Origin of the sequence: Actinoplanes sp. NPDC023801, assembly GCF_040639655.1 — a bacterium.
Classification (GTDB): Bacteria; Actinomycetota; Actinomycetes; order Mycobacteriales; family Micromonosporaceae; genus Actinoplanes.
The window spans coordinates 793,693-851,363 of the sequence record NZ_JBFAAI010000001.1; the positions used below are offsets into that span (position 1 = coordinate 793,693).

Annotated in this window: 43 protein-coding genes (2 of these 43 only partly in view); 26 read left to right on the forward strand and 17 right to left on the reverse strand. The window is 70.8% G+C overall.

The genetic code is table 11. The features are described 5' to 3' along the window. Positions 1-1,859, reverse strand: partial view of a penicillin-binding transpeptidase domain-containing protein gene (locus AB0G04_RS03870; protein ID WP_360975809.1) — the 5' portion only. Its footprint begins 46 nt before the window's first position; 1,859 of the gene's 1,905 nt are visible here — the first part of the coding sequence; the start codon lies at positions 1,857-1,859; its stop codon lies beyond the left edge, outside the window. 167 nt (positions 1,860-2,026) lie between these two features. Between AB0G04_RS03870 and AB0G04_RS03875 the strand changes: the two genes are divergently transcribed. Continuing rightward, positions 2,027-6,892: an NAD-glutamate dehydrogenase gene (locus AB0G04_RS03875; RefSeq protein WP_360975811.1), complete on the forward strand. Its 4,866-nt coding sequence runs from the start codon at positions 2,027-2,029 to the stop codon at positions 6,890-6,892. Positions 6,893-7,246: 354 nt separating this feature from the next. Here AB0G04_RS03875 and AB0G04_RS03880 read toward each other — a convergent pair whose 3' ends face one another. Continuing rightward, on the reverse strand, positions 7,247-8,818 hold the full coding sequence (locus tag AB0G04_RS03880) for a glycoside hydrolase family 3 N-terminal domain-containing protein (protein WP_360975814.1): 1,572 nt from the start codon (positions 8,816-8,818) through the stop codon (positions 7,247-7,249). A 172-nt stretch (positions 8,819-8,990) separates the two neighbouring features. Between AB0G04_RS03880 and AB0G04_RS03885 the strand changes: the two genes are divergently transcribed. The 3 genes from AB0G04_RS03885 (at position 8,991) to AB0G04_RS03895 (ending at position 11,948) form a co-directional block, all read left to right on the forward strand. Then, positions 8,991-10,169, forward strand: coding sequence for an ROK family transcriptional regulator (locus tag AB0G04_RS03885; RefSeq protein WP_360975817.1), 1,179 nt, complete (start codon positions 8,991-8,993; stop codon positions 10,167-10,169). 70 nt (positions 10,170-10,239) lie between these two features. Further along, positions 10,240-11,055: an ABC transporter ATP-binding protein gene (locus AB0G04_RS03890; RefSeq protein ID WP_360975820.1), complete on the forward strand. Its 816-nt coding sequence runs from the start codon at positions 10,240-10,242 to the stop codon at positions 11,053-11,055. Further along, the gene (locus AB0G04_RS03895; protein ID WP_360976272.1) at positions 11,052-11,948 is read left to right on the forward strand and encodes a ribokinase; all 897 of its coding nucleotides are present in this window, start codon (positions 11,052-11,054) and stop codon (positions 11,946-11,948) included. The genes AB0G04_RS03890 and AB0G04_RS03895 overlap by 4 nt, the downstream gene beginning before the upstream one ends. Before the next feature lie 14 nt (positions 11,949-11,962). On the opposite strand, the gene AB0G04_RS03900 is transcribed toward AB0G04_RS03895, so the two are convergent. From AB0G04_RS03900 to AB0G04_RS03915, 4 genes are all read right to left on the reverse strand, one after another. Further along, entirely contained in the window at positions 11,963-12,130 is a 168-nt protein-coding gene (locus tag AB0G04_RS03900; protein WP_360975823.1) for a hypothetical protein, read from the reverse strand. 106 nt (positions 12,131-12,236) lie between these two features. Beyond that, a complete protein-coding gene (locus AB0G04_RS03905; RefSeq protein WP_360975826.1) occupies positions 12,237-12,716 on the reverse strand; it encodes a PAS domain-containing protein in 480 nt (159 codons plus the stop codon). 115 nt (positions 12,717-12,831) lie between these two features. After that, on the reverse strand, positions 12,832-13,185 hold the full coding sequence (locus AB0G04_RS03910) for a hypothetical protein (RefSeq protein ID WP_360975829.1): 354 nt from the start codon (positions 13,183-13,185) through the stop codon (positions 12,832-12,834). After that, entirely contained in the window at positions 13,182-13,643 is a 462-nt protein-coding gene (locus AB0G04_RS03915) for a DUF6232 family protein (RefSeq protein ID WP_360975832.1), read from the reverse strand. Before AB0G04_RS03915 ends, AB0G04_RS03910 begins: the two co-directional genes overlap by 4 nt. An 82-nt stretch (positions 13,644-13,725) precedes the next feature. On the opposite strand from AB0G04_RS03915, the gene AB0G04_RS03920 reads away from it, so the two are divergent. The 3 genes from AB0G04_RS03920 to AB0G04_RS03930 all read left to right on the forward strand — a co-directional run bounded on the left by AB0G04_RS03920 (position 13,726) and on the right by AB0G04_RS03930 (position 18,213). Continuing rightward, positions 13,726-14,499 (forward strand): enoyl-CoA hydratase-related protein, encoded by a 774-nt coding sequence (locus AB0G04_RS03920; protein ID WP_360975835.1) that lies wholly within the window; start codon positions 13,726-13,728, stop codon positions 14,497-14,499. 91 nt (positions 14,500-14,590) lie between these two features. Then, complete coding sequence (locus tag AB0G04_RS03925) at positions 14,591-16,567, forward strand: Hsp70 family protein (protein WP_360975838.1); 1,977 nt, start codon at positions 14,591-14,593, stop codon at positions 16,565-16,567. A 23-nt stretch (positions 16,568-16,590) separates the two neighbouring features. Then, a complete protein-coding gene (locus AB0G04_RS03930) occupies positions 16,591-18,213 on the forward strand; it encodes an acetolactate synthase (protein ID WP_360975841.1) in 1,623 nt (540 codons plus the stop codon). Between the two features lie 3 nt (positions 18,214-18,216). On the opposite strand, the gene AB0G04_RS03935 is transcribed toward AB0G04_RS03930, so the two are convergent. The 3 genes from AB0G04_RS03935 to AB0G04_RS03945 are packed head-to-tail and all read right to left on the reverse strand — an operon-like array spanning position 18,217 to position 19,399. Then, positions 18,217-18,630 carry a PLD nuclease N-terminal domain-containing protein gene (locus AB0G04_RS03935; protein ID WP_360975844.1) on the reverse strand — a complete coding sequence of 138 codons (414 nt, stop codon included), beginning with the start codon at positions 18,628-18,630 and terminating at the stop codon, positions 18,217-18,219. A gap of 38 nt (positions 18,631-18,668) precedes the next feature. After that, positions 18,669-19,025 carry a DUF202 domain-containing protein gene (locus AB0G04_RS03940; RefSeq protein WP_360975847.1) on the reverse strand — a complete coding sequence of 119 codons (357 nt, stop codon included), beginning with the start codon at positions 19,023-19,025 and terminating at the stop codon, positions 18,669-18,671. Next, the gene (locus AB0G04_RS03945) at positions 19,025-19,399 is read right to left on the reverse strand and encodes a DUF202 domain-containing protein (RefSeq protein WP_360975850.1); all 375 of its coding nucleotides are present in this window, start codon (positions 19,397-19,399) and stop codon (positions 19,025-19,027) included. Before AB0G04_RS03945 ends, AB0G04_RS03940 begins: the two co-directional genes overlap by 1 nt. A gap of 409 nt (positions 19,400-19,808) precedes the next feature. Here AB0G04_RS03945 and AB0G04_RS03950 point away from each other — a divergent pair, with 409 nt between their 5' ends. From AB0G04_RS03950 to gatA, 9 genes are all read left to right on the forward strand, one after another. Continuing rightward, the gene (locus tag AB0G04_RS03950; protein WP_360975853.1) at positions 19,809-20,585 is read left to right on the forward strand and encodes an electron transfer flavoprotein subunit beta/FixA family protein; all 777 of its coding nucleotides are present in this window, start codon (positions 19,809-19,811) and stop codon (positions 20,583-20,585) included. A gap of 19 nt (positions 20,586-20,604) precedes the next feature. After that, a complete protein-coding gene (locus AB0G04_RS03955; RefSeq protein WP_360975856.1) occupies positions 20,605-21,552 on the forward strand; it encodes an electron transfer flavoprotein subunit alpha/FixB family protein in 948 nt (315 codons plus the stop codon). A gap of 460 nt (positions 21,553-22,012) precedes the next feature. Further along, on the forward strand, positions 22,013-23,188 hold the full coding sequence (locus AB0G04_RS03960) for a cysteine desulfurase family protein (protein ID WP_360975859.1): 1,176 nt from the start codon (positions 22,013-22,015) through the stop codon (positions 23,186-23,188). Positions 23,189-23,198: 10 nt separating this feature from the next. Then, positions 23,199-24,317, forward strand: coding sequence for a tRNA 2-thiouridine(34) synthase MnmA (gene mnmA, locus AB0G04_RS03965; protein WP_360975862.1), 1,119 nt, complete (start codon positions 23,199-23,201; stop codon positions 24,315-24,317). After that, on the forward strand, positions 24,310-25,305 hold the full coding sequence (locus AB0G04_RS03970; protein WP_360975865.1) for a methionine synthase: 996 nt from the start codon (positions 24,310-24,312) through the stop codon (positions 25,303-25,305). Before mnmA ends, AB0G04_RS03970 begins: the two co-directional genes overlap by 8 nt. Before the next feature lie 68 nt (positions 25,306-25,373). Further along, complete coding sequence (ligA, locus tag AB0G04_RS03975; protein ID WP_360975868.1) at positions 25,374-27,692, forward strand: NAD-dependent DNA ligase LigA; 2,319 nt, start codon at positions 25,374-25,376, stop codon at positions 27,690-27,692. Positions 27,693-27,865: 173 nt separating this feature from the next. After that, on the forward strand, positions 27,866-29,887 hold the full coding sequence (locus AB0G04_RS03980; RefSeq protein WP_360975871.1) for a bifunctional diguanylate cyclase/phosphodiesterase: 2,022 nt from the start codon (positions 27,866-27,868) through the stop codon (positions 29,885-29,887). Continuing rightward, the gene (gene gatC, locus AB0G04_RS03985; RefSeq protein ID WP_360975875.1) at positions 29,860-30,159 is read left to right on the forward strand and encodes an Asp-tRNA(Asn)/Glu-tRNA(Gln) amidotransferase subunit GatC; all 300 of its coding nucleotides are present in this window, start codon (positions 29,860-29,862) and stop codon (positions 30,157-30,159) included. Before AB0G04_RS03980 ends, gatC begins: the two co-directional genes overlap by 28 nt. A gap of 3 nt (positions 30,160-30,162) precedes the next feature. Further along, complete coding sequence (gatA, locus tag AB0G04_RS03990) at positions 30,163-31,626, forward strand: Asp-tRNA(Asn)/Glu-tRNA(Gln) amidotransferase subunit GatA (protein ID WP_360975878.1); 1,464 nt, start codon at positions 30,163-30,165, stop codon at positions 31,624-31,626. Positions 31,627-31,666: 40 nt separating this feature from the next. Here the strand turns inward: gatA and AB0G04_RS03995 are convergent, their stop codons facing one another. Together AB0G04_RS03995 and AB0G04_RS04000 are read right to left on the reverse strand one after the other, a co-directional pair. Further along, the gene (locus AB0G04_RS03995) at positions 31,667-33,106 is read right to left on the reverse strand and encodes a M1 family metallopeptidase (RefSeq protein ID WP_360975882.1); all 1,440 of its coding nucleotides are present in this window, start codon (positions 33,104-33,106) and stop codon (positions 31,667-31,669) included. A 59-nt stretch (positions 33,107-33,165) separates the two neighbouring features. Continuing rightward, a complete protein-coding gene (locus tag AB0G04_RS04000; RefSeq protein ID WP_360975885.1) occupies positions 33,166-33,471 on the reverse strand; it encodes a hypothetical protein in 306 nt (101 codons plus the stop codon). A gap of 248 nt (positions 33,472-33,719) precedes the next feature. Here AB0G04_RS04000 and gatB point away from each other — a divergent pair, with 248 nt between their 5' ends. Beyond that, entirely contained in the window at positions 33,720-35,219 is a 1,500-nt protein-coding gene (gene gatB, locus AB0G04_RS04005) for an Asp-tRNA(Asn)/Glu-tRNA(Gln) amidotransferase subunit GatB (protein WP_360975888.1), read from the forward strand. Between the two features lie 48 nt (positions 35,220-35,267). Here gatB and AB0G04_RS04010 read toward each other — a convergent pair whose 3' ends face one another. Continuing rightward, a complete protein-coding gene (locus AB0G04_RS04010) occupies positions 35,268-35,840 on the reverse strand; it encodes a hypothetical protein (protein WP_360975891.1) in 573 nt (190 codons plus the stop codon). Positions 35,841-35,975: 135 nt separating this feature from the next. Between AB0G04_RS04010 and AB0G04_RS04015 the strand changes: the two genes are divergently transcribed. Continuing rightward, the gene (locus tag AB0G04_RS04015) at positions 35,976-37,043 is read left to right on the forward strand and encodes a hypothetical protein (protein WP_360975894.1); all 1,068 of its coding nucleotides are present in this window, start codon (positions 35,976-35,978) and stop codon (positions 37,041-37,043) included. A 159-nt stretch (positions 37,044-37,202) separates the two neighbouring features. Here AB0G04_RS04015 and AB0G04_RS04020 read toward each other — a convergent pair whose 3' ends face one another. The 3 genes from AB0G04_RS04020 to AB0G04_RS04030 all read right to left on the reverse strand — a co-directional run bounded on the left by AB0G04_RS04020 (position 37,203) and on the right by AB0G04_RS04030 (position 40,558). After that, the gene (locus AB0G04_RS04020; RefSeq protein ID WP_360975897.1) at positions 37,203-38,816 is read right to left on the reverse strand and encodes a metallophosphoesterase; all 1,614 of its coding nucleotides are present in this window, start codon (positions 38,814-38,816) and stop codon (positions 37,203-37,205) included. A gap of 48 nt (positions 38,817-38,864) precedes the next feature. Continuing rightward, positions 38,865-39,980: a PQQ-dependent sugar dehydrogenase gene (locus tag AB0G04_RS04025; RefSeq protein WP_360976275.1), complete on the reverse strand. Its 1,116-nt coding sequence runs from the start codon at positions 39,978-39,980 to the stop codon at positions 38,865-38,867. A gap of 119 nt (positions 39,981-40,099) precedes the next feature. After that, a complete protein-coding gene (locus AB0G04_RS04030) occupies positions 40,100-40,558 on the reverse strand; it encodes a PH domain-containing protein (RefSeq protein ID WP_360975900.1) in 459 nt (152 codons plus the stop codon). 221 nt (positions 40,559-40,779) lie between these two features. On the opposite strand from AB0G04_RS04030, the gene AB0G04_RS04035 reads away from it, so the two are divergent. Beyond that, positions 40,780-43,251 (forward strand): EAL domain-containing protein, encoded by a 2,472-nt coding sequence (locus tag AB0G04_RS04035; RefSeq protein WP_360975903.1) that lies wholly within the window; start codon positions 40,780-40,782, stop codon positions 43,249-43,251. Here AB0G04_RS04035 and AB0G04_RS04040 read toward each other — a convergent pair. Beyond that, positions 43,248-44,261, reverse strand: coding sequence for a LacI family DNA-binding transcriptional regulator (locus AB0G04_RS04040; RefSeq protein WP_360975906.1), 1,014 nt, complete (start codon positions 44,259-44,261; stop codon positions 43,248-43,250). The two genes, AB0G04_RS04035 and AB0G04_RS04040, sit on opposite strands and share 4 nt — an antisense overlap. Positions 44,262-44,534: 273 nt before the next feature. Here AB0G04_RS04040 and AB0G04_RS04045 point away from each other — a divergent pair, with 273 nt between their 5' ends. The 4 genes from AB0G04_RS04045 (at position 44,535) to AB0G04_RS04060 (ending at position 50,008) form a co-directional block, all read left to right on the forward strand. Further along, the gene (locus tag AB0G04_RS04045) at positions 44,535-45,818 is read left to right on the forward strand and encodes an extracellular solute-binding protein (protein WP_360975909.1); all 1,284 of its coding nucleotides are present in this window, start codon (positions 44,535-44,537) and stop codon (positions 45,816-45,818) included. A 65-nt stretch (positions 45,819-45,883) separates the two neighbouring features. Beyond that, positions 45,884-46,864, forward strand: coding sequence for a sugar ABC transporter permease (locus tag AB0G04_RS04050; protein ID WP_360975912.1), 981 nt, complete (start codon positions 45,884-45,886; stop codon positions 46,862-46,864). After that, positions 46,861-47,715: a carbohydrate ABC transporter permease gene (locus AB0G04_RS04055; protein ID WP_360975915.1), complete on the forward strand. Its 855-nt coding sequence runs from the start codon at positions 46,861-46,863 to the stop codon at positions 47,713-47,715. The genes AB0G04_RS04050 and AB0G04_RS04055 overlap by 4 nt, the downstream gene beginning before the upstream one ends. Before the next feature lie 172 nt (positions 47,716-47,887). Beyond that, positions 47,888-50,008 (forward strand): hypothetical protein, encoded by a 2,121-nt coding sequence (locus tag AB0G04_RS04060; RefSeq protein ID WP_360975918.1) that lies wholly within the window; start codon positions 47,888-47,890, stop codon positions 50,006-50,008. A gap of 104 nt (positions 50,009-50,112) precedes the next feature. Here AB0G04_RS04060 and AB0G04_RS04065 read toward each other — a convergent pair whose 3' ends face one another. Further along, the gene (locus AB0G04_RS04065; protein WP_360975921.1) at positions 50,113-51,846 is read right to left on the reverse strand and encodes a BTAD domain-containing putative transcriptional regulator; all 1,734 of its coding nucleotides are present in this window, start codon (positions 51,844-51,846) and stop codon (positions 50,113-50,115) included. 135 nt (positions 51,847-51,981) lie between these two features. Here AB0G04_RS04065 and AB0G04_RS04070 point away from each other — a divergent pair, with 135 nt between their 5' ends. The 3 genes from AB0G04_RS04070 to AB0G04_RS04080 form a co-directional block, all read left to right on the forward strand. After that, positions 51,982-53,652, forward strand: a complete 1,671-nt coding sequence (locus tag AB0G04_RS04070) for a multicopper oxidase domain-containing protein (protein ID WP_360975924.1) — start codon at positions 51,982-51,984, stop codon at positions 53,650-53,652. Further along, on the forward strand, positions 53,652-54,383 hold the full coding sequence (locus AB0G04_RS04075; RefSeq protein ID WP_360975927.1) for a hypothetical protein: 732 nt from the start codon (positions 53,652-53,654) through the stop codon (positions 54,381-54,383). Before AB0G04_RS04070 ends, AB0G04_RS04075 begins: the two co-directional genes overlap by 1 nt. Positions 54,384-54,502: 119 nt before the next feature. Further along, on the forward strand, positions 54,503-57,671 hold the 5' portion of the coding sequence (locus AB0G04_RS04080) for a peroxidase family protein (protein ID WP_360975930.1). 2,393 nt of this gene lie beyond the right edge of the window; 3,169 of the gene's 5,562 nt are visible here — the first part of the coding sequence; it begins with the start codon at positions 54,503-54,505; the stop codon falls past the right edge of the window.

The following is a 57,671-nucleotide window of genomic DNA, read 5'->3' on the forward strand; positions in this document are numbered from 1 at the left end:
GCCTCCGAACCCGCGCCACCCTTCTGGATCATGACAGCGAAGGCGATGTCGCCCTGGTAGCCGATGAACCAGGAGTGGGTGTCGGCCGATCCGGTCTGGAATTCGGCGGTGCCGGTCTTGCCGTGCACGGGCCCGCCGGGGACCTTGCGCAGCGCGGTGCCGGTGCCGACGGTGACCACCTCGCGCATCATGCCGCGCAGCGCGGTGACCGCGTCGGCGTCGAGCTGCGGGCCGGCCGCGGCAGCGGGCGGCGCCGGGTCGAGGAGCAGCTTCGGCGGCTGGAACTGTCCTTTGGCGACGGCTGCGGTGGCGCCGGCCATGGCGAGCGGGCTGACCACGGTGCTGCCCTGCCCGAAGACGGCGGCGGCGAGTTCGGTGGCGGTGCCGCCGTCGGACACCTGACCGGTGTAGGCGTCGACACCCAGGTCCCAGTCGCCGCCGAGGCCGAGGGCGGTGGACGCCTCCTGCAGGCCGGCGGAGCCGAGTTTGGGGGCGAGCGCGGCGAACGCGGTGTTGCAGGACTTGGCGAAGTCGACATGGAACTGGACCTTGCCGAGTGCCTGGTTGTGCGAGTTCTTGAACTCACGGCCATCCACCGTGACCGTTTTGGGACAGTCGACGACGGTGTTGGCGGTGATCGCGTCGCGCGCGAGGAGCCCGTACGCGGAAATCATCTTGAAGGTCGACCCCGGTGGGACCTGGCCGGTGAAGGCGGTGTTGACCCCGCCGGGTTCGGGTCCGTTGGCGGCGGCGAGCACGGCGCCGTCGCTGACCCGGATGGCGACGAGGGAGCTGGGCTGCTTCTCGGCGGCGAGGGCGGTGTCGGCGGCGTTCTGCACCCGCGTGTCGAGGGTCACCTTGATCGGTTTGCCGGCGACCGGTTCGGCGGTGAACAGCTTGGTGTCCTCGGTCTTGCCGTCGGTGCCCTGGCGTTCGATCACGACGGAGAGGCCGGCCGTGCCGCGGAGCATGTCCTCGTATTTCTGCTGGAGGCCGCCGTGTCCGGCCTGGTCGCCGGCGACCAGGATGCCGGGTTTGGCGGCGACGTCCTCTTCGGTGGCGGGATCGACCGTGCCGAGCAGCGCGCGGGCGAAGGCCCGGGTCGGTGCGAGCTGTCTCGTCTCGTCCCGGAAGACGGTTCCGGGCAGGGGCTTTATCTCGTCCCGGATCTTCAGGTAATCCGGCCGCCGCAGCGACACGAGGTCCAGGAACGCTCCGGGGTCGGCCTTGTCGACCCGGTCCTTGAGGTCCTTCAGCGGAAGGTCCACTTTGATCTTGCGGAACGAGGTGGTGAGGGCCTTCTGCAGCGCGGGCAGGTCGGTGATCCGTTCGGGGCTGACCCCGACGACGACCACCTGCTGCGGACCGACCAGGGTCTTGCCGGACGCGTCGAGGACGCCGCCGCGGGTGGCGGGGACCCGGCGCAGGCGCAGCTTCTCACCGGCCGCCAGGTCGGGCTGGACGATCGCGGGCTCCCAGACCACGCTCCACCCGTCCTGGCCGGCCCGGGTGCTGCGGACCGTGCTCGGGTAGCTCCACTCGACGCCGCCCGGCAGGGTCCAGCGGACGGTGATCGGCGTGCTGGCGTTGTCGCCGGTCTCCTTGGTGCCGCCGGAGGTGGTGACGGTGACCGGCTGCCCGGTGAGGTCCCCGTACGTGGCGTTGATCTGGCTCAGCACGTCGCCGGCGGCGATCTTGCCGCCGGCCGCGGTGACGAAGCCGACGTCGTCGACCTTGCCGGTGGCCCAGCCGCTCACGAACGCCTTGACGGTGTCCTCGGCGGGGTCCGAGGAGCAGGCGGTGAGGCCGCCCGCGGCGACGAGCAGCAGCGCGGTAAGGCCGGCGGGGGAGCGGCGCATGAGGGTCCCTTCGGTGGGTAGCTGAACGAACCGTAATAAACCAATGCCCGTTCTGGCTGTCCCGCGAGACGGGCACACCTGGGGTGTGAAGGTTGTCGGGGGCGGGCTCTAGGCTGTCCCCGACACGTTCGAGCCCACAGTGTCGTGGGTGAGGGGAGCGCCGGACCATGGCTGTCGCCGACGAGGCAGCGACCGATTCTGATCAGACCGTGCTCGACGATGTGCCGAACGCCGAACGGCTGGTGGCACAGGCGGTCGAGCGAGCGGGAGACGATCACACGACCGCATCTCTGGTCGGCCGCTTCTGGCGGTTCGCACCCGATGAGGAACTGGTCGGTTACACACCCGAGGAGATGTACGCGGCCGCGGTCGAACACCGCGAACTGGCCCGTAACCGGCTGCCGGGCGAGCTGAAACTGGCCATCACCGAGCCCGGGGGCACGCAGGGGCACAGCGTTCTGCAGATCGTCACGGACGACATGCCGTTCCTGGTCGACTCGGTGATAGCCCTGCTCACGGCACACAACCTACAGGTCGACCTGATGGTGCACCCGCTGATCGTGGTGCGCCGCGAGCCGCTCGGCGCGCTCGCCCAGCTCGAGGCCGACGTCGAGCCGGACGACGCCATCGAGGGCGATCTGGTGGAGAGCTGGATCCGGATCGAGATCGACCCGATCCGCCGGCCGGAGGCGCGGGAGCAGCTGCTCAACGAGGTCCGGCGGGTGCTCACCGACGTACGCGACGCGGTCGAGGACTGGCCCCGGATGCGTCAGCGGGCTCTGGTGATCTCCGACGAGCTGGCCGCCGCCCGCGGGTCGCACAAGATGCCGGCCCCGGACAAGGACGTCACCGACTCGATCGAGCTGCTCAAGTGGCTCGCCAACGACCACTTCACCTTCCTCGGTTACCGGGAGTACCGGCTGGACGACGGCGTCCTGACCGCCGTTCCGGGCACCGGGCTGGGCATCCTGCGCGGTGCGAGCAAGCCGCGGCGGCTGGCCTCCGAGATGGCCCCCGAGGTCTACGAGCGGGCCATGGAGAAGCGGCTCCTCGTGATCACCAAGGCGAACTCGCGGGCGACCGTGCACCGCTCGGCCTACCTCGACTACATCGGCGTGAAGCTGTTCGACGACGCCGGCAACGTGGTCGGTGAGCGCCGCTTCCTGGGCCTGTTCTCCAGCTCGGCGTACCGGACCAGCGTGCGCCACCTGCCGGTGATCAAGCGCAAGGTGCAGGAGGTGATGGACCGCTCGGGCCTGTCCCCGCGCGGCCACTCCGGCAAGGACCTGCTGCAGATCCTGGAGACCTACCCGCGTGACGAGCTGTTCCAGATCAAGACCGACGACCTGTACGAGGCCGTCATCGGGGTGCTGCGGATGGCCGGGCGCCGGCAGCTGCGGCTGTTCCTGCGGCGTGACGGTTACGGGCGGTTCATCTCCTGCCTGATCTACCTGCCCCGGGACCGGTTCACCACCGGCAACCGGCTGCGCATGCAGGAAATCCTGCTGCGCGAGCTGAACGGCGTCGGGGTGGACTACACCACCCGGGTGACCGAGCGGATGCTGGCGCGGGTGCACTTCATCGTGCGGACCGACCCGGCAGCGCCGCCCGGTCAGCTGGACCCCAACGAGCTGGCCGAGCTCCTGGCCGACGCGACCCGGATGTGGGACGACGACTTCTCCCTGGTGCTGGAGCGCAAACTCGGCGACGAGCAGGCCCGGCGGCTGTTCCTGCGGTATTCCTCGGCCTACCCGGAGAGCTACAAGAACACCCACACGCCGTACGAGGGCATGCAGGACCTGGCGAAGCTGGAGCTCCTGGAGGAGCCCGGTCAGCTGGCCATGCACCTGTTCCGGCGGCGGCGGCTGGGTCAGGACGGCAATCCTGAGCCGGACGAGCGCGACGTGCGGTTCAAGGTGTACCGGTACGGCGAACCGATGATGCTGTCCGCGGTGCTGCCGGTGCTGCATTCGCTTGGTGTCCGGGTCACCGACGAGCGGCCGTACGAGATCCGCCGCGACGACGGTGTCATCTACCTCTACGACTTCGGCCTGCTGCCCCCGTCCGGGCACCGCGAGCTGGCCGAGGTCCGCCCGCAGGTGGAGAACGCGTTCGCGGCCGCCTGGCGCGGCGAGGCCGAGGTGGACGGGTTCAACGAGCTGGTGCTGCTGGCCGGGATGACCTGGCGTCAGGTGGTGGTGCTCCGGGCGTACGCCAAATATCTCCGGCAGACCGGGAACGTCTTCTCGGAGCGCTACCTGGAGTCGACGTTCACCTCGTACCCGGAGATCGCCGGACTGCTGGTGAAGTTGTTCGAGATCCGCTTCTCACCGCACCTGCCGGTCGGCGAGAACGAGCGGGCCAAGCAGGCCGGCGAGGTCCGGGACCGGATCACCGAGCTGCTCGACCAGGTGGAGAGCCTGGACCAGGACCGGATCCTGCGCTCCTACCTCACCCTGATCGAGGCCACCCTGCGGACCAGCTTCTTCCAGCGCGGGCGGGAGGGCCGGCCGAAGTCCTACGTGGCCTTCAAGCTGGACCCGCAGGCCATTCCGGATCTGCCCCAGCCCCGGCCGAAGTTCGAGATCTTCGTCTATTCGCCCCGGTTCGAGGGCGTGCACCTGCGGTACGGCGCGGTCGCCCGCGGCGGCCTGCGCTGGTCGGACCGGCGCGAGGACTTCCGCACCGAGGTGCTCGGCCTGGTCAAGGCGCAGATGGTGAAGAACTCGGTGATCGTGCCGGTCGGTGCCAAGGGCGGCTTCGTGCTGAAGCAGAAGCCGGGCGACCGGGACGAGGCGGTGGAGTGCTACAAGCAATTCATCACGGCGCTGCTCGACGTCACCGACAACATCCAGGGCACCACGATCGTCCCGCCGCCGGAGGTGGTCCGGCACGACGGCGACGACCCCTATCTCGTGGTGGCGGCGGACAAGGGCACCGCCACGTTCAGCGACATCGCCAACGAGATCTCGGTCGGCAAGGACTTCTGGATGGGCGACGCGTTCGCCTCCGGAGGCTCGGCCGGATACGACCACAAGAAGATGGGCATCACCGCCCGCGGCGCGTGGGAGTCGGTCAAGAAGCACTTCCGCGATCTGGGCCTCGACACCCAGAGCCAGGACTTCACGGTGGTCGGCGTCGGCGACATGTCCGGCGACGTCTTCGGCAACGGCATGCTCCTGTCGGAGCACATCCGGCTGGTCGCGGCCTTCGACCACCGCCACATCTTCCTCGACCCCGACCCCACGGCATCGATCTCGTACGCCGAACGCAAGCGCCTGTTCGACCTGCCCCGCTCCTCCTGGGACGACTACGACAAGTCCCTGATCAGCGAGGGCGGCGGGGTGTACCCGCGGACCGCCAAGTCGATCCCGCTCAGCCCGCAGATCCGGGAAGCGCTGGGGATCGAGTCGGAGGCCGGCTCGATCAGCCCCGGCGAACTGATGCGGGCCATTCTCAAGGCGCCGGTCGACCTGCTCTTCAACGGCGGCATCGGCACCTACGTGAAGGCCGCCGGCGAGTCGCACGCCGACGTCGGTGACAAGGGCAACGACGCGATCCGGGTGAACGGCGCCGACCTGCGGGTCCGGGTCGTCGGTGAAGGCGGCAACCTGGGCCTGACCCAGCGTGGGCGGATCGAGTTCGCCCGCAACGGCGGCCGGGTGTTCACCGACTTCATCGACAACTCGGCCGGTGTGGACTGCTCCGACCACGAGGTCAACATCAAGATCCTGCTCGGTGGGGCGGTCGTCGACGGTGAGATGACCACCCCGGAGCGCGACGAGATGCTCGCCATGATGACCGACGAGGTCGGCGACATGGTGTTGCGCGACAACTACCAGCAGGCCATGGCGCTCGGCAACGCCCGTGCGCAGGCTCACTCGCTGCTCCCGGTGCACCGGCGCATGCTCACCTCGCTGGAGAAGCGCGGTGTGCTGAACCGGGAGCTGGAGGCACTGCCGACGGACAAGGAACTCGCCGCCCGGCACGAGAACGGCGACGGCCTGACTCCGCCGGAATTCGCGGTGCTCCTGGCGTACGTCAAGATCAGTCTGGAACGTGAGGTGCTCGCCGACAACCTGGTCGACGACGCGTGGACGGCCGAGGTGCTGACCGAGTACTTCCCGACGCCGCTGCGGGAGCGGTTCGCCAAGCGGATGGCCGGGCACCGGCTGCGGCGCGAGATCATCTCGACGTCGCTGGTCAACGAGGTGGTCAACCGCGGCGGTACGTCGTTCGTCTACCGGGCCATGGAGGAGAGCGGGGCCTCCGCGGCCGACGTGATCCGGGCGTACGTGGTGATCCGCGACGTCTACGGCCTGCCGGAGGTCTGGGCGGCCGGTGAGGCGCTCGACAACGAGGTGCCGACGTCCGCGCAGACGCTTGTCTTCCTGGAGACCCGGCGGCTGCTGGACCGTGCGGTGCGCTGGCTGGTCAGCACCCGCCGGTCGCCGATCGACGTGGCCGGGGAGATCGCCAAGCTGCGTCCGGGTGTCGCCGACCTGCTGCCACGGCTGCCGCAGGTGATCGTCGGCGCCGAGCGCCGCGCTCTCGACGAGCGGGTGGACGAGCTGGTGGGCAAGGGTGTCCCGGAGGAGTTGTCCGGCGCGGTGGCCCGGGTGTTCTACGGCTTCGGCCTGCTGGACATCCTGGAGACCGCGTCGTCGACCGGCCGGGATCCGGGCGAGGTGGCGCAGGTCTACTTCGTCCTGTCCGAGCGGTTCGGGGTGGACGCGCTGCTGTCGCACATCTCCAAGCTGCCGCGCGGGGACCGGTGGCAGACCCTGGCCCGGATGGCGCTGCGCTACGACCTGTACGCCGCGCTGGCGGCGCTGACCGCGGAGGTGCTCCAGTCGACGCCGTCCACGGCCGCGCCGGAGGACCGGGTCTCGGAGTGGGAGCAGGTGAACGCCGCCTCGATCGCGCGGGCCTCGAACGCGATGGGCAACGTGGAGGACACTCCGGCCGACCTGGCGGCACTGTCGGTGCTGCTGCGGCAGATCCGCACGCTGGTCAAGACGTCGGCGGCCTGATGTCTTTTGGTGAGCCGGGCTTTCGGGGGTCTGCTCCCGAAGTCCCGCCGAAGCCCGGCTCACCGTCTGCGTCGCGGTTCGTACTGGTCCCGAGTCGAGTTCCGCGACGTTCCCCAGACCCACCTTCTGGCCATCACGCTAGGTGAGGGCACAGCGGGCAGGGAAGCGGAGCGTAGGCGGATTGTCCATTCGGCTGGTCCGGTTCGTCCGGAAGTTTCGCCCATAACGGGACGCCCGTGACGTCTGGCATGTAGCCGGTAACGCAAAGTTACGCCGCCTGTCAGGGCCACCGGCTGTCGTGCACCGCTGTCTCAACGCCCTGAGACAGCGGTGCACGCCAGCTCGTGAGGAAGCTCAGCCGGCCAGTCCGAGTGCTTCGGCGGCCGCCCGGCTGTTCGCGAGGCTCGCCCCGTGAGTGATCACGAAGGCCTGCACGCCGGACGGGCGCCACGGAGACGGCCAGCCCATCTCGACAACACCGACCGGACGGTCCGCGGCCAGTTTCTCGACCAGGGTGCGTGCCGCGGGCGAGCTGTGGATGCGGCGGCCGACCACCACGATCGGGCGGTCACCGGCACGCTCCGTGATCGACTCGGCGGTTGTCTCGGTGGCGACGACCTCGATCTCCTCGGCCGTCGCCAGGTGCGGAGCCAGGCCCCACGGCACCTTTCCCTCGGCGATCGAGTAGCCGGCCACGAAGCGGACCACCAGCGGATCACGCAGTTCGTCGTCCGAGCCTTCGAAGCGCATCCCCTGGCGGGCGGCCTCCACGCCGAGCTCGAAGTCGGGCCGGTTCATCCGGCCCTCGGCGGCGAGAACGGCCCCGGCGGCGAGAATGGCCCCGGCGGCGAGGGCGTCTCCGGCGGCGAGAACGTCCTTGGCGGTGCGGATGTCCACCGGGGTGCGGTCCTCTCCGGTCGGCGCGGGGAGTGTGCTCGCCACGGCGAGGGCCGCAGTGCGGGCGGCGGCGTCCTCCAGGCGGGCCAGGGGCAGGCGGCCGTCACCGGTGGCGGCCGCGATCTCGGCGGCGACCGCCTCGACCAGCTCCAGGTCGACCACGGCGCCGATGCAGAGCAGGTCGGCGCCGGCAGCCAGCGCCGCGACGGCGGCCCGTGGGATGCTGCCGGCCGCGCCCGCCGCCCCGCGCATCTCCAGCGCGTCGGTGACGATCACGCCCCGGAAGCCCAGCTCGTCGCGGAGCAGCCCGGCCAGTGCGGCGCGGCTGAACGTGGCCGGGCCGTCGCCGGTCAGCTCGGGCACCCGGATGTGGGCGCTCATCACCGCGCGTACCCCGGCCTGGACGGCGGCCGCAAACGGCGGCAGGTCGCGCTCGCGGAGCAGGGACAACGGCACGTCCACGGTGGGCAGCTCGAGGTGCGAGTCGCTGACCGTGGCCCCGTGGCCGGGGAAGTGCTTGGCGCAGGCGGCCACCCCGCTGGACTGGAGTCCGGTGACGGCCGCGGCGGTGTGCCGGGCGACCAGTGACGGGTCGGCGCCGAACGAGCGCGTACCGATGATCGGGTTCTCACTCGCGGTGTTGACGTCGACGGTCGGCGCCAGGTCGAGGTTGATGCCGGCGGCGGCCAGGTCGGCGCCGATCGCCGCGTACACCCGCCGGGTCAGGTCCGGGTCGCCGGCCGCGCCGAGTGCCGCGTTACCGGGGTAGGCACTGCCGGTCCGGTGGCCGAGCCGGGTGACGTCGCCACCCTCCTCGTCGATCGCGATCAGCACGTCCGCCCGGGCGCCGCGCAGTTGCGCGGTCAGCCGGGTGACCTGACCGGGTTCGACCACGTTGCCCCCGAACAGGGTGTGCCCGGCGAGCCCGTCGAGCAGAAGGTCGCCGGCCCACTGCGGTGCCTCGGCGCCGGGAAAGGCGGCGAGGAGGGTGCGCAGGGCCAGTCGGCGGAGGCCGGGGTCGATCGCCATGGTGTCCTTCCGATGACGCAACTCTGGCCGCAGGGGGCCACTAGCTGCCATGATCGCTCGGAGTCGATAGCCACCTTGCGGTTCGGCGACATTGCCTACCGTTACGCTGCGGCTGCGTGTCGTGCGTCGACACTGTAACAGGAAAGAATCTTTTCTATTAGGGGACTATGTTATGGCCGCCACTCGCCTTCCGGGCACGCCCCGGTTGCTGCGCGCTCTCAACGACCGCGCCGCGCTGGATCTGCTGCTCAACCGAGGCCCGCTGACCCGGGCCCAGCTCGGCGAGATGACCGGCCTCAGCAAGGTCACCGCGTCGCAGTTGGTGGAACGACTCGAGGAGCGCGGCCTGGTCCGCCGGGTGGGTGAGCAGGCCGGAGGCCGCGGCCCGAACGCGCAGCTCTACGCCGTGACGCCGTCCAGCGCGCACGTGATCGGTGTCGAGGTCGGCCCGGAGGGGGTCGTCGCCGCGTGCGCCGACATCACCGGCACCGTGATCAGCCGCGTCGAGCTGAGCACCAAGGACACCGACGACCCGGTCGGCGTGGTGCACAACGCCGTGGTCCAGGCCGCCGGTGAGGCCGGCGCCGACATGTCCTCGGTCCGCCGCGTGGTGCTCGGCACCCCCGGCCTGGTCGACCCGCAGTCCGGCGAGATCTCGTTCGCCCACGACCTGCCCCGCTGGCACCGCGGCCTGCTCGCCGACCTGCGTCGCGATCTGAACACCCCGGTCTTCTTCGGCAACGACGTGAACCTGGCCGCGGTCGCCGAGCTCAGCACGGGAGCCGCCACTGGCGTGACCGATTTCGCACTGGTCTGGATCGGTCGGGGCGTCGGTCTGGCCACCGTCATTAACGGGCGCCTCCACCAGGGTGCCACCGGTGCGGCCGGTGAGATCGGCTACCTGCCGGTGGCGGGCGCCGAGGTGCCGCACAACGCGTCCCGGCGAGGCGTCAAGGGAGCGTTCCAGGCGATCGCCGGGGCCGACGCGGTCAAGGCGATCGGCAAGCAGTTCGGTTTCCGCGGGGCTGAGGCCGCCGACGTGGTGCGCGCCGCGGTCGCCGCCGGGCCCGCCGGTGAGCCGGTCCTCGACGAACTCGCCCGGCGCCTGGCTCTCGGCGTGGCCGCCACCTGCGCGGTCCTCGACCCGCCGCTGGTCGTGCTGGCCGGCGAGGTGAGCCGGGCCGGTGGTCCCGCCCTGGCCGACCGGGTGGAGCGCGAGGTGGCCGCTATCACGCTGGGCTCGCCCAAGGTGGTGGTGACCACCGTGACGTCCGAACCGGTCCTGCACGGCGCTCTGCGTACCGCCCTCGACGCCGTCCGGGACGACGTCTTCGGCTCGACCACCGACTGAAGCCGGGCCCGATCCGGGTAGGCCCGGCACGCCGTCCGGCGTACGCGGGCGAGCATGGTTGGATGGACGCGTGCGCGAGGCTGCCGTATCCATTCCGCCCGACGAGGACACCGTCATCGCCTTCGACCGCGTCAACGTGGTCCGGGGCGGGAATTACCTGATCCGCGACCTGTCCTGGCAGGTCGAGCTGGACGAGCGGTGGGTGGTGCTGGGCCCGAACGGTGCGGGCAAGACCACCCTGCTGAACCTGGCGTCCGCCCGCCTGCATCCGACCCGCGGCACGGCGTACGTGCTCGGCGAGAAGCTGGGCCGGACCGATGTGACCGAGCTGCGGACCCGGGTCGGCATCACCACCGGCCGGTTCGCCGAGCAGGTGCCGCCCTCGGAGCGGGTGCTCGACGTGGTGGTGACCGCCGCGTGGTCGGTGGTCGGCCGCTGGCGGGAGAGCTACGACCCGCAGGACGAGGCCCGTGCCCGTGAGCTGCTCGACCAGCTGGGCATCGCCGGGTTCGCCGACCGCGAGTTCGGCACCCTGTCCGAGGGGGAGCGTAAACGCACCCAGATCGCCCGGGCACTGATGACCGACCCCGAGCTGATGCTGCTCGACGAGCCGACCGCCGGCCTCGACCTGGGCGGCCGCGAGACGCTGATCGGTCACCTGGCCGAGTTGGCGCTGGACCCGGACGCCCCGGCCATGGTGCTCGTCACGCACCACGTCGAGGAGATCCCGCCGGGCTTCACCCACGGCCTGCTGCTGCGGGAGGGCAACGTGGTGGCGGCCGGTCTGCTCGGCGAGGTGATGACCGCGGAGAACCTGACGAAGACCTTCGGCCTGCCGCTGATCGTCGACCGTTTCGGCGACCGGTACACCGCCCGGGCCGGCTGATGACCACCCGGGTCGTCGTCGTGGGCAGCGCGAACATGGACCTGGTCGGGCTGGCACCGAGCCTGCCCCGGCCGGGCGAGACGGTGCTCGGCGACGACTTCGTGATGACGCCCGGTGGCAAAGGCTCCAACCAGGCCATCGCCGCCGCACTGGCGGGCGCCGCGACGACCTTCCTGGGAGCCATCGGCTCCGACGCGTTCGGCGTCACCCTCAACGCGCGGCTTGCGTCGGCCGGCGTCGACGTCGATCTGGTACGGACCAGCTACGGCTCCTCCGGTGTGGCAGTGATCATGGTCGACCGGGCCGGCGAGAACTCCATCCTCGTCAGCCCCGGGGCGAACCGCACCTTCGTCGACCTGAGCGATGAGGAGCGGGCCGCCGTCGCCGCCGCCGACGTGCTGCTCTGCCAGCAGGAGATCCCGATGGCCACGGTGCTCGCCGCGCTGCGGGCCGGCCGGGCCGCCGGCACCCGGACGATCCTGAACGCGGCGCCCGCCCGGGTGCTGCCGTCCGGCCTGCTGGAGGAGGTGGACCTGCTGGTGGTGAACGAGACCGAGGCACGGGCCATCACCGGCGGTGACGAGCCGGACGTGACGGCGCTGCTGGCCCTGGTGCCCCGGGTCGTGCTGACACTCAGCGGCAACGGCTCCCGATACGCCGACCGGGACGGCACCGACGTGCACGTGCCCGCCTACCGGGTGGAGGTCGCCGACACCACCGCGGCCGGGGACGCCTTCACCGGCGCGCTGGCCGTGGCGTGGGGCGAGGGCCGGGACCTGGTCGACGCCGTGCGCTGGGCCAACGCCGCGGGCGCCGCCTGTGTCCGCCGGGTCGGTGCCAGCAACGCCCTGCCCGCTCGCGCCGACATCGAAGCCCTCTACCACCAGGGCTGAAGCCCGCCGGCCCGTCAGGACGCCCGGATGGTGCTCACGAAACGTGACACCTCGGCCCGCAGAACCTCGGCGAGCTGCGACAATCCCACGTCCTCGGCCTGTTGACCGCCGTCGACCGCCTGGTCGAGCAACCCGTTGACCGCGGTCCGGAGCCGGGCCACCCGCTCCGAGCCGCCGATCACGGCACCCGGACCTCGAGTTCACCGTTGCCGGCCCGCTCGCAGACCTCGGTGACGAGCTGCACCGCCCGGTCCAGGGCGGCCGTGTCGACGGCGTCCGGCCTCGCCCTCACCGCGTGCCCCCGTCGGTGATGTCCCAGACCAGCTCGTCGTAGGTACGGCCGCGTTCGGTGAGCATCCGGTCAAGGGCGGCCGTTCCGGCGGCCACCGCGTCCGGGGTACGGCTCTGCCGGCGTTCCACGTCCAGGAGCTGCGCGTAGACGTCCCGGATCGCGGTGACCGCCGGCCGGGCCGGGCTGCGCCGGTTCGAGTGGTAGCCGAGCAGCCGGCCGGACCGGTCGGACGACGGAGTGATGTGCGCGAACACCCAGTAGTGGGCGCCGTCGGCGGCCAGGTTGAGGACGTACGCGAAGATCTCCCGCCGCTTCTCCAGGGTGTCCCAGAGCAGTTTGAACACGGCCCGTGGCATGTCCGGATGCCGGATCAGGTTGTGCGGGTGGCCCAGTGCCTGCTCCTCGGTCAGGGCCGAGACGCGCAGGAAGACGTCGTTGGCGTACGTGATGACCCCGCGCGGATCGGTCTTGGACACGATCAGCTCGTTCGCACCGAACGTGCGCTCGACGCCGCTGGGCCGTACCTCGGTGGCTCTAATGATGTCCTGATCGTCGCCAATCAGGGCGTTTCGTAGCGCCGAAACAGCCGAATCAGCGCGACACCCGCCACGCCCACGCGATGAGCGGAGCCTGCAGTGGCAGCCGCCCGAAGGCGATCGCGCGCTTGACCGGCGAGGCGTGCCGCCAGTCGGCCGCCATCCTGACGTTGGCTGGGAAGACCGCCACGAAGAGGGCGGCCGCGGCCAGACCACCGGCCCGGCGGGTCCGCGGGTGCGCCACAGCGGCGGCCACCGCCAGCTCGGCGACCCCACTGAGGTACGTCCACGTGCGCGCCGGACCCGGCAGCGACCGCGGCACGATGGCGTCGAACGGTTCCGGCGCCACGAAGTGCAGCACACCCACGCCGCCGAGCAGCGCGGCCAGCCCGGCCGCGTCCCGCCTCACCGTCGTACCGCGGGCTCGAGCGCCCGCTGCAGCGCCCGGTAGACACGGCCGAACCGCTGGGCGTTGTTCGTGCGCATCAGCAGCACGTCGCCGTCGCGGACCCGGCCCCAGATCTCCAGCGTGCGGGTGCCCCGGTCGTACGACCGGTCGACCCGTTCCAGCAGCAGGTCGGCGACCGGCACCACGGCCAGGCCGAGAAGGACGCCGCCGACGACCATCGCCGCGGTGGTGCCGATCGAGAGATCCATCAGCACGGCCAGCAGGACGGCGAGCGCGCCGACCAGCAGCGGCAGCAGCATGGCGAGTCCGAGAGCGCCGCGCCACGCGACGACACCCCAGGATCGGGTGCCCTTCGTGTACCAGACCTGGATGAGCTCGGGCAGCCGGAACTCGCGGCCGTTCATCCAGATCCCGGATGACGTGATCAGCACTTCCGGATCCCGGTAGTACGTAGTCATCTTCTGCCTCCCAGGGGACCCAGGTTAGTCGTTACCCGTCGTAGGCTGGCGGCGAAACGACTCGATGACGAGGAGGCTCCGGGTGGGCGAGTTCGTGCGGCTCGAAGTGGCGGACGGCATCGGCACGATCCGGCTCGACCGGCCACCGGTGAACGCACTGAACGCCACGCTGCAGGAGGAACTGCGGGCCGCCGCGCAGTCCGTGACGGCCGATCCGGCGGTACGGGCCGTCGTGCTGCACGGTGCCGGAAAGCACTTCGCCGCGGGCGCGGACATCACCGAGTTCACCACGGTCTCGTACCAGGAGATGGTGGCCCAGTCGGGCGCGCTGTCCGGCGTGTGCGACGCGCTCGCCCGGATCCCCAAACCGGTTGTCGCGGCCGTCACCGGCTTCGCCCTGGGCGGCGGCTGCGAACTGGCCCTGGCCTGTGACTGGCGGGTGGTGGCCGAGGACGCGAAGCTGGGCCTTCCCGAGATCAAGCTGGGACTCATCCCGGGGGCCGGCGGCACCCAGCGGCTGGCTCGGCTGATCGGACCGGCCAAGGCCAAGGATCTGATCTTCTCCGGTCGGATGGTCGACAGCGAGGAGGCGCTGCGGATCGGGCTTGCCGACCGGGTCGCTCCCGCGGCTGGTGTGTACGACACCGCCGTGGAGCTCGTCCGGCCGTACACGACCGGTCCGGCTCTCGCCCTGCGCGCCGCCAAGCAGGCCGTCGACGGCGGCCTGAACGTCGACCTGGCGTCCGGGATCGCCCTGGAGGCGCACCTGTTCGCCGGCCTTTTCGCCACCGACGATCGGGTCGAAGGGACCACCGCGTTCGTCGAGAAGCGGCCCCCGAAATTCACCGGTCGATAGTCCCCCGACGGCCTGGTGAGTGATCCTCACCGTAGTGAACATGCCTGACCGGATGGACCGGACACGGGCTGTCATTGCCTAGACTGCGGGCATGTCCATCGACCAGGGTGGTCCGAAGCGGTACGCCCTCGGCGTCGACTTCGGCACCTCCAACACCGTCGCCGTGGCGCGATGGCCGGACGGCCGCGCCCGCCCGATCCTGGTCGACGGGTCTCCGCTGCTGCCCTCCGCGGTCTTCGCCGACTCCGACGGCAATCTGCTCGTCGGCCGCGACGCCGTGCACAGCGCCCGCCTCGACCCGGCCCGCTTCGAACCGAACCCGAAACGCCGCGTCGACGACGGCCTGGTGCTGCTCGGGGAACGTGAGTTCGACACGATCGAGCTGATCGCGGCCGTGCTGGCCCGGGTCGCCGAGGAATGGCACCGGGCCGTCGGGCCGCACCGTCCGGAGGTCACCCTCACCTGCCCCGCCTCCTGGGGCGCGACCCGCCGGACCCTGCTGGCCGAGGCCGCCGCCCGTGCCGGTCTGGAGGGCGCCCGCCTGGTCGCCGAGCCGGTCGCCGCGGCCACGTACTTCGCCGAGGTCCTGGGCCGGGACGTGCCGATCGGCTCGGTCGTGATGGTGCACGACTTCGGCGCCGGCACCTTCGACACCAGCGTGGTCGCGCGCACCGCCACCGGCTTCGAAGTGCTTGCCGTGGACGGCCGCGACGACCTCGGCGGCCTCGACGTGGACGCCGCGGTCGTCGAGCACCTGCGCACCGACGACTGGGCCCGGCTGATGGAACCGGCCACCGTCGAGGAACGCCGTGCCCGCCGCCAGCTCTGGGACGACGTGCGGATCGCGAAGGAGCGCCTGTCGCGGGCTCAGGCCGCCGACTTCGTGGTGCCGCTGCTCGACGTCGAGGCCCACCTGACCCGGGAGGAACTCGAGACGGTCGCGCGGCCGGTGCTCGAGCAGACTGTTCAGATCACGCAAAATCTCCTCCGCTGGGCCGATCTCCCGGACGGGCGGCTGGCCGGCGTCTTCCTGGTCGGCGGCGCCAGCCGGATTCCGCTCGTGGCCACCCTGCTGCACCGGGCGCTCGGCGACCCGCCCGTGGTGATCGAGCAACCCGAACTGGTCGTCGCCGAGGGCAGCATCCTGGCCGGCGCTGCCCTGCTCACCACCGAACCGGCCGCTCCCGGCCCGACCGAGGAGATGCGCCTGCCGTCGAAGTACCTGCCGGCGCGCGCCGAGGAGCCGGACACCGACGACCGGCCGACGATGATCGCGGACAAGCCGCTGCGCCAGCGGGTCGAGGAGGACCGGCCCACCGCGCTGGTGGACAAGCCGGCGCCGCTGCCGGCCACCACCCCGGTTCCGGCGGTCGCGACCGAGCAGGGACCGGAGGCGCAGCCGACCACCGTCGACGATGTGCCGGCCGGTAGCGGGACGAGGAGTCCCGAGCCGTCCGCCGTCGCCGCCCCGACCCGGGTGGTCCCCGCCCAGGCGCCGCCGGCCGAGGCGAAACCCCTGCCGCGGCGGGACAACCGGCCGCCGCAGTCCGGCCGGGCCAAACCGGACACCCCACCGCACCTGCGGCCGCCGGTCGACCCGTGGCCGCACGCCGCCTCGGTCACCTGGCGCCCCGATCCGGACGCCACGGTCGCCACCAGCCCGCCCGAGCACGAGAGCCGGACGCCCGTACCCCCCAGGCAACCCGGACCGCCGTCGCGCCCGCAGCGGACCCAGCCGTCCCGTGCCCCGCAGCCGGTGGTCGTGCATTCCCGGCCGGTCTCGCCGGCGGTGGGCTCGGCACGCCCGATGTCTCCGCCGCGCGCGACGGCCTCGGTTCCCAAGCCACAGCCACAGCCGCAGGCCACCGCCGAGCCGGCCCTGGTCCACCGGCCACGCCGGCGCGGCCGGTTGCGGCGGACACTGCAGGTGCTGTTCAGCCTGATGGTGATGGTGACCGTGCCGGTCGTGGCGCTGATCCTGGCCTACGGCTACGGCAGCGACACCACGTTCGAGCAGGACGCCGTCGCCGTGTTCAAGGACATCGCGGAACTGATCGGCCTCCGGTAACGCCCAACGGCGGAGGAGCGGCTGTGACGGGTTCGATCGGAGGGCATGGCGGCGAGCTGGCACTGGCAGCCCTCCGGACGTTCGGCGTCACCGAGATGTTCACCCTGTCCGGCGGGCATGTCTTCCCGCTCTACACGGCCGCCCACGAGTCCGGCTTCGGGCTGTACGACGTACGCCACGAACAGTCCGCGGTCTTCGCGGCCGAGGCCGTCGCCAAGCTGACCCGGCGCCCCGGCCTGGCCGTCCTCACCGCCGGGCCCGGTGTGACAAACGGCATCTCCGGTTTGACCAGCGCTTTCTTCAACGGTTCACCGGTGCTGGTGCTCGGCGGCCGGGCGCCGGCCTTCCGCTGGGGTGCCGGCAGCCTGCAGGAGATCGACCATGTTCCGCTGGTCGCCCCGGTCACCAGGTACGCCGCCACGGTTACCGCCACCGGATCGATTCCCGGCGAGATCAGCGCCGCCCTGACGGTGGCCCTCACCCCGCATCGCGGCCCGGTCTTCCTGGACCTGCCGCTGGAGGTCCTCTACTCGACCGGCGCCGCCGTTGCGCCCGGTGAGCCGGCGATCCCGGTGCAGGAAGCCGACCCGGACGACGTGGCGAAAGCCGCCGCACTGCTCGCCGGTGCGGACCGGCCGGTCATCGTGGCCGGCTCCGACGTGTGGGCCGGCGACGCGGTCGAGCAGCTGCGGGCCGTCGCCGAGGAACTGCGGGTGCCGGTCTTCGCCAACGGGATGGGCCGCGGCACGATGCCGCCCGGGCATCCGCTCGGCTTCTCCCGGGCCCGCCGGGCCGCTCTCGACGGTGCCGACGTGGTCGCGGTGGTCGGCACGCCACTCGACTTCCGGCTCGGGTTCGGCGACTTCGGCGCGGCCACCGTGGTGCACGTGGTGGACGCGGTGACCCAGCGGGCCGGGCACGTCACCCCGGCCGTCTCACCCGCCGGTGACCTGCGACGGACCCTCGCCGCGATGGCCGGCCGGACCGGGCCGCGGCGGTCGCACGAGGACTGGATCGCGTCGCTGCGGACCGCTGAGGACGCCGCCCGCGCCCGCGACGCCGAGGCGATGGCAGCCGGCAGCGATCCGATCCGCCCGGCGCGTGTCTACGGTGAGCTGCGCCGGGTGCTCGACCCGGACGCCGTGACGATCGGCGACGGTGGTGACTTCGTCTCCTACGCGGGGCGGTTCCTGGAGCCGTCCCGGCCCGGCGTCTGGCTGGATCCCGGGCCGTACGGCTGCCTCGGCACCGGCCTCGGTTACGCGATGGGCGCCCGGGTCACCCACCCCGACCGGCAGGTGTGCGTGCTCATGGGCGACGGGGCGGCCGGATTCTCCCTGATGGACGCGGAGTCGCTGGTCCGGCAGAACCTGCCCGCGGTGATCGTGGTGGGCAACAACGGAATCTGGGGCCTGGAGAAACATCCGATGCGGGCGATGTACGGCTACGACGTCGCCGCCGACCTGCAACCCGGACTGCGGTACGACGAGGTGGTGCGCGCCCTCGGCGGCGCCGGGGAGACCGTCACGAGAGCCGGCGACCTCGGCCCGGCCCTGCGACGCGCCTTCGACTCGGGCGTCCCATACCTGGTCAACGTGCTCACCGACCCGGCTGACGCGTACCCCCGCAGCTCCAGCCTCGCGTAGCGGTCATGGTTGCTGCTCGTCGTCGGGGTGCAGCTCGCGCTCCCAGCGGTCGAGCGCCTCGCGGTCACGGCGGGACTGCTCGCTGTCCTTCGAGCTGTCCTTCGAGCTGTCCTTCGAGCCGTCCTTCGAGCCGTCCTTCGAGCCGTCCTTCGAGCCGTCCTTCGAGCTTTCCATCGAGCGCAGGAACTCCGGATCGTCGTCCGGCGCGGAAGGACGACGCAACGGGCGGCGACCCGAGCTGACCGGCCGCCCCCAGACGAGATAGGCGGTGGGGCCGGCGATCGGGATCAGCAGGAGCACCAGGATCCACACGGTTCGCGGCGCGTTACGGACCCGCTCCGCCGAAAGGGCGCTGATGAGGGCCAGGATCAGCAGCACGAGCGCCGTCCCGGCCAGCAGGATGAACAACCGGACCATGCCGCAATGATGCCCCGCCCGAGCCGGGACGGCGACGATCAGAGCATGACAACCCATCCGCCGAGCACTGCCAGGGCCGTCACGAGCAGTGCGCAGGCACGTACCGACCTGGGCACCGGGCCGGGGAAACGGGTCCGCAGGTCCCGCGCGCGGTGCAGGGAGACCGCGACGATCCCGGCCCAGGCGGCCATCGCGGCCGCCGCGGCGAGCCATTCGGCCGGACCGGCGCCGGGAACGAAGGCGGGCCGGACGATGAGGAGCACCACCGCCGCTGCCGACAGGCCGGTCCGCCGCCAGGCGAGGCGGGTCCGCTCGGGCGAGGCGCCCGGATCCCGGCTCAGCGCCGCGCAGGCACCGGGATCCCCGTGGTGCTCGGCACAGGGGCCGGCACTCATCAGAAGACCTGGACCAGCACCGCGATGATGATCGCCACGGCCCCGGCGGCGACCGCCATCGCCAGCACCGCCGGAAAGTGTGACCGCGGCAGGTCGGTGCCGAGTCGCATGGCCCGCTCGGACTGCGCCCAGTGATGCACCGCCCGCAGCGCCACCAGGGCGCCGAGCACCGGCAGCAGGATCGCGATGATTTCCCGCAGGTGGGTGACCGGGAGCGGCGGGAGGAACTGGGCGCAGGCCAGCCCGCCGGCGATCAGGGCAAGTCCCGTGCGGATCCAGGCCAGGAAGGTGCGTTCGTTGGCCAGCGAGAACCGGTAGTCGGGGGTGTCGCCCGCCGATGTCGGCTCGAACCATTCCCTCAGACCACCCGCCACATGGGCGATTATTGACCTATTGGGTCAAGAAGGGGGTGCCAGAGACTGCGGACTTCGTCACTCACGCATGCTTCCCGCGGCCGTCCACAGCGGCACCACGGGGAGTCCGGACCGGAGCGGCCATGGGCCTGCGGCTCCGGATGTTCGGGGTGTGGGGGAGTATGGGTCGTGGATGGGCTCATGCCCTCCACGAGCGAGACGTTTTGACCGGACATGTCTGACACCTCCTCATCGCCCACTGTAGCGATCGTGATCGTCATGCGGGTGAGGTGTGTCACTCTGGGTGGCCGGCAACAGTGAAGCTACTGGCGGGTAACCTGGCTGACATGTCCGCCACCCGGCACCGGTGGGGTCGCGGGCAGGGTCGATCGCAACGGTGCGTTCAATACAGGAGGGTCGTAGGAGCGCGATGAACATCGTCGTACTGGTTAAGCAGGTACCCGACTCCGGTGCCGAGCGCACCCTGAGCCCGAGCGACAACACCGTCGAACGTGGCCCGGGCAACGTCATCAACGAGATGGACGAGTACGCCATCGAGGAAGCGCTGAAGATCAAAGAGGCGCACGGTGGCGAGGTGACCGTCCTGACCGTCGGTCCGGCCGGCGCGACCGAGTCCATCCGCAAGGCCCTGTCCATGGGGCCCGACAAGGCCGTCCACGTGCAGGACGACGCCCTGCACGGCTCCTGTGCGGTCGCCACGTCCAAGGTGCTCGCCGCCGCGCTGCGCACCCTGAACGCCGACCTGATCATCAGCGGTGCCGAGTCCACCGACGGCCGTGTCCAGGTCGTCCCGCACATGCTTGCCGAGCTCCTCGGCGTGGCCGCCCTCACCGGCGCCCGCAAGCTCACCGTCGACGGATCGCAGCTGACCGTGGAGCGGCAGACCGACGAGGGCTACGAGGTCGTCACCGCCGCGACCCCGGCCGTCATCAGCGTCTGGGACACCATCAACGAGCCGCGGTACCCCTCCTTCAAGGGCATCATGGCCGCCAAGAAGAAGCCGGTGCAGAGCCTGACCCTGGGTGACCTGGGCATCTCGGCCGACGAGGTCGGCTTCGCCGGCGCCACCAGCCAGGTCATCGAGTTCTCGAAGCGCCCGGCCCGCACCGGCGGCGCCAAGATCGTCGACGAGGGCAACGGCGGCGAGCAGCTGGTCGCCTACCTTGCCACCGAAAAGTTCGTCTGAGCCCGAGGGGATAGAAAAGATGGCTGAAGTACTGGTCGTCGTCGAGGCCTCGGCCTCCGGCGTGAAGAAGGTCACGCTCGAGCTGCTGACCATCGCCCGTGGACTCGGTTCGCCGTCCGCCGTGGTCTTCGGCGACGCTTCCGCGGTCACCGCGAAGCTGGCCGAGTTCGGCGCCGAGAAGATCTACGTGGCGTCCGGCGAGGACGTCGAGGGCTACCTGGTCGCCCCCAAGGCGACCGTCGTGGCCGAGCTGGTCAAGAGCGTGCAGCCGGCCGCCGTGCTGCTCGGCTCCACCCAGGAGGGCAAGGAGATCGCCGGCCGCCTGGCGATCAAGCTGGACAACGGCCTGCTCACCGATGCGGTCGAGGTCGCCGCGGACGGCACCGCCACCCAGGTGGTCTTCGCCGGCTCGACGATCGTCAAGTCCAAGGTCACCCGCGGTCTCCCGATCGTGACCATCCGGCCGAACTCGGTGACCCCGGCGCCCGCCGCCGCCACCCCGGCCGTCGAGCAGCTGACCGTCACGGTCAGCGACGCCGACAAGCTCACCAAGGTCGTCGACCGGGTCGTCGAGCAGAAGGGCTCCCGCCCCGAGCTCACCGAGGCCGGCATCGTCGTCTCCGGCGGCCGCGGCGTCGGCAACGCCGACAACTTCAAGCTGGTCGAAGAGCTGGCCGACCTGCTCGGCGGTGCCGTCGGCGCCTCCCGCGCGGCCGTCGACTCCGGTTACTACCCGCACCAGTTCCAGGTCGGCCAGACCGGCAAGACGGTGTCCCCGCAGCTCTACGTCGCGCTCGGCATCTCCGGCGCGATCCAGCACCGGGCCGGCATGCAGACCTCGAAGACGATCGTGGCGGTCAACAAGGACGCCGAGGCCCCGATCTTCGAGCTGGCCGACTACGGCGTCGTCGGCGACCTCTTCAAGGTCGTCCCGCAGGCGGCCGAAGAGATCCGCAAGCGCAAGTAACCGCTGTCCCGGGCGCTCGCACCCGGGAGGCAGCGTTCCGAACGGCCCGGCGGTTCTCCGCCGGGTCGTTCGTCTTTCCAGAACCCGCATGCGGTACGCGGCGGGCAGTGCACGACCGCAGCGGTGACGTTCCGTGGCCCCCTTGCGACGTCCCATCGGCGTCCGGGCCGAAGACGCGCCCGCCGGGCTTGAGCGGTCCCTCACCGGCCGCGCGCCCCGCCCAGCGTGCCGGTCTACGGCTCGCGGATGGGCCCAGGTCACCACGCTGGTGGGGTGGGCGGGAGTGGGCAGCAGCCCGGCGAGGGCCGGACGGGCCAGGAGTGGGCAGCCACGTCGCTGGGGAGCCCGGGTACGCGTGGGATGCGGTTGGAGTGGCGTAGCCGTACCGGAGCGGGGGTTGATGTTGATCTTTGAGGGCGGGCTGGGGAAGCCCGTCGGGAGACGGCCTAAGCTGGAGGCGATGGCCTACCTCGATCATGCTGCGACCACGCCGATGCTGCCCGCCGCGCTCGACGCCTACGTCGCGGCGGCGCGTGAGCTCGGGAACCCGTCTTCGCTGCATGCGGCCGGTCGCGGTGCCCGGCGGCTGGTGGAGGAGTCACGGGAGCGGATCGCCGCGGCGCTGGGGGCCCGGCCGTCCGAGGTGGTGTTCACCGGTGGTGGCACCGAGGCGGACAACCTGGCAGCCAAGGGGATCTTCTGGGCGCGCCGGGAGGCCGATCCGCGGTTGCGCCGGGTGGTGGCGTCGGCGGTCGAGCACCACGCCGTTCTGGACGCGGTCGCGTGGCTGGGCCGGCACGAGGGTGCCGAGGTCACGCTGCAGCCGGTCGACGCTCTCGGGCGGGTGGACCCGGCCGGGTTCGGCGAGCTGATTCAAGCGCACGGCGATGAGATCGCCGTGGTCAGCGTGCAGTGGGCGAACAACGAGGTGGGCACGGTTCAGCCGGTGGCCGAGCTGGCGGCGATGGCGGCCGCCGCCGGTGTGCCGTTCCACACCGATGCCGTGCAGGCGGTCGGGCAGGCGCCGGTCGACTTCGCGGCGAGCGGGGCCGCGGCCCTGACGCTGACCGGGCACAAGGTCGGCGGCCCGGTGGGGGTGGGTGCGCTGCTGCTGGGGCGGGACGTGCCGTGCACCCCGCTGCTGCACGGCGGTGGCCAGGAGCGGGACGTCCGTTCCGGCACCCTGGACACGCCGGGTGTGGTCGCGTTCGCGACGGCGGTCGAGGCCGCGGTCGCCGAACGCGAGGAGCACACCGCACGTGTGGCGGCGCTGCGTGACGACCTGGTGGAGCGGGTGCGGTCGGCGATTCCGGACGCGATTCCCAACGGCGATCCGGAGAACCGGCTGCCGGGGAACGCGCACTTCTCCTTCCCGGGTTGCGAGGGCGACGCGCTGTTGCTGCTCCTGGACGCGCAGGGCATCTACTGCTCGACGGGCTCGGCCTGTTCGGCGGGGGTGGCCCAGCCCAGTCACGTGCTGCTCGCGATGGGGGCCGACGACGCCCGGGCCCGCTCGTCGCTGCGGTTCAGCCTGGGACACGACAGCACGAAGGCGGACGTGGACGCGCTGATGGCGGCGCTGCCCGGAGCGGTCGAGCGGGCCCGGCGGGCGGGAGCCTGGAAGACGCCCAGATAGGCTGGGTCACATGCGAGTTCTTGCGGCCATGTCCGGCGGTGTCGACTCCGCGGTCGCCGCCGCGCGCGCCCGGGATGCCGGCCACGAGGTGACCGGTGTTCACCTGGCGCTGGCCCGTAATCCACAGACTTTCCGGACCGGGGCGCGCGGCTGCTGCACCCTGGAGGATTCGCGGGACGCGCGCCGGGCCGCCGACGTGATCGGTATCCCGTTCTATGTCTGGGACATGGCGGAGGAGTTCCACGACAGCGTGGTCGACGACTTCGTCAACGAGTACGCGGCCGGCCGTACCCCGAACCCCTGCCTGCGCTGCAACGAGAAGATCAAGTTCGCGGCGGTGCTGGACCGGGCGGTGGCGCTCGGCTTCGACGCGGTCGTCACCGGCCACCACGCCCGGCTGGGCGCCGACGGTCTGCTGCGCCGCAGCGTCGACCTGGCCAAGGACCAGTCGTACGTGCTGGCCGTGCTGACCCGCGAGCAGCTGGACCGGGCGATGTTCCCGCTCGGTGACTCGACGAAGGAGCGGGTCCGGGCCGAGGCCGCCGAACGTGGGCTGGCCGTCGCGGACAAGCCGGATTCACACGACATCTGTTTCATCTCCGACGGCGACACCCGCGGGTTCCTGGAGAGCCGGCTCGGGTCCGCGCCGGGCGACATCGTCGACGGGCGGACCGGCGAGAAACTCGGCACCCACAACGGGGCGTACGGATTCACGATCGGCCAGCGCAAGGGCCTCGACCTGCGGGTTCCGGCCGCTGACGGCCGTCCGCGCTACGTGTTGTCGATCACTCCGGTCTCCAACACCGTGACCGTCGGCCCGCGTGAGGACCTCGAGGTCGACGTGGTGACTGCCACCCGCCCGATCTGGCACTCGTCATCCGGGTCGGTGGACTGCGAGGTTCAGCTGCGGGCCCATGGCGACGTGGTCGGGGCGACCGTGTCGGTGACCGGTGATTCGCTGGTCGCGACACTGAAGTCGCCCGCCCGGGGCATCGCCGCCGGGCAGGCGATCGTGGCGTACCGGCCGGATCCGGCGGGTGACGTCGTGCTCGGCTCGGCGACGATCACCGAGGGGACCAGAGCGGCCGCGGGTGCTCTCGCGGCCGGGGAGCAGGCGGCGCGTGTCTGATCGTCCCTGGGGGCCGGGTGTCGCGACCGGCATCGGATCACTGCCCGGTGTCGACATCGCCGAGGCGCAGCGGATCGTGTTCGGTGAGCTGCCCGGCCTGCCGCATCTGCCCGAGCTGCCGGACCGCGGGCCGGGCGCCGACATGATCGGCCGGACCACGGCTCTCCTGGTCGAGCTGCCGGTGGAGCTCTACGCCGGCCGCTGGCAGATCGCCTCCCGGCCGGGCAAGGACCTCCGGCGTACGGCTGACCTGCTGGAACGCGATCTCGACCAGCTCACCGAGCAGGCCGACGGATATTCCGGCCCGCTGAAGATCCAGTCCGCCGGCCCATGGACGCTCGCCGCGAACCTGGACCTGCCGATCGGCGGCCGGATGCTGCGTGACCCGGGCGCCGTGCGGGACCTGACCGACTCGCTTGCCGAGGGTCTGCGCCGGCACGTGGCCGAGGTGCGCAAACGCGTACCCGGTGCGACCGTTCTGCTTCAGCTGGACGAACCGTCTCTGCCGGCCGTGCTGGCCGGCCGGGTGCCGACCGAGAGCGGGCTCAGCGCGTACCGGAACGTCGACGGCCCGGACGCCGCCACCCGCCTGCGGGCGGTGGTCGAGGCCGTCGGGACGCCGGTGATCGTGCACTGCTGTGCGCCGGACCTGCCGTTGCAGGTGGTGCGGGACTCTTCCGCCTCGGCCGTGGCGTTCGACATGTCGCTGCTCAAGGACCTGGATCCGCTGGGTGAGGCGATCGAGGCCGGGCTGGGCATCTTCGCGGGCGCCGCACCCACCCGGCCGCTTACCGACCGCCGGCCGGATTCGAAGCAGATCGCCGAGCGGGTCACCACCCTGTGGCGGCGTCTCGGCTTCCCGGCCGCCCGGCTGCCCGAGCAGGTGGTGATCACCCCGGCGTGCGGGCTGGCCGCCGCGCCGACGGGATACGCCCGCGCGTTGCTCAAGGCGTGCACGGAGGCCGGCCGCCGGATCGCCGAGGTCTGAACACCGAAAGTGTCAGGGGGTGGGACTAACGTGCCACCTAGATATCCCTGACACGGAGGTTCGGTTCAGTGGCGACACCCGAGGCGGATCCGGCTCTGCGGGCGGCTTCCCGGCATGCCGAGCTGGCCGACGAGATCCGCGAGCACCAGCACCGCTATTACGAGCTCGACGCCCCGACGGTGTCGGACGCCGAGTTCGATCTGCTGCTGCGCGAGCTGGAGTCGCTGGAGGCGGAGTTCCCGGAGCTGCGCACGCCCGAGTCGCCGACGCAGACGGTGGGTGGCACGGCGTCCGGCGACTTCCCCAAGGTCGAGCACGCCGAGCGCATGATGTCGCTGGATAACGTGTTCAACCTCGACGAGCTGGCGGCCTGGGCGGACCGCGCGATGCGCGACGCCGGCGGGCCGGTGCGGTTCCTCTGCGAGCTCAAGATCGACGGCCTGGCGATCAACCTGACGTACGAGAAGGGCGTGCTGGTGCGGGCCGCCACCCGGGGCACCGGGCGGGTCGGTGACGACGTGACGCCCAACGTGCGGACCATCGGCGACATCCCGGAGCGGCTGACCGGAGACGACGTGCCCGACCTGGTCGAGGTGCGTGGCGAGATCTACTTCCCGGCCGAGGCGTTCGCGGCGCTCAACGCGATGCTGGTGGAGCAGGGCAAACCGACGTACATGAATCCGCGTAACGCGGCATCCGGCAGCCTGCGGCAGAAGGATCCACGGGTCACCGGGGCGCGCGGTCTCGGCATGGTGGTGCACGGCCTCGGCGCGCGGGAGGGGTTCAGCCCCGTCTCGCAGTCGGCCGCCTACGAGGCGATGAAGTCCTGGGGCCTGCCGGTCAGCGAGCGGTGGAAGCTGGTCGACGATCTGGCCGGGGTGCGCGAGTTCATCGAGTTCTACGGCAAGAACCGGCATTCCGTCGAGCACGACATCGACGGCGTGGTGGTGAAGATCGACGACGTGGCCATCCAGGGACGGCTGGGCTCGACGAGCCGGGCGCCGCGCTGGGCGATCGCCTTCAAATACCCGCCGGAGGAGGTCACGACCAAGCTTCTCGACATCGCGGTGAACGTGGGGCGCACCGGCCGGGTCACGCCGTATGCCGTGGTGGAGCCCGTGGTGGTGGCCGGTTCGGAGGTCGAGTTCGCCACGCTGCACAACGCGCAGGAGGTCGTCCGCAAGGGCGTGCTGATCGGCGACACCGTGGTGCTGCGCAAGGCCGGCGACGTCATCCCGGAGATCCTCGGGCCGGTCCTGGAGTTGCGGCCGGCGGACGCGCGGGCGTTCGTGATGCCCACCGAGTGTCCGGACTGCGGTACGCCGCTGGCCCCGGCGAAGGAGGGTGACATCGACATCCGTTGCCCGAACTCGCGGTATTGCCTCGGCCAGCGCCGCGAGCGGCTGACCTATGTCGGTCATCGCAATGTCCTCGACATCGATGTCCTCGGGGAGAAGTCGGCACGGGCGCTGATCGACTCGGGCGTTCTGTTCGACGAGGGCGACCTGTTCAACCTCACCGAGGAGGACCTGCTGCGGGCCCCGTTCTTCGTCAAGAAGGACGGCACTCTCGGCGCCAACGCGACCAAGATGCTTGCGAGTCTGGCCGAGGCGAAGACGCGGCCGCTCGCCCGGATCCTGCGGGCGCTGTCGATCCGGCACGTCGGCCCGGACGCGGCCGGAGCCCTCGCGCTGGAGTTCGGCTCGATGGCCGCGATCGAGGAGGTCATCGAGAGGACGCCGGCCCCGCCGGTGGAGCCCGGCGCCGAGGCGGGCACGTCAGCCGCGCCGGCTCCGGACGCCGCCGCGGACCCGGTTCCCGCAGCGGCCGATGCAGTCGCGGGTGCCGACGTGGAGATGACTGCGGCCGCGGGTGCCGACGTGGCGAGGGATGAGGCCGAGGGTGCCGACGCGGCGGCGGATACGGCGGGGAAGGCGAGCAAGCGGAAGGCCGCCAAGCCCGTCGACCCGCTCGCCGCCGTCGACAAGGTGGGCCCGACGATTGCCGAGAGCCTGCGGGAGTGGTTCGCGGTCGACTGGCATCGCGAGATCATCCGGAAGTGGCGGGACGCGGGGGTGAGGATGGCCGACGAGCGGGTGGAGGCCGGCCCGCGCACGCTGGACGGGCTGACCGTCGTGGTGACCGGGACGCTTGCCGGTTACACCCGCGACAAGGCGGCCGAGGAGATCACCTCCCGGGGCGGCAAGGTGACCGGCTCGGTGTCGAAGAAGACCGGGTTCGTGGTGGTCGGTGACAACCCCGGCAGCAAGTACGACAAGGCGATGGCTCTCAAGGTGCCGGTGCTCGACGAGGCCGGTTTCGGCGTGCTGCTCGCCGAGGGCCCGGAGGCGGCCCGCGCGGTCGCCGAGAGCACCCCGGAAGGGTGAATCATGATGGATATCACGTTCACGACGTTAGGGAGCTCTAACAACGTTTAGGTGCTTTAGGGCAAAAAACGCCATATGGATCTATGGTGTATGCGATCGGTGATCGAGGCCATCGTGGAGGTCGCATGGATGCCGCTCGCCCTCGGACGGCCGGCCCGCGTCACCGGCGCACGGTGATCGTTTCCACGGTCACCGCCGGAGTCGCCGCCCTCGCGCTGCTGCTCGCACCGGCTGCCGCCCTGCCACCGGCTTTCTGGATGATGGCGCTGCTCGCCGTGCTGGTCGACGCCCGGCCCTACGTGGTGCCCGGGCGGCGAGCCAGCGCGGTGATCCTGCCCTCCATCTGCTTCACCTTCGCCGTAGTGCTGGCCTGGGGTGCGGCCCCGGCGATCGCGGTGCAGCTGGCCGCGGTCGTGGTGGCCGGCTCCCGGATGCGGCACTCACTGCGCCGGACCGTGCACCTGGGCCTGCAGCACACCGCCGCGCTGACGGCGGCCGCCGGGGTGGCGGGGCTCGGACACCTGCGGATCGACGCGAGCCCGGACTGGTGGGACGCCCTCGTCATCTGTGCCGCAGCGGTCGCCTGGATCACCGCCCGGCACGCGGTCGCGGGGCTGGTCCGCGGCCTGACCTCGGACGGCCGCGGCCCGGTCCGCCGCCGCCGTCGCGGCCATGCCGATCTGCTGGCCAGCGCGGCGCTGCTGCTGCTGGGCCCGGTGGTGCTGGTGGCTGCGCTGGTCGCGCCGATCCTGCTGCCGCTGGCCCTGCTGGCCCTGCACGCCGTGCACCGGATGGTGCGCTGGGCCGGCGAGTCCGAGCGGGCCACCCGGTTCGACACGCTCACCGGCCTGCCGAACCGGCGTGCCCTGCAGAACGCGATGGCCGAGCGGGCCCCCGACCGGCGCCGCGCCCTGCTGCTGCTCGACCTGGACCGGTTCCGCACGGTCAACGACGCTCTCGGGCACGGTGCCGGGGACCGGCTGCTGACCCGGGTCGCCGATCGGCTGACCGCGGTGGTGCCGGACCACGACCTGGTGGTCCGGCTGGGCGGCGACGAGTTCGCGGTCCTCGCCACCCGTGTCGAGGACCCGGCCGCGGCGCGGCGCATCGCCCAGCATCTGACCGAGGCGCTGAGCCGCCCGTTCCCGCTCGACGGCACCCCCGTCGAGCTGAGCGCGTCGATCGGGATAGCGCTGCAGTCCGGCCGCCGCGACGCCAGCACCCTGCTGGTCGAGGCCGAATCGGCGATGTACGAGGCGAAACAGCGCGGCGACCAGGTGGCGATGCACGGGCCCGAGGCGGCCAAGCACACCCCGGATCGGCTGAGCCTGGTCGCCGACCTGCGGACCGCGCTGCGCCGGGACCCGCCGGACGACGGGATAGTCCTCTACTACCAGCCGCAGATAGCGATCGCGACCGGCGAGGTGGTCGGGGTGGAGGCGCTGCTGCGCTGGCGGCACCCGGAACGGGGCACGGTGGGCCCGGAGGAGCTGCTGCGGGCGGCCGAGCCGACACCGGTGATGCGGTTGCTCACGGCGCGGGTGCTGGAGGAGGTGGTGGCGCAGCTCGCGGTGTGGCGCGACGGGCGTACCCCACTGCGCGCCGCGGTCAACGTGAGTGCCCGTGACCTGCACGCCGGTGACATCGCCGACCGGGTCGGCGCGCTCCTGGAGCGGTACTCGGTGCCAGCCGACCTGCTCCAGCTGGAGATCACCGAGAGCGCGCTGATGGCCGATCCGCACCGGGTGCTGGAGACCACCACCCGGCTCTGCCGGATGGGGGTGGCGATCTCGCTCGACGACTTCGGTACCGGCTACTCGTCGTTGCAGCACCTGCGCCGGCTGCCGCTCTCCGAGGTCAAGATCGACCGGTCGTTCGTGCTCGGGATGACCTCCGATCGGGGCGACGCGGCGATCGTACGATCGGTGATCGGTCTTGCCGAGGCCCTAGGCCTGCGTGCCGTCGCGGAAGGTGTGGAGGACGAGGCGACCTGGCGTCTGCTGGCCGCCGCCGGGTGCCATACCGCGCAGGGCTGGTTCCACGCCCGCCCGATGCCGGCCGCCGATCTGCGGGAGTGGCTGGCACGGTACCGCCCGGTCCGACCCGGGAAACGCGGCGAAATAGACTCTGCAGGCACATCTCAAACGTCAAGCAACGAGGGGGCAGGATGGCCGCCATCTCCCGCGAAGAGGTAGCGCACCTGGCGCGCCTGTCGCGGCTCGCCGTGACCGAGGAGGAGCTGGACCAATTCGCGGGTCAGCTCGACGTGATCCTCCAGTCGGTCGCCCGGGTCGGTGAGGTGGCCGCGGAGGACATTCCGCCGACCTCGCACTCGGTTCCGCTGACCAACGTGTACCGCGAGGACGTCCCCACGCCGAGCCTGGCGCCGGAGGCGGCCCTGTCCGGGGCGCCGGACGCCTATGAGGGCCGGTTCCGCGTGCCGCGGATCCTGGACGAGGAGGTCTGACCTGTGAGTGACCTGACCAGGCTCTCCGCCGCTGAGCTGGCTTCCCTGGTGGGGAAGCGAGAGGTGTCGGCCGTCGAGGTGGCGACCGCCCACCTGGACCGGATCTCCGAGGTCGACGAGCGGGTGCACGCGTTCCTGCACGTCGACCGTGAGGGCGCGCTCGCGGCCGCCGCCGCCGTGGACCGGGGCGAGATCACCGGTCCGCTGGCCGGTGTGCCGATCGCCGTCAAGGACATCGTGACCACCAAGGGCGTGCCGACCACGGCCGCCTCCAAGATCCTCGAAGGCTGGAAGCCGCCGTACGACGCGACGATCGTCGAGCGTCTGAAGGCGGCCGGCATGCCGATCCTCGGCAAGACCAACATGGACGAGTTCGCGATGGGCTCCTCCACCGAGTACAGCGCCTACGGCCCGACGAACAACCCGTGGGACCTGGGCCGTATCCCGGGTGGCTCGGGCGGTGGCTCGGCCGCGGCGCTCGCGGCCTACGAGGCGCCGCTCGCGATCGGCACCGACACCGGCGGCTCGATCCGCCAGCCCGGCGCGGTCACCGGCACCGTCGGCGCCAAGCCGACGTACGGCGGCACGTCCCGCTACGGCCTGATCGCGTTCTCCTCGTCGCTGGACACGCCGGGCCCGTGCGGCCGGACCGTCGAGGACACCGCGCTGCTGCACGCGGTGATCGCCGGCCACGACCCGCGTGACTCGACCTCGATCCCGCAGCCGGTGCCCGATGTCGTGGCCGCAGCCCGTCTCGGTGCCACCGGTGACCTGACCGGCGTCAAGCTGGGCCTGGTCAAGGAGTTCGCCGGCGACGGATCCGAGCCGGGCGTGGTCGCCGCGTTCCGGGAGTCGCTGGAGGCCCTGGTCAAGCTGGGTGCCGAGGTCGTCGAGGTGTCCTGCCCGAACTTCCAGTACGCGCTGCCCGCGTATTACCTGATCGCCCCGAGCGAGTGCTCGTCGAACCTGGCCCGCTTCGACGGCGTCCGGTACGGCCTGCGTTCCGGCGACGACGGCAGCCGGTCGCTCGAGGAGGTCATGTCGCTGACCCGTGACGAGGGCTTCGGCCCCGAGGTCAAGCGCCGCATCATCCTCGGCACCTACGCCCTGTCGTCGGGTTACTACGACGCCTACTACGGCCAGGCGCAGAAGGTCCGCACGCTGATCACCCGGGACTTCCAGTCCGCGTTCGAGCAGGTCGACGTGCTGGTCTCGCCGACCACCCCGTTCGTGGCGTTCCCGTTCGGCTCGCGGACCGGCGACCCGTACCAGATGTACCTCGCGGACCTGTTCACGATCCCGACGAACCTGTACGGCGGACCGGCGATCTCGGTTCCGTGCGGTCTCTCCGAGGGCCTGCCGGTCGGTTTCCAGATCATGGCTCCGACGATGGCCGACGACCGGATGTACCGGGTCGCCGCAGCCCTGGAGTCCGCGGTCGGCACCTTCACGCCTCCGGCGCTCTGACGGTTTCGGGGGCCCTTCTCGAAAGGGCCCCCGAATTACCTCACGCAGGCGTGGTCGGCGAGTCCAGCCAGCTGTCGATCAGCTTCGTGAAGTCCTTACCGGTCTCCGCGTTGACGAACGCGATGAACGCGGCCCGGTCCTGGCTGGTGTTGCGGTTCTTCCCGGCCCAGGCGGTGGCCAGGGCGAAGAACTTCTTGTCGCCGAGCGCGTCGTTCAGTTCCTTGAGCATGGCCGCCGGGCAGAGGTACACGTTGCTCTCGGCGAAGGTGCCGGCCTTCGGCTTCCCGGGCGGGCCCACCTCGCGGCGCAGCTCGGCGTCCCGCTCACGCAGGTACTTCTCCAGGTACGCCTTGTCGAAGCCGTACAGCCTCATCTCGTACAGATATTGGAAGTAGGTCGCGAAGCCCTCGTTGAGCCACAGATCCGTCCAGGTCTTCGGCGTGACCGAGTTGCCGAACCACTGGTGCGCGTATTCGTGGACCAGGACGGCCTCGAACTGGCGGAGGTCGGCCTTCCGGAAGGACTCCCGGCCCATGCTCAGCATCTGCTGCGTCTCCATGGCCGAGACCGAGCCGTTCATCAGGGCACCGGCGGTCGGGTACGGGTACGGCCCGAGCCGCTCCTCCAGCCACTTGAGCAGCTGCGGCGTCTTCTTCAGGGTGCTCAGATAGCGGTCGTCGGTCTTCGGCACCACGAAGTTGGTGATCTTCAGGCCGCGGGGCCCGGTCTGCTCGATCCTCTTGTACCTGTCGACCGCCAGGGTCGTCACGTAGGCGGCAACCGGATCGGCGCTGGCGTAGTGGTAGGTGTTGCCGTCCACCTTGCCCGGCGTGCCACTGGCGGCCGCCGTCCAGCCCTGCGGGACCGTCACGGCCATGTCGTAGAGCGCCTCGTCGGACGGGTGCTCGTTGACCGGGTACCAGGTGAGCGCGCCCCACGGCTCCTGCATGGTCCAGAGCACGCCGTCCTTCGACGACCGCATGCCGATGCCCTCGGAGGCGTCGCCGCGGCGTGACGGCATCTCCACCTGTTCCGGCGTGCCGTGGTAATCCACGGTCAGCGTCACCGGCTTGTCGGCGGCGACCGGCGTGGGCACCACGAGCTTCGCCTTGTTGACGGTCCCCGCGGCCGGCTTCCCGTCGACGGCGACCTTGTCGATGGTCAGGCCGGTGAAGTCCAGCCGGATCTCCGGCGCATCGGCGACCGGCCGGATCCGCAGCGTGGCGACGCCGGTGAGGACCTTGGTGTCCGGTTTCCAGTCGAGTTCGAGCCCGTAGTGCAGCACGTCCAGGCCGGCGTTGCCCTTCTCCGGATAGAGCGGGTCGGCGATCGGAGTGGAACGGCCGGCCGCCCAGGCGCTGTAGTCGACGCTCGGAGCGTCGTTCTGCGCCGGCGGCGGCTTCTCCTTCGTCGGAGAGCCGGTACAGCCGGTGATGAGGAGCGTCGCGACGAGCGTGGCGACGGCAAAGGGGTGACGCATGCGCGGACCGTACACCGGATATCGATCCTCCTCGGCCCCGCGCTCCCGGAGCCCAGTGGTCACCCCATCAGGGGTGAGACGAGATAGCCGGCGCCGGTGACGACGAAGACCAGGCCGACGATCATGAACCCGCCACCGGCGCCGTATCGGCCCAGGCGGAACGCCCGCTTGAAACGCGGGCTGTTCCTGAACTCCGCAGGGCTTCCCTCGTCGCCGGACATCCGGCGGTTGTTGCGGTTCTCCGAGATCAGCCTGGCGTGCTCGTCCGCGACGCCGAAGAGGTTGGCGACCCAGACCAGCCCCATGAAGCCGATGAGCAGACCGACGCCGATGAGGCTCAGGCCCTTCTGTACGTCCGGCGGCATAGCGGCTCCTCCATGCGGCGACCCGTTCGTCCTGCGGGCGGACCGTCAGGGTAGCGACGCCTGCCAATGCCCTGCCGCCGCACGCCACGGCGCCCGCGAGCGCCGCCGGACATCGCTCTCCACCAGCGCGGCGCAGTCCGGCCGCCCGCGCAGGGGCCGGCCCGCAAACCCGGCGACGGAGTGCCGTAGCGGCCGACTAGGCTTGGCCTTTGTCCGCAACGATGTCCTCAAGCCGGAGCCGCACGCACATGACGACCATCGCGCTGCCGTCCTACGAAGACGCCACCAGCCGTTACGAGCCGGTGATCGGCTTGGAGACACACGTCGAGCTGGGCACGCAGACCAAGATGTTCTGCGGCTGCAAGACCGAGTTCGGCGCCGAGCCGAACACTCAGGTCTGCCCGGTGTGCCTGGCTCTGCCCGGCGCACTGCCCGCGATGAACGGCGCCGCCATCGAGGCGACCATCCGGATCGGTCTCGCGCTGAACTGCTCGATCGCCGAGTGGTGCCGGATGGCCCGGAAGAACTACTTCTACCCGGACATGCCGAAGAACTTCCAGACCTCGCAGTACGACGAGCCGCTCTGCGTGGACGGTTACGTCGACGTCGAGGTGGGCGGCAAGTCGTACCGGATCGGCATCGAGCGGGTGCACATCGAGGAGGACACCGGCAAGACCCTGCACGTCGGCGGGGCCACCGGTCGCATCCACGGCGCCACCGAGTCGCTTGTCGACTACAACCGGGCCGGCATCCCGCTGGTGGAGATCGTCACGAAGCCGGTCCCCGGTCTCGGTGACCTGGCTCCCGAGGTGGCCAAGGCGTATGTCGCCGAGCTGCGCGACATCATCCGCTCGCTCGGCGTCTCGGACGTCCGGATGGAGCAGGGCTCGCTGCGCTGCGACGTCAACACCTCGCTGAACAAGCCCGGCGAGGAGTGGGGCACCCGCACCGAGACGAAGAACGTCAACTCGCTGCGTTCGGTCGAGCGTGCCGTTCGTTCCGAGATCATCCGGCAGGCCGGTCTGCTCGACGTCGGCACCCGGATCTTCCAGGAGACCCGGCACTTCCAGGAGACCACCGGTGACACCCGGCCGGGCCGCTCCAAGGAGACCGCGACCGACTACCGGTACTTCCCCGAGCCCGACCTGGTCCCGATCGCACCGGACCCGGCGTGGGTCGCGCAGCTCAAGACCGAGCTGCCGGAGCGGCCGAGCGTCAAGCGGGCCCGGCTGCGCGAGGACTGGGGCATCTCCGAGCTCGACATGCAGTCGGTGGCGAACGCCGGTGCGGTGGAGCTGATCGAGGAGACCATCGCCGCGGGCGCGTCCCCCGCGGGTGCCCGCAAGTGGTGGATGGGCGAGCTGGCCCGCCGTGCCAACGAGCTCGACATCGAGCTGTCCGCGGTCGGTGCCACCCCGGCCCAGGTCGCGGCCCTGCAGAAGCTCGTCGACGAGGGCAAGCTCAACGACAAGCTGGCCCGTTCGGTGCTGGAGGGTGTCGTCGCGGGCGAGGGCGACCCGGCCGAGGTGATGGCCGCGCGCGGTCTCGAGGTGGTCAACGACACCGGTGCGCTCACGGCCGCCGTCGACGAGGCGATCGCCGCCAACCCGGACATCGCGGCCAAGATCCGCGACGGCAAGGTGGCCGCGGCCGGTGCCCTGGTGGGCGCGGTCATGAAGACGACGCGAGGCCAGGCGGACGCCAAGACCGTGCGCGAGCTCATCCTCTCGCGGCTCGGCGCTTCCTAGATCCTTCGCTGTACGTCCGGAGCCCGGTCCCGTGAAACGGGGCCGGGTCTACGGCGCCTCTGGCGCACGCATGACCGGTGACCAGGTGACGCCGTCGCTGACCGCGAAGGCCCGGTGCACCCGCCGGCGGATCGTCCAGATACCGAGCAGGAGCAGGATGACGCCCGCACCGCGCATGCCGTTGAGTGCGAGGTCGAGCTCCTGCGTCCGTACCGCGAAGCCGGGATCGCGTGTCTCCAGCGAGCCGAACTCCTGAACGGCCAGGGGCGCCAGCAGCATCACGATCCACGCCGGGATCGTCCAGTGCCAGATCGCCTTGCTCGGATCCGGTACGCGGCCCCGGACGTGGTCGACGGCCCGGGTCCGCCAGCCGACGAAACCGAGCAGGTAACCGAGGATCGCCACGAATCCGGCGAAGTCGAGCGGATCACTGTGGCCCAGGAGCCAGCGCACCGCGGACGGCAGAGGGTCGCCGTCGAGCAGGTACGCCCGGATGAACAGGGCGTTCGTCGCCGCTGCGGCGTCGTACAGGAACGCCGCGACGGCGGTCAGGACGAGTGCGAGGGTGCCGAGCTCCCACTTCCGTGGCGGCCGTGCGACGGGCAGGAAGCTGTCGGTCATGCTGGCCCTCCGCGGGTGAAGAAGTCGGATCACCATAGTGGATCTTCGATCACGGCGGCATCCGGCTTGTCACCGCGCCGGGGACTTCGCTCGTTCACCCCGGAAACACGGCACGAAGTGGCATAACCTGCCAGCGTGGCAGTGCACCCCGCGGCGACCCGCCGCTGCTGGCGATGGATCGCCGTCGCATCGATGGCCGCCGCGTCGACGGCCGCCGGAGCACCGGGCGCCGCCGCGGACCGTGCGGGCGCAGCCGACAGGCAGCTCACCATCGGCGGGCCTGAGGTCGTGCTCGACCTGAACGGGCCGGGCACCGTCGGCTTCCGCGCCGCCGCGGGCCGGCACCTGACCGTCCTGGCCCGGCGCGGAACCCTCACCAAGGCCGACAACACCGACCTGGTGATCCGCCGCGACGGTGCTCAGGTGGCCGAAGGAACCCTGCTCACCACGTGGTCCACGGTGAGCCTCGACTTCACCGCGCCGGCGACCGGCGGTTACACCGTGGAGATCCGCCCCCGCGCCGATGACCGCGGCACCCTCCGGCTGAGCCTCGCCGGAGCTACCTCGGCCCGCCTGAGCCTGCGCGGCCCGGTCCGGAGGATCACCATCGCCCGGCCCGGGGAACGCGCCTTCCTGACCTTCCCGGCCACCGTGGGGCAGCGGCTCACCCTGGTGGCCCGCCGCGGCACGATCTCCAAGGACGAATACACCAACTTGGAGATCCACGGCCCGTCCGGTGACGTCACCATGGCCGGGGCGGTCGGCTACGAGGCGGACTACCGGACGCTCGACTTCGACGTCACCGAGACCGGTACCCACACCGTCGAGGTGAACCCGGACACCACCCGCACGGGCACCCTGACAGTCCAGTTGGCGGGTACCGTCACGGCCCGCCTGACACCCGGCCGTCCCGCCCGGATCGGGCTCGCCCGGCCCGGCGAACGAGCCTTCGTCACGTTTCCGGCCGCCGAGGACGAGCAGTTCCGGCTCACCGTCCGCCGCGGCACCCTCACCGCCGTCGAACCGACCCGCCTCCGGGTGATCACCCCGATCGGCCTCGACGTCGTCCACGCCGACCTGACCGGCGACAAGCGCACCGCGACGCTCGACTTCAGCGCCTCGGCCGGCACCTACACGGTCGAGGTCGACCCCGCCGGTCTGGATGCCGGCACCCTGACCCTGGACCTCCGCAAGCTCCCCTGAGTGCGCCCGGGTTCGCGCCCACCCCACAGCTGGCATTGACCGCTGTCTCAGAAGGGCTGAGGCAGCGGTGCGCGCCAGCCGGGGTTGACGGCAGGCAGCGGTGAGCGCCAGCCGGGGTGGACGGTCGGCGGCGGTGAGTGCCGGCCCGGGTGGACGGGATCAGTTGCTGGCGGAAGGGGAGCCGGACGGCTGGGACGCCGCCGGAGCGGGGGTTTCCTCCGGTTCCAGGCCGACCACGTTTCGCTGCATCTCCACGGTGGACTCGCCGGTGCCGCCCAGCTGGATGTCGTCGTAGGCCTTGAGCTCGCGGTTCTCGTCGAAATAGAGCACCGACAGGCTCAGCGGCGTGGGGTCCTCGTTCTCCAGGCCCCGCAGGCCGGCGCCACCGGTGGAGCCCTCCACCATGATCCGGGTGGCCACGGTGGGCTGCGGGACGACCGACGGGGACGGCGCGGGGGAGACCGACGCCGACGGGTCGGGGGCGGGAGCGGCCGGGGGCGGCAGGAGGGTGACCGAGCGGCGGTGCTGATGGCCGGAGAGGACGAGCGGGACCACCCCGGACAGCGGCTGCGCCATCGCCGGATCGTGCACGAGCGCGATGTCGACCTGCTTACCGGAACCGCGGATGGTCTTGGCCAGGCGCTCACCGGCCGCGGACAGCACCTCCGGCCCGGAGCCGTCGCCCGCCTCGTTGGACTCGCTCTTGTCCGGCGTGAACTGGGGATCACCGATGCCGGCGATGGTCAGACCGTCGACCTCGGTGAGGCCGTTGTCGAGGACCACCGCGTTGTTCTGGGCGGCGACCGCGTTCTGGATGGCGAGCGAGTCGTGGTTGCCGCGGACGAAGATGTAGGGCACCTGGATCGACGGGATGGACGAGACGTAACCGGTCTCGGCGCTGCTGCCCCAGTCGACGATGTCGCCGGTGTCGATCACCGCGTCGATCTCGAAGGTCTCCACGACGGTCCGGATGAGACCCCACGACGCCGGATTGAGGTGCAGGTCGGAGACGTGCAGGATCCGGGTGGTGTTACCGGCCGGCTCGTAGACGGGCAGCGCCGAGATGGTCGAGTAGACCCGGCTGACGTTGCCGAGGATGGTCTGCAGCTGTTCGGCGTACCGGCCGTAGTTGTCGGCGATCCGGCGCGCGTCACCGACCACCGCGGGCGCGTTGATCAGCAGGCCCTCGTATCGTGGCTCGCTGATCGAGTCGGGCCGCAGGGTGCCGGCCGCCAAGCCGAGGCTGCCACCGGTGACCACCAGCGCGGTGACCCCGGCCGCCGCGGTGCGCCGCACGTCCCGGAAGACCAGTGCGGCGAGGATCAGCGCGCCGAGGACGGCCAGGCCCATGGTCCGCAACCCGAGCCGGGACACCCCGGCGGCCACCTCGTCGACGGCCCGGTCACCGGCGGAGCCGATCGCCGCCGGGTTGTCGATCAGCGCCTCGGTACGGCTCTGGTCGAGCGAGCCCAGGTCGACCCGCAGATGGACCGGACCGCGATGGGTGTCCAGATGCAACGAGCCGAGCGGCGGGATGTTGATCTCCGTGCCGCCGTGCAGCGACGGCACGACCGCCATCTCGGCGCTGAACGGGCCGACGTTGAGATCGGCGCGGGCGAACAGCATCACCCCGATCAGCAGGCCGGCCACCGCGGTCAGCGCGACGGCTCCGGCGACCCGCAACCGGCGGGTCCAACGGTGCCGGAACACTCGTCCGGCCAGGGCGGACACTGATCGCCAACGACGTGGCCACGAGGGCCGGTCTTCCTTCATCGGGGCCTCACCTGCCCCATCGGGCTCGGGACGAAACAGTCATGGCCGTCAACTCCGGCCGGCGCCGCCGTCGGAGAAGACCAGCCGGATGATGCGGTCGTCCTCGGGGGTGGGGCGGCCCGCCTCCTCCTGGTTGGAGGTGCCCACCCAGAACGAACCGTCCGGTGCGGCGGCCAGCGAACGCAGCCGGCCGAACTCGCCGGTCAGCAGCGCCTGCGGACTGCCCAGAACCGTACCCCCGCCGGTGACGCTGAGCAGCTGAACTCGCTGGCCCAGCACGCAGGCGGTGGCCACCATGGTCTCCACGACGCCGACGCCGGAACAGGAGGACTCCGCGGACGGCCAGGAGGCCAGCGGGTTGGCGAGTTTCGGGTCGGTCCCGGCGCCGTCGGTCTTCGGCCAGCCGTAGTTCCGGCCCTTCTCGACCACGTTCAGCTCGGCCGTGCGTGGCTGGCCGCGATCCGTCGCATACATCCGCTTGGTCTTGTCCCAGGCCAGACCCTGCACGTTGCGATGGCCGGAGGACCAGACCGGCGAGGTCTTGACCGGGTTTCCGGGGGCCGGCTTACCGGCCGTGGTGATTCGCAGGATCTTGCCGCCCAGGCTTTTCGCGTCCTGCGCCTGGCCGCTGTTCGTGCTGCCGTCGCCGGTGCCGGCGTACAGGAATCCATCCGGTCCGAAGGCCAGGGCGCCGCCGTTGTGCTCGGCCGAGCGGGGGATACCGGTGAGGATCGGCTCCAGCTTGCCGTCGGCGGCCAGCTTGCCGATGCGGTTGTCCCGGTCGGTGGAGTAGTAGACGAACAGGGTCCGGTCGGTCTCGTAGCCGGGCGAGACGGCGATGCCGAGCAGGCCGCCGTCACCGGAGGCGCGGACCTCGTCGAGTCGCCGCAGCTCGGTGACCTTGAGGCCGTCGGACGCCGACTCGGGACCGAGCTTCAGGATCCGGGCGGTGTCGCGTTCGGTGACCACCGCGGCGCCGTCGGGCAGGAAGGCGATGCCCCAGGGCACCTCGAGTGTCCTGGCCAGCACGGTGACCGCGACCTCACGCTCGCTCTCCGCACCGCCGGCGGTCGGCGCTGCCGACGGGCGCGGCAGGTTGGGTGGCGACCCGGCCTGATCCGGGCCGGGCGGCCCGAAGCTGCACCCGGCGGTCAGCGCCAGCATGGCCACCGAAACGGCCGCGGCTGCACGGCCCCGGTGAAAGAGCACGATCGGCCCCCCTTCGACTGTGCCGACCCTTGACTACGCCGACCAGGGTAGCGGCGCCGTCTGACAGAACCGGGTCATCGATGCTCGCTCGCACCGGCCGCGTGACCGCTCGCCTCCAGCATCAGCGGGAGGTTGTCACGGGTGACACCGGTGAGACGGATGACGTTGCCGTTGTCGAGCAGGGCCGAGACCCGGCCGCGTGCGTCGGGGGCCAGCTCGCTGATCCGGTCGAACGGCACGCGGCTGCCGCCGAAGAGGGCGCGCACCCGCAGCTCGTCGGGGTAGACGTCGGTGCCGGCCCGCCACGCCCAGACCAGGACCACGAGCGGGATCAGCAGCAGCGGGCTCAGAGCCCAGGAGGAACCGGCGAGCGGGACCGTGCCGACGAGCCCGATCAATGCGGCGACCAGCACAGCGCCGGATTTGCGGATGCGGAGAACGGGACGACTCCTCGCCGTGCCGACGCGCGCCGTCAACGCGGCGACCAGCGCGGCGCCGGCCCTGCGGATGCGGAGGACGAGACGACTGCTCACCCCTTCATCCTCCCACCCGGCGTGACCGGTACGCCTGGCGGACCCGGCCGGGTCCGCCAGAGGTTGACCGTCGTCGCTGGATGGTCGACGATCCGTTCGTGGGACGACGACACGCCGTGCCGTAACCCGATCCGGGGACCGTCGTTGACCCGGTGCAGTTCCCTCTTGCTCCGCCCCCGCGCTCCGGGCGATCCCGGGGCCAGACAGCAGAGGACTCGTCGATGATCGCCGTGCTGCTCGCGTGGGCGATCGGCGTCGCCGGTCTGTGTGCAGGCGCCGTCCTCATCCGCGCCGCCCTGGCCCTGCATCGTGCCGAGCGGGCGTTCGTCTCCTGTCGTGGCGCCGGCCTCGTCGGCATGGGTGCCCTGTTCACCGGACTCACCGGTCTGGTGCCCTGGTGGGCGCCGGAGCACGAGTCCGCCTGGCTGACTGCCGGGCTCGCCGTGGCCGCCGTCTGTTTCGTCGCCGGCACCTCGCTGCTGCCGGGGGCGGCCAGCAACTGGGTGGTCCGGCTGCGGCGTGCCTACGACGGGGTGGGACTCGGGGTGAGCCTGGGCTTCGCGATCTACCTGGTCCCGGCGGCGACGAGCCGTCCCGCGGCGGTGCCCGCGCTGCTGATCGCGGCCGGTGCGATCGCGATCGTCACGGTGATCGTGCTGCGCGCCCGGCCTCGGCCGCGGGCGGCGGTGTGGTGCGGCAGCGGCACCGCCATGGTGATGCTCGGCCTCAGTGTCCTGGCGCTCGGTTCGGACGGACCGGAAGCGGTGCCGGCCGGGCTCGGCGTGGTGGCCGGCCTGACCGCCTCGGCCATCGGCGGTTCCCGTCGTGACCTGCCGCCCCCGCCGCTGGAGCCCCGCCATCCGGACCAGTACCTGGCCAGCTATCCGCTGCTCGCGGTGCCGGCCGCGGTCGGTGTGGTGGCCGCGGTCTGGCATCTGCTGGCCGTCGACGAGTTCGGTACCGAGGCGATCGTCTTCGGTCTGGTGATGGTCAGCGTGCTGGTCGTCCGGGAGTTGCTCGTGGTCCGCGACATCCGGCGGTACGCGGGCCGGCTGCGGGTCACCGAGGCGCACTTCCGCTCGCTGGTGGCCGGTGCGACCGATCTCACCCTGGTCCTGGACGAGCGGTTGACGGTGCGCTGGCAGTCACCGGCCGCGGCCCGGCTCTTCGGGCTGCGCGACGCCGAGGTGCTGGGCCGGGAGTTCGCCGAACTGATCCACCCCGATGACGTGGCCGACGCGCGGGCGGTGATCGGGTCGGTGCTCGCCGGTGAGCACGAGGGTGGCCCGCCGGTGCTGGTCAAGGCCCGGGTACGCGACGGCGCCCGACTGTGGCGCGACACCGAGTCGACCATCTCCGATCTGCGTTGTGTCCCGGAGGTGGCGGCGCTCGTCGTACACGTACGGGATGTGGGTGAACGCCGTCATCTGGAACGGACCCTGCACCGCCTCTCCTACCTGGACCAGCTGACCGGCTTGGCCAATCGCCGGGCCCTGATGCGGGATCTGCTGGCCATGCGCCGGCAGGCGGGGCAGCACGGCACGCTCCTGGTGATCGATCTGCACGGGCTCGCCGAGATCAACGACTCGCGGAGCCGGGAGGTCGGCGATGCCGTGCTGGTCGAGGTGGCCCGGCGGCTGCGCACCCTGATCGGTGGTGAGGACGTCGCCGCGCGGCTCGGTGGCGACGAGTTCGCGGTGCTCACCCCCGACTCGTCGGTGCCGGCGTACGCCCTGGCCAGCCGGATCGTGGCGGGGCTCGGCGAGTTGTATCCGCTGCCCGGCAACACCGCCGAGCTGCATTGCAGCGTGGGTCTGGCCGAACTGGCCGGCGCCAAGGACTCCGACGAGGTGCTGCGGCACGCCGACCTGGCCCGGCAGCGCGCCCGCCAGCTCGGCCGGGACCGCGTCGAGTGGTACGACCCGGACGTCGAGATCCAGCTGCACCGCCGGATGGAACTGGAGCAGCAGCTGCTCGGCGCGGCCGCCCGTGGTGAGCTGGACCTGGTGTTCCAGCCGGTCACCGGTCTGACCGACGGCCGTCCGGCCGGGGTCGAGGCGCTGCTGCGCTGGCGGCATCCGCACCTGGGCCCGATCCCGCCGCGGGAGCTGCTGCCGATCGCGGCGGCTCTGGGGATCACGGCCGAGCTGGACGAGTGGGTGCTCGAGGAGGCGTGCCGCCGTCTGACCGGGTGGTCGGTGAGCGAGGACTTCTGGCTGTCGGTCAACGTCGGCCCGCGGGAGCTGCTGACGGCCCGGTTCCCGGAGCGGATCGCGACGACCCTGCACAGGTACGGCCTGGCCCCGGAACGCCTGGTCGTCGAGATGGCCGAGACCTGGATCGCCGAGGACGTGCCGGCCATCGTGGCGGCGCTCACCGGGCTGCGCAAACTGGGTGTCCGCGCGGCTCTGGACGACTTCGGCTCGGGGCAGACCTCGCTGTCGCATCTGCGCCGGCTCCCGGTGGACATGCTGAAGCTGAGCCCGGCGCTGATGGCCGAGAAGTCGGTGGTCGACGTGGTGGTCAGTCTCGGTCGCCGGCTCGGCTTGGACATCGTCGCCAAAGGGCTGGAGACGGCCGGGGACATCGAGCGGGCCACCGAGGCCGGCTGCCGTTACGGCCAGGGGTTCGCCCTGGGGCATCCGGGCCCGGCGGAGCGGATCGAGGCGTACCTCGACTCTCATCGCGGTTAACGGGGCGGTGCCGTGCTCCCGCGCGGCGTGAGGTGGACCCGGCCGGCCTCGACGTTGCCGACCGTCTTGCCGTCGATGGCGTTCAGCAGCTCGAGCGCGGCCTGTGCGCCGTACGCCGAGATGTCCCGGCTCAGTGCGGTGAGCGGTGGGTGCACCAGGCTGCACAGTGGCGAGTCGTCCCAGGCCACGATGGAGAGATCGCCCGGCACGGAGAGCCCCATCTCCTGGGCGACGGCCAGGCCCGCGACCGCCATCACGTCGTTGTCGTAGATGATCGCGGTGGGCCGGTCACCGCCGATCAGCAGTCGCCGGGTGGCCCGGCTGCCCTCCTCGCCGGTGTAGTCGGCCGGGATGGTGATCGCGTTGTCCAGCCCGAGAGCGGCGCAGACGTTCTCGAAGGCCTTGGTCCGGTTCTGCGTGTGGAGCAGGCCGGGGACACCACTGACCCGGGCGATCTTGTGGTGCCCGAGGGCGACCAGGTAGCGGACGGCCTCGGTGATCGCGCCGGCGTCGTCCGACCAGATCTGCGCGATCGGGCCGGTGTCGCCCGGGCCGCCGATGACCACGGCCGGTAGCTGGAGTTGCAGCAGGACCGGGATGCGGATGTCGTTCTCCCGGATGTCGGTGACGATCACTCCGTCGATGCGGCGCTCGCCCCACCACCGGCGGTAGACCTCGACCTCCTGCTCGGGGGTGGCCACCACCTGGAGCGTCAACGCGTACGAGCGGGCGCCGAGCTCGGCCTCGAAACCGCTGATCAGGCCCATGAACCAGGGTTCTATACCGAGGATCCGGGCGGGGCGGCACAGGGTGAGACCGACGGCACGCGCCCGTGCGCCGGAGAGGGCCCGGGCCGCGCTGTTGGCGTTGAACCCGATCTCCTCGGCGATCGAGAGGATGCGTTTACGGGTCGCTTCGGAGACGCCTGGCTGGCCGTTGAGCGCATACGACACGGCGCCCTTGGACACGCCGGCCCGCCGTGCGATGTCGGCGATGGTGGGCCGTTTCACTCAGTCTCCTCTGTCCCCACTGCAGCCGAGCTTATCGGGCGTGGGGTGATGGCCGCCGGACTCCCTCGACGTTGGACGCTCGCTTGATCGGTTAAGTGTTACGTCACAGCGCTCGCGATGTAAACCGTCGATTTCGTTGCGTCCGAAAAATCCGGCTTGATACGGGATGGGAGCGTGCCCGTAACCGGGTATTGACAGCGCTGAAAGGCGGGCTTACGGTTCCCACAACTTACCCGGTTCAGTGATGCGGATCTCCTTGCGGAGGAAATGACTATGGAAAAGTTCGGACGCCGTGCCATGCGCATGGGCGCCGCCGGCCTGGTGGCCGCGCTGGCGATAACCGGTTGCAGCGGCAAGGACCTGGAAGGCGGCAACACCGAGGGCGGTAACGCCCAGGTCACGCTGAAGATCAACTTCTGGGGCGACATGGGCCTGGACCAGCTGAAGGCGAAGTACGAGGCGGCCAACCCCAACGTCAAGATCTCGCTGAACACCGGCGAGTACCAGGCGCAGCACCAGGACCTGCAGAAGAAGCTCGTCGCGGGCTCCGGCGCCCCGGACATCTCGGCCGTCGACGAGGGCTTCATCGTCCAGTTCCGCGAGCAGGCCGACCAGTTCGTCAACCTGAACGACAAGGGCGCCGGCGCACTCGAGTCGAAGTACCTGCCGTGGAAGTGGCAGGCCTCGAAGTCGACCGACGGCAAGCAGATCGGCCTCGGCACCGACGTCGGCGGTCTGGCCATGTGCTACCGCACCGACCTGTTCAAGGCGGCCGGCCTGCCCACCTCCCGCGAAGAGGTCTCCAAGCTCTGGCCGACGTGGGACGCGTTCCTGCAGACCGGCAAGACCTACACCGACAAGACGAAGAAGAAGTTCATCGACTCGGCCACCAACCTGTTCAACCCGATCCTCTCGCAGCAGCCGGTCGGCTTCTACAACGAGCAGGAGCAGCTCCAGATGGAGGGCGGCCCGAAGGTCGGCTTCGACGTCGCGATGAAGGCGCTCGACTCCGGCATCTCGGCGAACCTCGCCAGCTTCCAGCCCAACTGGGACCAGGGCTTCAAGAAGGACCAGTTCGCGGTTCTGGCCTGCCCCGCCTGGATGCTCGGTCACATTCAGAAGACCGCGCCCGACCAGGCCGGCAAGTGGGACATCGCCGCGATCCCGGGCGGCGGCGGTAACTGGGGCGGTTCCTGGTGGACCATCCCCAAGCAGGGCAAGAACGTCGACGAGGCGTACAAGTTCGTCGAGTGGCTGATCCAGCCGGAGCAGCAGATCGAGGTCTTCAAGACGGTCGGTAACCTGCCGTCGCAGCCGGCGCTCTACAAGGACCCGGCCGTCCTCGAGTACAAGAAGGAGTTCTTCACCAACGCCCCGACCGGCCAGATCTTCGCCTCCACCGCGGAGAACCTGAAGCCGCAGTACTTGGGCAAGAAGAACGGTCCGACCCGGCTCGCCGTGGAGAACGTGATCAACCGCGTCGGCCAGGGCACGCTGAAGTCCGACGCCGCCTGGGCCGAGGCGGTCAAGGAAGCCGAGAAGGCCGCGAACTCCTGACCCATCCCGAAGAGAACGGCGGGGCGGCCACGGCCGCCCCGCCGTCCGGCCCCTAGGAGTTACCCGTGGCCCTCACCGACGTGCGCGTCGCGCACACCGAGGAGCCGAAGCACGCGCCGCCGAAACGGCCGAAGTTCTGGCTCCACCGATTCGACACCAAGACCTTCCCGTACCTGATGATCGCGCCGTTCTTCGTGCTCTTCGCGATCTTCGGGCTGTTCCCGCTGATCTTCAACGCGGTGGTGTCGCTGCGGCACTGGCACCTCATCGACAAGGAGAAGAACGGCTGGGTCGGCTTCGACAACTTCACGAAGCTGGCGGGCGACTCCGACTTCTGGGACGCCCTCGTCAACACGTTCGGCATCTTCATCCTCTCCACCGTGCCGCAGCTGCTGATCGCCCTGATGATCGCGAACCTGCTGAACCGCAAGCTGCGTGGCGCGACCTTCTGGCGGATCGGGATCCTGCTGCCGTACGTCACGCCGGTCGCCGCGTCGTCACTTGTCTTCGCGGTGTTCTTCAGCCGCGACAACGGCCTGGCCAACTGGTTCCTGTCGCTGGTCGGCTTCGGCCAGGAGCAGCCCCTCGACTGGCGCGCGGGCACCTGGAGCAGCTGGATCGCCATCGCCGTCATGGTCAACTGGAAGTGGATCGGCTACAACGCGCTGCTCTACCTGTCCGCGATGCAGGCGATCCCGAAGGACGTCTACGAGGCCGCTGCGGTCGACGGCGCGGGCCCGTGGCGCCAGCTGTGGAAGATCACCGTGCCGATGATCCAGCCGGTGGTCCTGTTCACCGTCGTCCTCTCCACCATCGGCGGTCTTCAGCTGTTTACCGAGCCGATGCTCTTCGACGAGAACCCGGCGCAGGCCAACGGTGGTTACGACCACCAGTGGCGAACCATCTCGCAGCTCATCTACCGGGTCGGCTGGAGTGACCTCAACCTCGGCTACGCCGCGGCGATGAGCTGGGCACTGTTCTTGATCATTCTGGTGGTGGCCGGTATCAACGCCCTGGTCACCCGGCGCCTGGGAGGCGGAAAGTGAGCAGCCGCCTGTTGAGCCGGGCGCCCCAGGACACCCCGGGCACCTGGAAGTCGTACCTCGGGCTGGCCGCGATCCTGCTGATCTCGGCCTTCCCCGTGTACTGGATGTTCGTCATCGCGACCAGCAGCGACGAGGCCGTGATGTCGTCGCCGCCGGCGCTGATCCCCGGCGATCAACTGATGGTGAACCTGCGTGAGGTCTTCACCATGCAGGACGTCTTCTTCACCGCCTCGCTGATCAACAGCTTGATCGTGGCCGTCGCGGTGACCGCGTCGACGCTGTTCTTCTGCTCGCTGGCCGGCTTCGCCTTCGCCAAGCTGCGTTTCAAGGGCAACAACGTCCTGATGTTCATCGTCATCCTGACCCTGACGGTGCCGAACCAGCTCGGCGTGGTCGCGCTCTTCATCGTGATGAACGAGCTCGGCTGGAACGGCACCCTGCTCGCGGTCATCGCCCCCGGCCTGGTCACGGCGTTCGGCGTCTTCTACATGCGCCAGTTCATCGGGCACGCGATCCCGGACGAGCTGGTCGAGGCGGCCCGCATCGACGGCGCTCTCACGCTGCGCATCTACTGGACGATCGTCCTCCCGGCGGTCCGGCCGGCCCTCGCGGTCCTGGGCCTGCTCACCTTCGTGGCCACCTGGAACGACTTCCAGTGGCCACTGATCACCCTGAACGGCACCGATTTCCCCACGTCGATGGTCGCTCTCTCCGACCTGGCGAGCGGCAACTACGTGGTGTACCGCCGCGTGCTGGCCGGTGCCTTCGTCGCCACGGTTCCCCTGGTCATCCTGCTGCTGCTCGGCGGCCGCCAGCTGGTCCGCGGCATCATGGAGGGCGCGCTCAAGTAGGCGAACCCGGAAGCAGAGGCCCGCTCACCAGCTCTCGGTGGGCGGGCCTCACCGTTTCCTTTCAGCGAAAGCTAAGCCGGTACGCAGGTGGACTCAGCCGGACCAACGGTCGTCCCGGCAGGGTGCCCGATCGAGCCACCCCGGTGGCGTTCGGAGAACCCTGAGGAGTCCGATGAAGAAGAAACTGGGTCGTCTCGCGGTCACCGCGGGGGTGACCGTGGCGGTGATTGCACCTCTCGCCACCACCGCGGCCGCCGTCGTGGTGAATCCCGGCACCAGGCAGGGCAGCCTGACCCAGGCCGGCCCGCTCGCCGAGCACGGGTTCCCGGCCTGGTACCGGGACAGCAACGGGCTGCGGCTGGAAGCCTGCACCACCCTGGAGGACCCGCTCTGCTCGACGCTGCCGGACGAGGTGCCGAACCCGGACGCGCCGGTCTCGTACCCGGACAACTTCCCGGGCGAGTTCTTCTACCAGCTGGCCGGTGCCGAGATGACCCTGTCCAACGGGGTCGACTTCGGGATCGGTATGGACCTCGAGGGTGCCTGGGCGGCCGAGGAGGTCAAGGACGGCGACCAGATGGTGTTCGGCCGGGTCCGGATCCGGTTCGACGCCAACGAGGGTGACCGTTTCCGGATCACCCACCCGTACGGCATCGACGATCTGACCGCCACCGACCGGGGCGTCAACATGACCGAGGACATCGGCACCACGCCGGGTGCCTTCGGCCACGCGATCAGCAGCCGGATCGGGCCGTTCCTCAAGTGGGACCCGGCGGTCGCACCGGCGGCGCCGGCCGGGTACACCGGTGACCCCGGCGTCGATCACCAGGTGGTCGGCAGCCCCTACAGCACCAACTTCGTCCGGGTGGAGCAGCTCGACCCGGTCAGCGGCGCGGTGACCGCGCAACTCGGGTTCACCGACCTGTTCAGCGTGCAGGGCCGCTACGCCACCAACTCGGGCGTCGACATCGACCAGGCCACCTACACGGTCGGTGCGGACGGCAGCGGTGTCGTCGAGGTCTATGCCACCAGCGAGCCCGGCCAGTCCATCGAGGTGAGCGCCAACGCCGTGCTCGGCTTCCGGACCACCAAGCTGCGCGGCGGCAACGGCCGGTACTACGGCCGGTTCCCGGTCACCGGCCCGGTTCCGCCCGGCGTCACCATCGAGGTGGTCAACTCCGGTGACCGCCCGGTCGCGAAGAAGACCCGCAAGGTGGTCGACGTCGTCCGGGTCACCGACGCCCGGTACGACTCGGACGCCGGCACCCTGACCGTCGCCGCCTCCTCCAGCGACGCCGACGTGACACCGCCGGCCTTCTCGGTCACCGGGTTCGGCCCGATCAACGGCCCGTTCACCGGGGTCACCGCGCCGCCCGCGACGGTCACCGTCACCTCGACCGGCGGCGGTTCGACCACGGTTCCGGTGACCGGTACCGGTCAGGTGTTCCTGCCGGACATGCCGGTGGCGAGCGCGGTCGCGACGTCCGGCGCGGTCGCCGGCCAGCGGGTCGTCCTGGACGGTTCCGGCTCGACCGGTTCGATCGACTCGTACGCCTGGAGCCAGATCTCCGGCCCGAACGTGCCGCTCACCGACGCGACACTGGCGAAGGCCTCGTTCGTGCCCACCACGCCCGGCACCTACTCGTTCCGGCTGGCCGTGTCCGGTCCCGGTGGCGCCGGGCTGCCGGCCACCGTGACCGTGGTGATCGGCGGTACCGCTCCCGCCCAGGCCGCCGCCGGCGCCGACCAGACCGTGGTCCGCGGCCGTACCGTCACCCTGGACGGTTCCGGGTCGACCGGTGCCGAGACGTACTCGTGGCGGCAGGTGTCCGGCCCGGCCGTGACCCTCGTCGGTGCGACCAGCGCCCGGCCGACGTTCACCTACCCGGCCATGACGCTGCCGGCGGCTCCCGGCCCGAACGACGGGTACGTGCACAACAACGACCCGGTCGTGCTCGAGCTGGCGGTCACGAACCCGGCCGGCACCGGCACGGCACGGGTGACGATCCGGCCGCAGGCGGAGACGCTCGGCGGGCTGACGGTCCGGTACCGCACCGGCAACAACGAGTGGCGCATCTCCGGCACCAGCAGCCTGCTCGCCGGGCAGCGGGTCACCGCGGTCCTGGGCAGCACGCTGACCGGCCGGGTGGTCGGCGCTCCGGTCACCGTCGACGCGGCGGGTGGGTTCAGCATCCGGGTCACCGGGCCGAACCCCGGCGCGGTGCGCACGATCAGCTTCGTGACGTCGACCGGCGCCCAGGTGCTCGGCACTCCGGTGACCGTCACCAACTGACACCGCTCGCACCGGAGGACGCGTAGCCGTACTCCCGGAAGGGTCTGAACAACAGCAAAGAAGGCGGCGGGCTCCCACCGGGGCCCGCCGCCTCCGTGCGGGGGTCAGGCGTCGGCGGCCAGGCGGCGGCGGAGGTAGCGGGCCGAGGCCGCGGAGACCTGCCCGGAAACCGCCGCGCTGGTCAGCGAGCTGCGGTGCCGGACCCGGCCGTCCTCGTTCTCGGTGAGCAGGTGCGCGTGCACCAGATGGTCCAGACAGGACAGCAGTTCCGGCAGCGAGTAACCGGTGAGTGTCGACAGTTCGGCCACGCTCAGCGGTCCGAGGACCGCGCACAGCCGCAGGATCTCCCACGACGGGTCGGGCATCCAGCGGGTGCGCTGCCGGGCGATCTGCATGGCCACCGCATGCGACACCTGGGTGGGGCGCAGCGCGGCGCCGACCAGCGCCGGTATGCCACCGGTCCGCTCCGCCAGCTCCTCGTGGCCGAGTTCGGACAGGTCGCGCTCGGTGAGCGGTTCCAGCCGCAGCACGACCGGGGAGCCCAGCCCGGAGAGCGGGCGCTCGGCGATCTCCGACGGATAGCAGTAGGTGAGCACGATCCGCAGCGCGGAACAGTGCCGACCGAGCCATGCCAGCTCGGCGACGCTTGCGGCATCCAGTTCGGCGGCGTCGTCGATGGCCACGAAGATCGGTTCCGGGCCGTCGAACGCGGTGCCGATCAGTTCCAGATCGGGGCGCAGCAGCGGCCGGTCCGGGCCGGCGGCGTCGACGACCGCCAGCACCTCGGGCTTGGCGCCCAGATCGGTGAGGGCAGCCCGCAACCAGGCGTGCCGCAGCACCCCGACCGAGGACCCGCCGTGCCCGATGCCGACCCGGCCGGGTGCGTGCCGTTCCAGTTCGGCCAGGAACGCCGACTTGCCGGACCCGGACGGCCCGACGATGTGCACCACCGGCGGCGGGTCCGGCTCCAGCAGCACCCGTAGCTCGGTGACCCGGCCGAGGAAAAGACCCCGGCAGAGCTCGGGCGGCGGCACCGGCACCGGGACGCGTACGGGGCCCGGGGCCGGCTCCGGGGTCGGTTCCACCGGGGCGGTACGGGTGGCGAGCACCTCCCGTTTGAGCCGGGTCAGCTCCGCCGACGGCGTGACCCCGAGTTCCTCGTCGAGCAGCTGACGGCAGCGCTCGAAGATCCGCAGCGCGTCGTCCTGACGGTCCATCGCGATCGCGGCCGTCATCGCGGCCCGGTAGCCGGACTCCAGGAACGGGTTGAGCTCGATCGCCTCCTGGGCCAGGCGCAGCGACCGGGCCGGGTCGTCGGGCAGCACGCACTCGGACGTCTGCAGCAGCGCGTTGACGGCCGCGACCTGCACCTCGGTCCGGATGGGATCGGCCCATTCGGCGTACGGGTCCTCCGGGAACGGCAGCTGACGGGCCAGCGCGAGGATGTCGGCGTGCACGGTCAGGCGGTCCGGGCAGCCCGGGGTGAGCGAGTCGAGCCGCCGGATCAGCGACCGCAGCTCGGCCAGGTCGAGCCCGGCCCGGCTGGTGTCGAACAGATAGCCACCGCTGCGGGTGACGATGAACCAGTTCGCCGGGGAACCGTCGGGCTGGAGCCGCCGCCGGATCACCGACACGTAGTGCTCCAGCGCCGCCACATGGTTTCCCGGCAGGTCGTCACCCCAGACCGAGTCCGCGAGCGCATCCTTCGACTGGATCCGGTCGTGCCGTGCGGCCAGCACGGCCAGGACCTGCCGGGCCCGTCTCGGCAGTTCGCCGGCGGGCAGAACCTCGCCGGTGTCGCCGGTGACGGTCAGCTGTCCGAGCACGCTGACGCGCATCTTGCCTCCTCGTGAGCTTCTACGGGGAGACGTTTCGGCGCCGGGTATGCCCGGGTTGAGGCTTTCCACAGGATTACCAAAGGCCCTCCGCATAGCGTCCGCGACCGACTGATGGATGGAACCTGAGGGAGTTCGATGTCACGGGGAAGTGTGAGCCGGCGGGGTCTGTTGAAGGGCGCATTGGCGCTGGGCGGCGGCGGGATCATGCTCGCGGCCGGCGGTGGCGCGGTGATCGCCAAGTCGAGCGGGCTGGCCAGGAAGAACACGCCCACGCCGTACACCAGCATGTTCCGCAGGCCGCCGGTGCTGACGCCGTTCGAGGAGGGCGTCGACGACCAGGGCCCGTTCCAGAAGTACCGGCTGACGCAGAAGACCGGGCTCGCCAGCATCGTTCCGGGCCTCACCACGCCGATCGCCGGCTACAACGGGATCTTTCCGGGGCCGACCATCCGGGTCCCGCGGGGCACCCGCTCCGAGGTGCGGATCAAGAACGCGCTGACCCTGAACCGGCTCAACGGCAAGCCGTTCAGCACGGTCACCCACCTGCACGGCTCGGCGTCGCTGCCGCAGTACGACGGATACGCCAACGACCACAGCCACCCGGGCGAGTGCAAGACCTATCTCTACCCGAACTGGCAGCCGGCCCGGACGCTCTGGTACCACGACCACAACCACCGGACCACGGCCGAGAACGCCTACACCGGCCTGGCCGGGATGTACCACCTCACCGACGAGTACGAGGCCGCGCAGTTGCCGCAAGGTCAGTACGACGTTCCGATCGTGGTCAACGACATGGCGTTCAAGCCGGACGGCTCGGTGGCGTTCGACGACCAGGACCACGCCGGTTTCATGGGTGACGTGATCCTGGTCAACGGGGTGCCGTGGCCGAAGATGCGGGTCAAGCCGAGGGTCTACCGGTTCCGCATCCTGGTGTCGTCGGTGTCCCGGTCGTACCGATGGAAGCTCAGCACCGGCGAGCCGTTCCACGTGGTGGCGACCGACGGCGGGCTGACGCCGAAGGTGACCGAGGTGGGCTCGTTCCGGCACAGCTCCGGCGAGCGCTACGAGGTGCTCATCGACTTCCGCAAGTACCGGGTCGGCCAGAAGATCGAGCTGCGGAACCTGAGCAACAAGAACAACGAGGACTTCGACAACACCGGCAAGGTGATGCAGTTCGAGGTGGTCGCCGACTCGGGAGCGCCGGACACCTACGTGATCCCGACGACCCTGGACGCCGGCCCGGTGCCGTGGGCGAACCGGGGCGCGATCGACGTGATGAAGCTGAAGCCGGAGATGGCCACGGCCCGCCGGACGGTACGGGTCGAGCGCAAGCACGGGCTCTGGACGGTCAACGGGGAGACCTGGGACGACGTCGAGAAGAGCAACTTCAAGCGGGTGCTGGGCAACCCCGCCCCGTACGACGTGGAGATCTGGGACCTGGTGAACGAGTCGGGCGGCTGGTTCCACCCGGTGCACATCCACCTGGTCGACGGCATGGTCCTGGCGCGCAACAACACCCCGGGCAACAAGCCGTACGCCTGGGAGAACGGCCCGAAGGACGTCTTCTACCTGGGCGAGAACGAGACGGCCTCGGTGCTCATGCAGTTCGTCACGGGGGACGGCAACGACGGCGGCCGTTACATGCTGCACTGCCACAACCTGGTGCACGAGGACAGCGACATGATGATCCAGTTCGCGGTCGGCGACCTGGACGCCAACGACCCGGTCGTCGCGGACCCCGCGTACCACGACCAGATGCCCGAGCAGCCCGTCGTGTACGGCCCGAGCTACCCGCTGGGCAGCTGATGAAGCGGATCCTGGCCGGGTTGCTCGTCGCGGCCGCGGGGGTGGCCTGGTACGCCCGGCCGGTACCGGAGCCCGCGCCGGTGGCCCACGTCGTCGTCGGCGACGCGGGTGATCGCCTGGCCACCACCAGCTTCGACGGCCCGATGGTGCGCAAGCGGGCCGCCATCGCGATCAGGCCGGCCCCCGGCGCCGACCGCGCGGCGATCGCCCGGGAACTGCGCGGACTGGCCGCCGGGGAGAAGCTCGGCCGGCTGACCGACGCCACCTTCGCGGTCTTCTCCGAGGAACTGCTGGAATACCTGGTGCCGGAGATGACCCTCGTGCTCGACGAGGGGGTACGGGTGCACGACGCCGAGGCACTGATGCGGGACCACCAGCCGGCGAGCGTCGCGTTCTACCTGGTGCAGCCGGTGCTCGTGCACGACCTGACGTTCTCCGTGCTGCCGCCGGTGGGCGTGACGCCGGAGTCGGTACGGGACCGGCAGGACGCCGAGGGAGTGCTGGGGGACGCGCTGAACCGGTACGTCACCGACGTGCAGCCGACCGGGGTGACCGTCCGCTACTTCGGGGCGGTGCTCAGCGACCAGGCCATCACCGCGGTGCGCGAGTCGATGGGACGGGCCGCCGGGATACCGGCCGACCGCGTCCACGTCACGGCCAACCTGCCCGGTCCGGGGGTGGAGCTGTCGCACGGCATACCTGACCTCCGAGATCGGCCACACGGACACTGAGCTGGGCCCCCGTTACGGGGGCCCTTCTGCTTTTCAGGATGACCACAGGTGGACCACACCCCACTGCCAGAGGATATGCCCGAAATAACCGGACATTCCTTTCCCCGGATGAGGTCCCCTTGCGTAGAGTCTGGTCCGCCGCCGTGCTCGGTGCGCTGCTCTCCACCACGGTTCTGGTAGCTCCTGCCCAGGCCGCCCCGATCGGCCAGGGATTCACGATCACCGAAGCCGACCTGTCGTACATCCTCAAGCAGATCAAGATCGCTGAGACGCATGTCGCGAACACCACCAGCGAGACAGGTCCCTGCGGGGCACTGCTGGACCAGCTCGGCAGCCCGATGCTCTCGATGGGCCTGCGCACCGTCGACGGCACCTGCAACCACCTGACCCCCGGCCAGGAAGCCTACGGCGCCGCCGACCGGGAGTTCCCGCGTCTCGCCCCCGCCGAGCACACCGGCGTCTACCGGGGCACCCGCCCGGTCGACGCGCAGCCGCGGCAGATCAGCAACATCATCGCCGACCAGACCGCGGCCAACCCGGCAGCCGTCGCGGTGTCCGGTGGCAGGACCGACGGGACCACGCTGTTCATCCCGAACGTCACTACCGACTTCGGGCTGTCCGCCCCGTACAACTCGTGGTTCACGCTCTTCGGGCAGTTCTTCGACCACGGCATCGACCAGACCGTCAAGGGCAACGACATCGTCATGGTGCCGCTGCGCGCCGACGACCCGCTGATCGCCGGCCCCGACCGTGTCGCCGGCAACGCCGACGACCCAAAGCCGGGCGACGCCAAATACGTCCCGCCGCCCATGCGGTTCATGATGCTCACCCGGGCCTCGAACCCGTCGAAGAACACCGACACCCCGTACGTCGACAACTCCCAGGTCTACACGTCCCACGCCGCCCACCAGGTGTTCCTGCGCGAGTACACCGCCGCTGCGAAGACCACCGGCAACCTGCTCGGCGGTGCCGCCGGGGGCCTGCCCACCTGGACCGACGTGAAGAAGCAGACCCGCGAGGTGCTCGGTCTGGCACTGTCCGACCTGGACGCGCTGAACGTGCCGATGGTGCTCGCCGACGCGTACGGCAATTTCGTGCCGGGTCCGGCCCGCGGCCTCCCGCAGTACGTCACGGCGACCGGTCTGGTCGAGGGCGACCTCGCGAACCCGGTGGCGGTCCCCGCGAACGTGGTGCGCTTCGACACCCCGTTCCTGACCGATATCGCCCACCACGCGACGCCATCGGCAAGACTCGTTCCGGACTCGGACACGAACGCGTCCTCGGACTTCGCGTCACAGCCGGCCGGCACCTACGACGACGAGATGCTCGCCGCCCACTACATCGCCGGTGACGGCCGGGCCAACGAGAACATCGGCCTCACCGCCGTGCACCAGATCTTCCACTCCGAGCACAACCGCCTGGTCGGCGACATCAACCGGATCATCGAGGGCGACCCCGAGTGGACCGGCGAGCGGATCTTCCAGGCCGCCAAGTTCATCAACGAGATGGAGTACCAGCACCTCGTCTTCGAGGAGTTCGCCCGCAAGATCCAGCCGGCGATCAACCCGTTCCAGCCGGCCGCGTTCACCCAGACCGAGCTCGACCCGGCCGTCTACGCCGAGTTCGCCCACGCCGTCTACCGGTTCGGCCACTCGATGCTGAACGAGAGCATCGAGCGTCCCACCGCCGGGAACCTGTCCCTGCTCGACGGCTTTCTCAACCCGCCCGCGTTCACCAACCGGGGCACCCTGTCGCCCGAGGCCGCGGCCGGCGAGATCGTCCTCGGCATGAGCGAGCAGGTCGGCAACGACCTCGACGAGTTCATGACCGACACACTGCGCAGCAACCTGCTCGGCCTGCCGATGGACCTCGGCGCGATCAACATCGCCCGGGGCCGGTCCGAGGGCATCCCGACGCTCAACAACTTCCGCCGGGTCCTGCACACCAGGACCAACGACGGGCGGCTGCGGCCCTACGTCAGCTGGATCGACTTCGGTGAGCACCTCAAGAACCCCGAATCCTTAGTCAACTTCATCGCGGCGTACGGCAGACACCCGGCCGTCACCGCGGCGACCACGGTGGACGCCAAACGAGCCGCGGCGCGCACCCTCCTCGAGACGTCGGCCGGCGCCGACTTCCTGAACGCCGCCGGCACCTGGACCACGGCGAGCTCCGGGCTCGACGACATCGACCTGTGGATCGGCGGGCTCGCCGAGACCACCGAACCGTTCGGTGGCCTGCTCGGCAGCACCTTCGACTACGTCTTCGAGAGCCAGCTGACCGTCCTGCAGAACGGCGACCGGCTGTACTACCTGGCCCGTACGCCCGGCATGAACCTGCGCAGCCAGCTCGAAGGCAACACGTTCGCCGAACTGATCAGCCGCAACACCACGGCGAGCGGCCTGCGCGCCGACGTCTTCGCCACCACCGACTGCAAGTTCGACCTGTCCACACTGAACGGCACCGAGGCCGGGTACGCCCGGGACGGCAACCTGGTCGACGACGACCCGGCCACCGAGTGCGACGAGCGCGTCATGCTGCTGCGCCTGCCCGACGGCACGATCGCGTACCGGGCCCGCAACAGCGCCGACGAGCCCGGCATGAACGCCCAGTCGGTGTTCACCGGAACCGAGAACGCCGACCGGATCCGCGCCGGCAACGACAACGACACCATCTGGGGCGCCGAGGGCGACGACGTGCTCGAGGGCGGCGCCGGAGACGACGTCACGGTCGGCGGCGAGGACGACGACATCCTCACCGATGAAGGCGGTGCCGACTTCGTCATGGGCGGTCCCGGCAACGACGCTCTCGACGCCGGACCCGGCTTCGACATCCTCCTCGGCGGCGACGGGCGCGACTTCACCAGCGGCGGTGCCAACACCAACGAGACCTTCGGCGGCGAAGGCGACGACCTGGTCATCGCCGGTGACGGGGAGGACAGCGCGGCCGGCGACTCCGGCGACGACTGGATCGAAGGCGGCGACTCGCCCGACCTGCTCCAAGGCGACAGCGGCAACCTGTTTTTCCGCGACGACTCCAACCGGCCCGGCCACGACGTCCTGCTCGGCCAGGGCAGCGACGACGACTACGACATGGAGGGCGGCGACGACATCGGGGTCCAGGGCCCCGGCATCGAGAAGAACGCCGGCGGCTCCGGCTGGGACTGGTCCATCGCCGGCACCGAATCCGTCGACTCCGACCTCGACCTGCCGCTGCTCGGCCTCGACGGCCTGGACACCGGCGTCCGCGACCGCTACGACGAGGTCGAATCCCTCTCCGGCGGCTTCG

What these genes read in the sequence shown, in the direction of transcription:
- AB0G04_RS03995 (WP_360975882.1), bottom strand. Translation starts at nt 33,106, where the DNA reads ATGCGTCACCCCTTTGCCGTCGCCACGCTCGTCGCGACGCTCCTCATC.
- AB0G04_RS04060 (WP_360975918.1), top strand. Translation starts at nt 47,888, where the DNA reads ATGAAGAAGAAACTGGGTCGTCTCGCGGTCACCGCGGGGGTGACCGTG.
- AB0G04_RS03885 (WP_360975817.1), top strand. Translation starts at nt 8,991, where the DNA reads ATGGCCGCCACTCGCCTTCCGGGCACGCCCCGGTTGCTGCGCGCTCTC.
- AB0G04_RS04070 (WP_360975924.1), top strand. Translation starts at nt 51,982, where the DNA reads ATGTCACGGGGAAGTGTGAGCCGGCGGGGTCTGTTGAAGGGCGCATTG.
- AB0G04_RS03940 (WP_360975847.1), bottom strand. Translation starts at nt 19,025, where the DNA reads ATGAGTGCCGGCCCCTGTGCCGAGCACCACGGGGATCCCGGTGCCTGC.
- AB0G04_RS04045 (WP_360975909.1), top strand. Translation starts at nt 44,535, where the DNA reads ATGGAAAAGTTCGGACGCCGTGCCATGCGCATGGGCGCCGCCGGCCTG.
- gatB (WP_360975888.1), top strand. Translation starts at nt 33,720, where the DNA reads ATGACGACCATCGCGCTGCCGTCCTACGAAGACGCCACCAGCCGTTAC.
- AB0G04_RS04010 (WP_360975891.1), bottom strand. Translation starts at nt 35,840, where the DNA reads ATGACCGACAGCTTCCTGCCCGTCGCACGGCCGCCACGGAAGTGGGAG.
- AB0G04_RS03955 (WP_360975856.1), top strand. Translation starts at nt 20,605, where the DNA reads ATGGCTGAAGTACTGGTCGTCGTCGAGGCCTCGGCCTCCGGCGTGAAG.
- AB0G04_RS04075 (WP_360975927.1), top strand. Translation starts at nt 53,652, where the DNA reads ATGAAGCGGATCCTGGCCGGGTTGCTCGTCGCGGCCGCGGGGGTGGCC.
- AB0G04_RS03950 (WP_360975853.1), top strand. Translation starts at nt 19,809, where the DNA reads ATGAACATCGTCGTACTGGTTAAGCAGGTACCCGACTCCGGTGCCGAG.
- AB0G04_RS03875 (WP_360975811.1), top strand. Translation starts at nt 2,027, where the DNA reads ATGGCTGTCGCCGACGAGGCAGCGACCGATTCTGATCAGACCGTGCTC.
- AB0G04_RS03935 (WP_360975844.1), bottom strand. Translation starts at nt 18,630, where the DNA reads ATGGTCCGGTTGTTCATCCTGCTGGCCGGGACGGCGCTCGTGCTGCTG.
- AB0G04_RS04025 (WP_360976275.1), bottom strand. Translation starts at nt 39,980, where the DNA reads ATGCTGGCGCTGACCGCCGGGTGCAGCTTCGGGCCGCCCGGCCCGGAT.
- AB0G04_RS03960 (WP_360975859.1), top strand. Translation starts at nt 22,013, where the DNA reads ATGGCCTACCTCGATCATGCTGCGACCACGCCGATGCTGCCCGCCGCG.
- AB0G04_RS03880 (WP_360975814.1), bottom strand. Translation starts at nt 8,818, where the DNA reads ATGGCGATCGACCCCGGCCTCCGCCGACTGGCCCTGCGCACCCTCCTC.
- AB0G04_RS03925 (WP_360975838.1), top strand. Translation starts at nt 14,591, where the DNA reads ATGTCCATCGACCAGGGTGGTCCGAAGCGGTACGCCCTCGGCGTCGAC.
- AB0G04_RS03915 (WP_360975832.1), bottom strand. Translation starts at nt 13,643, where the DNA reads ATGACTACGTACTACCGGGATCCGGAAGTGCTGATCACGTCATCCGGG.
- AB0G04_RS04035 (WP_360975903.1), top strand. Translation starts at nt 40,780, where the DNA reads ATGATCGCCGTGCTGCTCGCGTGGGCGATCGGCGTCGCCGGTCTGTGT.
- mnmA (WP_360975862.1), top strand. Translation starts at nt 23,199, where the DNA reads ATGCGAGTTCTTGCGGCCATGTCCGGCGGTGTCGACTCCGCGGTCGCC.
- AB0G04_RS04000 (WP_360975885.1), bottom strand. Translation starts at nt 33,471, where the DNA reads ATGCCGCCGGACGTACAGAAGGGCCTGAGCCTCATCGGCGTCGGTCTG.
- AB0G04_RS04020 (WP_360975897.1), bottom strand. Translation starts at nt 38,816, where the DNA reads ATGAAGGAAGACCGGCCCTCGTGGCCACGTCGTTGGCGATCAGTGTCC.
- gatC (WP_360975875.1), top strand. Translation starts at nt 29,860, where the DNA reads ATGGCCGCCATCTCCCGCGAAGAGGTAGCGCACCTGGCGCGCCTGTCG.
- AB0G04_RS04065 (WP_360975921.1), bottom strand. Translation starts at nt 51,846, where the DNA reads ATGCGCGTCAGCGTGCTCGGACAGCTGACCGTCACCGGCGACACCGGC.